At 48.9% G+C, this 57,671-nt stretch carries 56 protein-coding genes and 1 pseudogene (1 of these 57 running past the window's edge); 23 read left to right on the top strand and 34 right to left on the bottom strand.

All coding sequences use genetic code 11. The features are described 5' to 3' along the window. Positions 1–280, top strand: the 3' portion of a protein-coding gene (locus QL223_RS20950; RefSeq protein ID WP_281545861.1) for a phage integrase Arm DNA-binding domain-containing protein. The gene continues 878 nt to the left of window position 1, outside the view; 280 of the gene's 1,158 nt are visible here — the last part of the coding sequence; the start codon falls outside the window, past its left edge; it ends in the stop codon at positions 278–280. Between the two features lie 213 nt (positions 281–493). On the opposite strand, the gene QL223_RS20945 is transcribed toward QL223_RS20950, so the two are convergent. Continuing rightward, positions 494–826 (bottom strand): cytochrome c, encoded by a 333-nt coding sequence (locus QL223_RS20945; RefSeq protein ID WP_281545860.1) that lies wholly within the window; start codon positions 824–826, stop codon positions 494–496. A gap of 404 nt (positions 827–1,230) precedes the next feature. On the opposite strand from QL223_RS20945, the gene QL223_RS20940 reads away from it, so the two are divergent. Further along, positions 1,231–3,051 carry a PhoX family phosphatase gene (locus tag QL223_RS20940; RefSeq protein WP_192815516.1) on the top strand — a complete coding sequence of 607 codons (1,821 nt, stop codon included), beginning with the start codon at positions 1,231–1,233 and terminating at the stop codon, positions 3,049–3,051. A gap of 373 nt (positions 3,052–3,424) precedes the next feature. Further along, a complete protein-coding gene (locus QL223_RS20935) occupies positions 3,425–4,360 on the top strand; it encodes a hypothetical protein (protein ID WP_281545859.1) in 936 nt (311 codons plus the stop codon). Between the two features lie 44 nt (positions 4,361–4,404). On the opposite strand, the gene QL223_RS20930 is transcribed toward QL223_RS20935, so the two are convergent. From QL223_RS20930 to QL223_RS20900, 7 genes and pseudogenes are all read right to left on the bottom strand, one after another. Further along, positions 4,405–4,866, bottom strand: coding sequence for an Mpo1-like protein (locus QL223_RS20930; protein ID WP_281545858.1), 462 nt, complete (start codon positions 4,864–4,866; stop codon positions 4,405–4,407). A gap of 10 nt (positions 4,867–4,876) precedes the next feature. Next, positions 4,877–5,320, bottom strand: a complete 444-nt coding sequence (locus tag QL223_RS20925) for a GNAT family N-acetyltransferase (protein ID WP_281545857.1) — start codon at positions 5,318–5,320, stop codon at positions 4,877–4,879. Beyond that, positions 5,317–5,925, bottom strand: coding sequence for a LysE family translocator (locus QL223_RS20920; RefSeq protein WP_281545856.1), 609 nt, complete (start codon positions 5,923–5,925; stop codon positions 5,317–5,319). Before QL223_RS20920 ends, QL223_RS20925 begins: the two co-directional genes overlap by 4 nt. An 89-nt stretch (positions 5,926–6,014) precedes the next feature. After that, on the bottom strand, positions 6,015–6,323 hold the full coding sequence (locus QL223_RS20915) for a DUF2834 domain-containing protein (protein ID WP_002540024.1): 309 nt from the start codon (positions 6,321–6,323) through the stop codon (positions 6,015–6,017). Positions 6,324–6,341: 18 nt separating this feature from the next. Then, on the bottom strand, positions 6,342–6,878 hold the full coding sequence (locus QL223_RS20910; RefSeq protein ID WP_281545855.1) for a GNAT family protein: 537 nt from the start codon (positions 6,876–6,878) through the stop codon (positions 6,342–6,344). A gap of 16 nt (positions 6,879–6,894) precedes the next feature. Next, positions 6,895–7,653, bottom strand: coding sequence for a class I SAM-dependent methyltransferase (locus QL223_RS20905; protein WP_281545854.1), 759 nt, complete (start codon positions 7,651–7,653; stop codon positions 6,895–6,897). A 77-nt stretch (positions 7,654–7,730) separates the two neighbouring features. Next, positions 7,731–7,835, bottom strand: a pseudogene (locus QL223_RS20900) (VOC family protein); the annotation flags it as partial. Between the two features lie 642 nt (positions 7,836–8,477). Here QL223_RS20900 and katG point away from each other — a divergent pair. The 3 genes from katG (at position 8,478) to QL223_RS20885 (ending at position 14,666) form a co-directional block, all read left to right on the top strand. Beyond that, complete coding sequence (katG, locus tag QL223_RS20895; protein WP_281545853.1) at positions 8,478–10,688, top strand: catalase/peroxidase HPI; 2,211 nt, start codon at positions 8,478–8,480, stop codon at positions 10,686–10,688. A 300-nt stretch (positions 10,689–10,988) separates the two neighbouring features. Beyond that, positions 10,989–11,603, top strand: a complete 615-nt coding sequence (gfa, locus tag QL223_RS20890) for an S-(hydroxymethyl)glutathione synthase (RefSeq protein ID WP_281545852.1) — start codon at positions 10,989–10,991, stop codon at positions 11,601–11,603. A 534-nt stretch (positions 11,604–12,137) separates the two neighbouring features. After that, positions 12,138–14,666, top strand: a complete 2,529-nt coding sequence (locus QL223_RS20885; protein WP_281545851.1) for a hypothetical protein — start codon at positions 12,138–12,140, stop codon at positions 14,664–14,666. 78 nt (positions 14,667–14,744) lie between these two features. Here QL223_RS20885 and QL223_RS20880 read toward each other — a convergent pair whose 3' ends face one another. From QL223_RS20880 to QL223_RS20865, 4 genes are all read right to left on the bottom strand, one after another. Then, complete coding sequence (locus QL223_RS20880) at positions 14,745–15,167, bottom strand: hypothetical protein (protein ID WP_281545850.1); 423 nt, start codon at positions 15,165–15,167, stop codon at positions 14,745–14,747. A 119-nt stretch (positions 15,168–15,286) separates the two neighbouring features. Next, positions 15,287–15,577, bottom strand: a complete 291-nt coding sequence (locus QL223_RS20875) for a YciI family protein (RefSeq protein WP_281545849.1) — start codon at positions 15,575–15,577, stop codon at positions 15,287–15,289. Further along, positions 15,574–15,897 (bottom strand): antibiotic biosynthesis monooxygenase, encoded by a 324-nt coding sequence (locus QL223_RS20870; RefSeq protein ID WP_281545848.1) that lies wholly within the window; start codon positions 15,895–15,897, stop codon positions 15,574–15,576. The genes QL223_RS20875 and QL223_RS20870 overlap by 4 nt, the downstream gene beginning before the upstream one ends. Beyond that, entirely contained in the window at positions 15,894–16,229 is a 336-nt protein-coding gene (locus QL223_RS20865) for an NIPSNAP family protein (RefSeq protein ID WP_281545847.1), read from the bottom strand. The genes QL223_RS20870 and QL223_RS20865 overlap by 4 nt, the downstream gene beginning before the upstream one ends. Before the next feature lie 136 nt (positions 16,230–16,365). Here QL223_RS20865 and QL223_RS20860 point away from each other — a divergent pair, with 136 nt between their 5' ends. Next, positions 16,366–17,034 carry a winged helix-turn-helix domain-containing protein gene (locus QL223_RS20860; RefSeq protein WP_281545846.1) on the top strand — a complete coding sequence of 223 codons (669 nt, stop codon included), beginning with the start codon at positions 16,366–16,368 and terminating at the stop codon, positions 17,032–17,034. Between the two features lie 110 nt (positions 17,035–17,144). Further along, on the top strand, positions 17,145–17,720 hold the full coding sequence (locus tag QL223_RS20855; RefSeq protein WP_281545845.1) for a thioredoxin domain-containing protein: 576 nt from the start codon (positions 17,145–17,147) through the stop codon (positions 17,718–17,720). A gap of 62 nt (positions 17,721–17,782) precedes the next feature. Here QL223_RS20855 and dctP read toward each other — a convergent pair whose 3' ends face one another. From dctP to QL223_RS20825, 6 genes are all read right to left on the bottom strand, one after another. Continuing rightward, positions 17,783–18,874: a TRAP transporter substrate-binding protein DctP gene (gene dctP, locus QL223_RS20850; protein WP_281545844.1), complete on the bottom strand. Its 1,092-nt coding sequence runs from the start codon at positions 18,872–18,874 to the stop codon at positions 17,783–17,785. A gap of 91 nt (positions 18,875–18,965) precedes the next feature. Further along, complete coding sequence (locus QL223_RS20845) at positions 18,966–20,252, bottom strand: TRAP transporter large permease (RefSeq protein WP_002540010.1); 1,287 nt, start codon at positions 20,250–20,252, stop codon at positions 18,966–18,968. A gap of 38 nt (positions 20,253–20,290) precedes the next feature. Further along, positions 20,291–20,821 carry a TRAP transporter small permease gene (locus QL223_RS20840; protein ID WP_281545843.1) on the bottom strand — a complete coding sequence of 177 codons (531 nt, stop codon included), beginning with the start codon at positions 20,819–20,821 and terminating at the stop codon, positions 20,291–20,293. Further along, positions 20,821–21,294 carry a flavin reductase family protein gene (locus tag QL223_RS20835; RefSeq protein WP_281545842.1) on the bottom strand — a complete coding sequence of 158 codons (474 nt, stop codon included), beginning with the start codon at positions 21,292–21,294 and terminating at the stop codon, positions 20,821–20,823. Before QL223_RS20835 ends, QL223_RS20840 begins: the two co-directional genes overlap by 1 nt. Further along, positions 21,291–22,193, bottom strand: a complete 903-nt coding sequence (locus QL223_RS20830) for an aldo/keto reductase (protein ID WP_281545841.1) — start codon at positions 22,191–22,193, stop codon at positions 21,291–21,293. Before QL223_RS20830 ends, QL223_RS20835 begins: the two co-directional genes overlap by 4 nt. Further along, positions 22,193–23,350, bottom strand: coding sequence for an LLM class flavin-dependent oxidoreductase (locus tag QL223_RS20825; RefSeq protein WP_281545840.1), 1,158 nt, complete (start codon positions 23,348–23,350; stop codon positions 22,193–22,195). Before QL223_RS20825 ends, QL223_RS20830 begins: the two co-directional genes overlap by 1 nt. 234 nt (positions 23,351–23,584) lie before the next feature. Between QL223_RS20825 and QL223_RS20820 the strand changes: the two genes are divergently transcribed. The 4 genes from QL223_RS20820 (at position 23,585) to QL223_RS20805 (ending at position 27,029) form a co-directional block, all read left to right on the top strand. After that, positions 23,585–24,292, top strand: a complete 708-nt coding sequence (locus QL223_RS20820) for a GntR family transcriptional regulator (protein ID WP_281545839.1) — start codon at positions 23,585–23,587, stop codon at positions 24,290–24,292. Positions 24,293–24,342: 50 nt separating this feature from the next. Continuing rightward, positions 24,343–25,476 carry a Gfo/Idh/MocA family oxidoreductase gene (locus QL223_RS20815; protein WP_281545838.1) on the top strand — a complete coding sequence of 378 codons (1,134 nt, stop codon included), beginning with the start codon at positions 24,343–24,345 and terminating at the stop codon, positions 25,474–25,476. A 315-nt stretch (positions 25,477–25,791) separates the two neighbouring features. Beyond that, positions 25,792–26,100, top strand: a complete 309-nt coding sequence (locus QL223_RS20810) for a hypothetical protein (protein ID WP_281545837.1) — start codon at positions 25,792–25,794, stop codon at positions 26,098–26,100. A 155-nt stretch (positions 26,101–26,255) separates the two neighbouring features. After that, complete coding sequence (locus QL223_RS20805) at positions 26,256–27,029, top strand: siderophore-interacting protein (RefSeq protein ID WP_281545836.1); 774 nt, start codon at positions 26,256–26,258, stop codon at positions 27,027–27,029. A gap of 66 nt (positions 27,030–27,095) precedes the next feature. Here QL223_RS20805 and QL223_RS20800 read toward each other — a convergent pair whose 3' ends face one another. Genes QL223_RS20800 through QL223_RS20785 form a run of 4 tightly spaced genes read right to left on the bottom strand, consistent with a single transcriptional unit; the run spans position 27,096 to position 32,353 of the window. Then, positions 27,096–27,338 carry a formate dehydrogenase subunit delta gene (locus tag QL223_RS20800; protein WP_002539997.1) on the bottom strand — a complete coding sequence of 81 codons (243 nt, stop codon included), beginning with the start codon at positions 27,336–27,338 and terminating at the stop codon, positions 27,096–27,098. A 12-nt stretch (positions 27,339–27,350) separates the two neighbouring features. Next, complete coding sequence (fdhF, locus tag QL223_RS20795; protein ID WP_281545835.1) at positions 27,351–30,224, bottom strand: formate dehydrogenase subunit alpha; 2,874 nt, start codon at positions 30,222–30,224, stop codon at positions 27,351–27,353. Positions 30,225–30,242: 18 nt separating this feature from the next. Continuing rightward, positions 30,243–31,841, bottom strand: a complete 1,599-nt coding sequence (locus QL223_RS20790) for an NADH-quinone oxidoreductase subunit NuoF (RefSeq protein ID WP_281545834.1) — start codon at positions 31,839–31,841, stop codon at positions 30,243–30,245. Beyond that, on the bottom strand, positions 31,838–32,353 hold the full coding sequence (locus QL223_RS20785; RefSeq protein ID WP_046305974.1) for a formate dehydrogenase subunit gamma: 516 nt from the start codon (positions 32,351–32,353) through the stop codon (positions 31,838–31,840). Before QL223_RS20785 ends, QL223_RS20790 begins: the two co-directional genes overlap by 4 nt. A 283-nt stretch (positions 32,354–32,636) precedes the next feature. On the opposite strand from QL223_RS20785, the gene QL223_RS20780 reads away from it, so the two are divergent. The 4 genes from QL223_RS20780 to QL223_RS20765 all read left to right on the top strand — a co-directional run bounded on the left by QL223_RS20780 (position 32,637) and on the right by QL223_RS20765 (position 37,101). Then, positions 32,637–33,728 (top strand): PfkB family carbohydrate kinase, encoded by a 1,092-nt coding sequence (locus QL223_RS20780; RefSeq protein WP_281545833.1) that lies wholly within the window; start codon positions 32,637–32,639, stop codon positions 33,726–33,728. Further along, the gene (locus tag QL223_RS20775) at positions 33,722–34,636 is read left to right on the top strand and encodes a pseudouridine-5'-phosphate glycosidase (protein ID WP_002539991.1); all 915 of its coding nucleotides are present in this window, start codon (positions 33,722–33,724) and stop codon (positions 34,634–34,636) included. Before QL223_RS20780 ends, QL223_RS20775 begins: the two co-directional genes overlap by 7 nt. A 287-nt stretch (positions 34,637–34,923) precedes the next feature. Next, on the top strand, positions 34,924–35,949 hold the full coding sequence (locus QL223_RS20770) for a GlxA family transcriptional regulator (RefSeq protein ID WP_002539988.1): 1,026 nt from the start codon (positions 34,924–34,926) through the stop codon (positions 35,947–35,949). Positions 35,950–36,645: 696 nt separating this feature from the next. Beyond that, the gene (locus QL223_RS20765) at positions 36,646–37,101 is read left to right on the top strand and encodes a GNAT family N-acetyltransferase (RefSeq protein WP_281545832.1); all 456 of its coding nucleotides are present in this window, start codon (positions 36,646–36,648) and stop codon (positions 37,099–37,101) included. A 50-nt stretch (positions 37,102–37,151) separates the two neighbouring features. On the opposite strand, the gene QL223_RS20760 is transcribed toward QL223_RS20765, so the two are convergent. From QL223_RS20760 to QL223_RS20750, 3 genes are all read right to left on the bottom strand, one after another. After that, the gene (locus QL223_RS20760; protein ID WP_002539983.1) at positions 37,152–37,613 is read right to left on the bottom strand and encodes an Hsp20 family protein; all 462 of its coding nucleotides are present in this window, start codon (positions 37,611–37,613) and stop codon (positions 37,152–37,154) included. A 275-nt stretch (positions 37,614–37,888) separates the two neighbouring features. Then, positions 37,889–38,158 (bottom strand): hypothetical protein, encoded by a 270-nt coding sequence (locus QL223_RS20755; protein WP_281545831.1) that lies wholly within the window; start codon positions 38,156–38,158, stop codon positions 37,889–37,891. A 143-nt stretch (positions 38,159–38,301) separates the two neighbouring features. Further along, positions 38,302–39,081 carry a helix-turn-helix transcriptional regulator gene (locus tag QL223_RS20750; RefSeq protein ID WP_046305984.1) on the bottom strand — a complete coding sequence of 260 codons (780 nt, stop codon included), beginning with the start codon at positions 39,079–39,081 and terminating at the stop codon, positions 38,302–38,304. A 98-nt stretch (positions 39,082–39,179) separates the two neighbouring features. On the opposite strand from QL223_RS20750, the gene QL223_RS20745 reads away from it, so the two are divergent. Then, entirely contained in the window at positions 39,180–40,334 is a 1,155-nt protein-coding gene (locus QL223_RS20745) for a multidrug effflux MFS transporter (protein ID WP_281545830.1), read from the top strand. A 52-nt stretch (positions 40,335–40,386) separates the two neighbouring features. Here the strand turns inward: QL223_RS20745 and QL223_RS20740 are convergent, their stop codons facing one another. Then, positions 40,387–41,286 carry an AraC family transcriptional regulator gene (locus QL223_RS20740; RefSeq protein WP_281545829.1) on the bottom strand — a complete coding sequence of 300 codons (900 nt, stop codon included), beginning with the start codon at positions 41,284–41,286 and terminating at the stop codon, positions 40,387–40,389. 161 nt (positions 41,287–41,447) lie between these two features. Between QL223_RS20740 and QL223_RS20735 the strand changes: the two genes are divergently transcribed. The 3 genes from QL223_RS20735 to QL223_RS20725 all read left to right on the top strand — a co-directional run bounded on the left by QL223_RS20735 (position 41,448) and on the right by QL223_RS20725 (position 42,492). Beyond that, positions 41,448–41,816, top strand: a complete 369-nt coding sequence (locus tag QL223_RS20735) for a class I SAM-dependent methyltransferase (RefSeq protein WP_281545828.1) — start codon at positions 41,448–41,450, stop codon at positions 41,814–41,816. Positions 41,817–41,912: 96 nt separating this feature from the next. Further along, entirely contained in the window at positions 41,913–42,038 is a 126-nt protein-coding gene (locus tag QL223_RS20730) for a hypothetical protein (RefSeq protein WP_281545827.1), read from the top strand. A gap of 106 nt (positions 42,039–42,144) precedes the next feature. Continuing rightward, positions 42,145–42,492, top strand: a complete 348-nt coding sequence (locus QL223_RS20725) for a DUF6404 family protein (protein WP_281545826.1) — start codon at positions 42,145–42,147, stop codon at positions 42,490–42,492. A gap of 61 nt (positions 42,493–42,553) precedes the next feature. On the opposite strand, the gene QL223_RS20720 is transcribed toward QL223_RS20725, so the two are convergent. From QL223_RS20720 to QL223_RS20700, 5 genes are all read right to left on the bottom strand, one after another. Next, positions 42,554–43,093 carry an SRPBCC family protein gene (locus QL223_RS20720; RefSeq protein WP_281545825.1) on the bottom strand — a complete coding sequence of 180 codons (540 nt, stop codon included), beginning with the start codon at positions 43,091–43,093 and terminating at the stop codon, positions 42,554–42,556. A gap of 184 nt (positions 43,094–43,277) precedes the next feature. After that, positions 43,278–44,126 (bottom strand): ABC transporter permease, encoded by an 849-nt coding sequence (locus QL223_RS20715; RefSeq protein ID WP_281545824.1) that lies wholly within the window; start codon positions 44,124–44,126, stop codon positions 43,278–43,280. A 10-nt stretch (positions 44,127–44,136) separates the two neighbouring features. Beyond that, on the bottom strand, positions 44,137–45,393 hold the full coding sequence (locus QL223_RS20710) for an ABC transporter permease (RefSeq protein WP_251881663.1): 1,257 nt from the start codon (positions 45,391–45,393) through the stop codon (positions 44,137–44,139). A 71-nt stretch (positions 45,394–45,464) separates the two neighbouring features. Continuing rightward, positions 45,465–46,547, bottom strand: coding sequence for an ABC transporter substrate-binding protein (locus tag QL223_RS20705; RefSeq protein WP_165013953.1), 1,083 nt, complete (start codon positions 46,545–46,547; stop codon positions 45,465–45,467). Positions 46,548–46,696: 149 nt separating this feature from the next. Further along, positions 46,697–47,809, bottom strand: a complete 1,113-nt coding sequence (locus QL223_RS20700; RefSeq protein WP_281545823.1) for an ABC transporter ATP-binding protein — start codon at positions 47,807–47,809, stop codon at positions 46,697–46,699. A gap of 259 nt (positions 47,810–48,068) precedes the next feature. Here QL223_RS20700 and QL223_RS20695 point away from each other — a divergent pair, with 259 nt between their 5' ends. The 3 genes from QL223_RS20695 to QL223_RS20685 all read left to right on the top strand — a co-directional run bounded on the left by QL223_RS20695 (position 48,069) and on the right by QL223_RS20685 (position 53,584). Beyond that, on the top strand, positions 48,069–49,055 hold the full coding sequence (locus tag QL223_RS20695; RefSeq protein WP_281545822.1) for an ABC transporter substrate-binding protein: 987 nt from the start codon (positions 48,069–48,071) through the stop codon (positions 49,053–49,055). Between the two features lie 307 nt (positions 49,056–49,362). Beyond that, positions 49,363–50,466 (top strand): efflux RND transporter periplasmic adaptor subunit, encoded by a 1,104-nt coding sequence (locus QL223_RS20690; protein ID WP_281545821.1) that lies wholly within the window; start codon positions 49,363–49,365, stop codon positions 50,464–50,466. Between the two features lie 10 nt (positions 50,467–50,476). Continuing rightward, positions 50,477–53,584 (top strand): efflux RND transporter permease subunit, encoded by a 3,108-nt coding sequence (locus QL223_RS20685; protein WP_281545820.1) that lies wholly within the window; start codon positions 50,477–50,479, stop codon positions 53,582–53,584. Between the two features lie 222 nt (positions 53,585–53,806). Here QL223_RS20685 and QL223_RS20680 read toward each other — a convergent pair whose 3' ends face one another. From QL223_RS20680 to QL223_RS20670, 3 genes are all read right to left on the bottom strand, one after another. After that, complete coding sequence (locus tag QL223_RS20680; RefSeq protein ID WP_281545819.1) at positions 53,807–54,856, bottom strand: WD40 repeat domain-containing protein; 1,050 nt, start codon at positions 54,854–54,856, stop codon at positions 53,807–53,809. Further along, positions 54,841–55,812 (bottom strand): GTP-binding protein, encoded by a 972-nt coding sequence (locus tag QL223_RS20675; protein WP_281545818.1) that lies wholly within the window; start codon positions 55,810–55,812, stop codon positions 54,841–54,843. The genes QL223_RS20680 and QL223_RS20675 overlap by 16 nt, the downstream gene beginning before the upstream one ends. A 456-nt stretch (positions 55,813–56,268) precedes the next feature. Then, the gene (locus QL223_RS20670; protein WP_281545817.1) at positions 56,269–57,231 is read right to left on the bottom strand and encodes a transposase; all 963 of its coding nucleotides are present in this window, start codon (positions 57,229–57,231) and stop codon (positions 56,269–56,271) included. Positions 57,232–57,671 lie beyond the last annotated feature (440 nt).

Genomic DNA, 57,671 nt, shown 5'->3' with positions numbered 1-57,671 from the left:
TACCTCTCGCCAAAGCGGTAAAATTGGAGGACAAGTGAGCCCCTTAGCCATAAGCAAAAGCTTCAGCCGTATCCGCGATAAGAGTGGTTTGTGCTGGACGGCAGGTACACCCCCTAGCTTTCACGAACTTCGTTCTCTGGCAGAAAGAACGTATTCAACCTTAGGATTCGATACCCAAAAGCTTCTGGGTCACAAACGTCAGGCCATGACGGACAAATACAACGACGCCAGAGGCCGTGAATACACCTATATCACTTTGCCCAGAATCAGTAAGAAGTGACCCTGTCATTCTTTTAGAAAAAAGGGCACTGGTAATGACAGTACTAACGCCATGCGCTCTTATTTTGGAGGGAAAGTTTTGGAGGAATTTTGGAGGAGCCTTTTTTACCCACTTAAGAAGGCCCCAAAATAGTGGCTATGAACCCCACTAAATATGACTTAGCCACCCAAGAAAGAAAGATGGAATATTAATCAATTACAATAATTTATGTTATCAATTAGGCTTTCCACGCTCCTGACTGGCATAGTAAGCGGCAATGTCTTTTATATCCTGATCGCTCAGTATCGACATTTGCTGACGCATCATATTACCCATTGCGCCAGTACGTTCCCCTGCCTGATAAGACTTCATCACATTGTATAGATAAAGCGCATTCTGGCCGTTGATGTGTGGATAGTCTTTCTTTGGCGTATAACCCGTTTCACCGTGGCAGAACTGACAGGTATAAGCCTTTTGTTTTCCTGCAACAGGATCACCTTCTCCTTCGATTGCCATCACATGGGTTGATAACAGGACGGCACCCAGCGTTCCCAAGATTCTCAGCATCGTTTTTTCCTCTTCTTTTCGTCAGGCTAAAGATGCCGAACTTCAAAGAAAGGGACTTTGTGTCTGATCAATTCTGCCGTATCGCCGACTGTGATTTGCGCAAGAATTCACACTTGCACTAAAAATAAGTGAAATCAGACTCATATAAAAATGCCCAAATCTTATTTATCAGTGCATGGTTCTCGATACTGACATTTACATTTCATTGAGAGTTCACGAACTTTTAACAATCGAATTCCAGAATTCGGTTCCGGTAGATAGCCAAACGCATACAAAACTTGCGTTTGGGAAAATCACACGATTAATTATTAAAATCATCTGGAAAGGAAGTCATCGTGAGCAAACATATTGACCAACGCCAACTGGACAGCGAGCCAGAGTTCAACCGTTTTATCGATGCGGCGATGAATCGTCGTAATTTCCTTCGCGCAGCCGGTGCAGCAGGCTCTGTGGCTTTCTTCGCGGCAAGCCCGGTTGCAAAAGCAGTTGCTGGTTCAATGGACAAGAGCAAGCTGATGGGCTTTGAAGCCATTCCTGCTTCTACTGCTGATACGGTTGTTGTTCCAGACGGCTATATCGCTGAAACAATGATCTCATGGGGTGATGCTCTGTTCCCTAACTCTCCAAAATTCAGCCAGTCTAACGATTCAAAAGCACAGGAAATGCAGTACGGTGATAACACCGACGGCATGACCTTCTTCCCGCTGTCGGACGACCGCGCGGTATTGGTTGCGAACAACGAATACACCAACAACGAGTACCTTTACACCCATCAGGGCAAAAATATCTCTGCCGATGATGTGCGTAAATCTCAGGCGGCACACGGTGTTTCTATCATCGAACTGGTGAAGAAAGACGGGAAATGGATGCCAAATGTTGAAGGTCGCTTAAACCGTAAGGTAACCGCATACACCCCAATGGAAATGACGGGGCCTGCACGCGGTAACGACTTGCTGAAAACCGCAGCAGACCCAGAAGGAGGTGAAACCATTCTGGGTACTTACAACAACTGTGCAAACGGCCAAACGCCTTGGGGCACTTATCTGGCATGTGAAGAGAACTTCAACGGTTACTTCGCGGCTTCTGAAGAAGTGGATCTGGGCCCAACCTATAAGCGCTATGGCGTGAAAGACAAAGATTGGGGCTACGACTGGTGGAAACATGACGAGCGTTTCGACGTAGCAAAAACACCAAACGAACCACACCGTTTTGGTTGGGTCGTCGAAATCGACCCAATGGATCCAAACTCTAAGCCGAAAAAACGCTCTGCACTGGGTCGTTTCAAACACGAAAACGCTGCACTGACTATCAACAAAGACGGTCACGTTGTGGTTTACCTCGGTGATGACGAGCGTGGCGAACACCTCTACAAGTTCGTTTCAAAGAACAAGTACAAACCGGGCACTCACGCTTCAAACCGTGATCTGCTGGAAGAAGGCACACTCTACGTCGCGAAGTTCGACGGTAAAGAGGGCGAACTGAAGGGTAAAGGTGAATGGGTTGAACTGACCTTTGGTAAGAATGGCCTGACACCAGAAAACGGCTTCAAGAGCCAAGCCGAAGTGATGATTTTCGCCCGAGAAGCAGCAACGCAAGTTGGCGCAACCACCATGGACCGTCCTGAGTGGGTTGCTGTTCACCCAGACAACAAGCATGTGTTCTGCACCCTGACCAACAACAAATACCGTGGTGTTCGTGAGAACCAGCCTTTGAACGTGGCTAACCCTCGTGAGAAAAATCCGTATGGCCACATCATTCGCTGGGAACCACAAGGTGGTGACCACACGGCGACTGATTTCAAATGGGATATCTTTGTGATGGCAGGCAACCCAGAAGTTCAGGAAGGCTTGATGGCAGGTACGCCAAACATCAACAAAGACAACATGTTCAACAGCCCAGATGGCATTGGTTTTGATGGCGCTGGCCGTTTGTGGATCCAGACTGACGGTAAGTACTCTAACGAAGGCAACTTCGCTGGCATGGGTAACAACCAGATGTTGTGTGCAGACACCAAAACTGGCGAAATCCGTCGATTCCTGACAGGTCCTATCGCTTGTGAAATCACAGGTCTAGCGTTCTCACCTGACTACAAAACCATGTTTGTAGGCATCCAGCACCCAGGTGAAGATCTGGCACCCTCTCACTTCCCTGATGGCGGTGACTCTGTTCCACGCTCAACCGTGATGCGGATTACCCGAAAAGACGGCGGTGTTATCGGCGCATAATCTGCCTCGAACATGCCCAACTGAAAACGGCTCCTGAAGGAGCCGTTTTTCTATTCACGGTATTTCAAAAAGTCCTTCGGCGGCCTCCCTCTCATAGGAGAAAGATGTATCGTGAACAAACATTAGCTGTAAATAATTTAGTGTTTAATTTCACAACATTACGTCCTCTAAATAAGAATCATGTTTCAGTGCGGCGAGTAACAAACCTATTCATTGATTTACAACAGTAAAAGGTAATATTCGATGGTAGGGTGCGTTCCTAGACATTTTTACAACTCGCTATCCAGAAGTTTTGACTGCAGTTGTCGCATGTCAGTCTGTTCCAAGAATAAAAATCTAATTGTAAAAACCTAAAGGACATAGGAGCCGGGAAATGAAAAAGACACTGCTATCATCACTCGTATTAGCAGCCAGCACTTTTAGCATGTCAGCTGCATCAGCAGAGTGTGATGGTAACCTCTACACCATGAACGCAGGCCGAGGTGATGTAGGTGTGCTTGTTAACGTTCACGAAGGTCTTGCTCGCAGCATTACGCGCCAACAATTCCACACGGAAGCCGTTAATCTCGCTGAGATTAATTCTCGCGCGCTATTCAGTGCTTCCGCGATGGCTTACGATGCAGCAAATAACCGCATTTATTACGCAAGCACACCAACACCTGATGAGTACTACATTGATGGTGTTGATAACGGCGAATTTACAGAACAGGAGATTTCTGATCTCCCATTCCTGCACAAAACGCATAAGCCGTATCAACTAGCTTATTTTGATGTCGCCTCGCAAACCCACCACGTGGTTGCTTCAACGAATTTCCAGATTTGGCGAATGACATTTGACCCAGAAACGGGAACACTTTACGGTTCGGATATCCGCAGACTGTTTACCATCAACACTACCACTGGTGAACAAACAATCATTGGTAATCTGGATTTGAATATTCGTCTTGGTGGTTATGCGAACTGGGGTGATTTGATCTTCAAAGATGGCGAACTTCTTTTCGTGACTAACACCCGCGTGTTTAACGTGAGCACTGAAGATGCTTCAGCAACCGTGAAGTTCTTCCACCATGTTGATGAAATCACAGCAGCTACGCTTGATCAGAACGGTGAAATCTTGGTTGCGGCGATGAACAACAACGTGACGGGTCATCAGAACAGTACCAATCTTTGGGTTCTGGATTCGACCACTAATGACCAGAACTTTGGTAGTCAATCACATGCTGGTTTGGTGCCAATGCGTATTGATGCGATGACACGAGTAACGGCAGAAACCGATACCTGTTACGCGCCGATGTTCCTGCCTAACTAAGCCTAGGAATTTAAGAGAAAAGCCAACCTTTCGGTTGGCTTTTTTTATGTCTCACTGTGCGGCGTCAGTGGTAAAAAGAAGTGAAATACCCACGCTGGGCCAATCAAAAGGAACTGCACATCTTTAAAGAAAGAGGGCTTTTTGCCTTCGATATGGTGCCCGACGAACTGCAAAATCCATAGCAACACAAACATCACAGCAGAAATCAGGAAGATATCAAATCCAGCGCTATCCAATTCTACCAGCACCATAGTGCAAAACGCGGAGAATATCGCCATCACCACAAAGGCTTTAAAAGAAAGCGTAAGGTAGAAGAGCAATACCAACACCAGCACAATAAAGTATGGGGCAATCGCCGCTCCAAAAACGGAAAATGAGGGGATCAGCCAAAGCAGCCCCGCGACAGAAAAGAAAATGCCCGGCACGGCTACTTTGTGAATTTTCTGATTGGTTGGGTTCTGGTGGCTTTCGCCGTACTCCTCAAACCATTCTTCCAAGCTTTTCATCCATGATTCCTTATGATTTGGCCCTTCTTTCCATATAAACAAAGTGCTCATCTTCATTCACGTACTTAAAGCCAAAACGTTGATACAGCGCAGAAACCCGGTTTCCTTGCAGATAGCTGAGTTTGACGGGCAAGCCTTCGCTGTCGGCTTTATCCAAACATGCGTACAGGATAGAGGAGCCAATACCTTTGCCCTGATATTCAGGCCAGACGAAAAAACGGCGGAAGTAATAATGATCGTCGTATTTTTGAAGTAAGAAGCTACCGATACGCTCACCATCAAGCTCAATCACCTGAGGCGTCGCGTCTTCCCATTCTTCTTGATGAATACGCCGTTGCACATCGTCGTCCCAACCAAATACCGCTTCAACCACTTCCCCTTCTGCCTGCTTTTTTACTTCCAGCAGAAACTCATAGTCTTCGATGGTTGCCAAACGGTGCGTTATTGTCTTCATATCGCTTTGAAAATTTCCAAAATCACGGGGACGACGGACAATACCAATAACGCCGCCATAAAGTAATTAAATGCTTTACGACGGGCTGGAGATGACAGAACCCGTTTCAATGCCGACCCGAACAATAACCAAATCCCTACGCTGGGAAATGACACCACAAAGAAGGTCGCGGCAATAGTCAAATTTTGGCTGTAATACCCAGCGCCTAAAGTAGTGAAAGCGGCAATCGCTCCCGTTGCAACCACCCAAGCTTTGGCGTTCACCCATTGGAACAGTGCGCCTTTCATGAACGTCAGTGGTTTGGCTTCCGTGCCACTTTCCGCTACCTCGCCAGAGCGGGCAATCAAGAACGCAAGATAGAGAAGATAAGCCGTACCAACACATTTAATGATGAAGTGAAGCTCAGGAAACTGCTGGAAAATTTGCCCAAATCCGACGCCTACCAGAAACAGCATCAGCGCGAAACCAAAGCAAATCCCACACATCAGCGGCAGGCTTTTCTTTACGCCAAAATTAGCACCGGAGGACATTAAAAGAAGATTGTTTGGGCCTGGTGTAGCAGAGGCAGAAATCGCGAAAAGTGTTACTGCAATCAGGTAATCCATATCAGCTGTTATCCCTAAGCGTTAGCGTCTCGATCAAGACAACCTTGTGTCTCGCCAAGGGATTTTCAAGTGCTACAGACTGTTTTGAATCATTTTTGGTCGCTTTCTTTGAGGAATAGATAGAAAGGCAGCCCAAAAGCCACGCCGATCGTCAACGTACCTGCAATCGCCCAACCGCGAAGTCTTACGTTGTTATCCTTGCCATCGACCACGATGAAAACAATAAGCGCCACAGCCGCGATAACGACATCCAACCAAGCCATTATGCTGATAGGGTTTGCCATCACATCTGCAAGAAGCTGAGAAACATTTAGGCCATTCTCCACCAGCCAAACTCCAAAAGCGGCATAGGGCAACAGTGCCCCAAGAACGGCAAGAATGAAGTAGATGATCGCCAAGATTATTCTCCTTTTCTGTTAGGGCCTGCTGACACTAAGTCCATAGATCGCGTGGTCCACCACACGACCGTTGAGATTTTCGTTACGGGTGATGATCCCTTCAAGCACAAAGCCAAGGCGTTCAGCCAGTTTTCGACTTGGCAGATTCTCCGTTGCCGCCGCGATTTGGATTTTTTCCAATTCCAACTCTTGGAAAGCGATATCTATCAGTGCCTGAACACAGCGCGAAGCAATGCCTTTTCCCTGAAAAGCTTCACTCAGCCAATAACCGATCTCGACTTTCTTTAGCTCATGGTTAATGGAGTTGAAACTGATATTGCCCACAACCTCACCGCGATAGACCATGGCGCAGGTCAGAGATTTACCTTCCGCATAGTCGTGAAGCGAGCGCTTTACGAAGCTCTCAAAGAATGCCTCTCCATTGGCGTGAGGAGGCCAGGCCAACCATTGGGATAAATACTCTCGCTCTCGGCACACGATTTCGTAGAAGTTTTTAGCAAAAGAGGGCTGAACTAACGCTATAGAGAGGTCATCAGAGATTTGACGCGTAAACATAGGTATTTACCTCTTCTTAGGGTCTGTTGACCTTCTTAGCAACACAGATCAGCGAGTTCGAGTTCTCTGACCATTTAGATCTTCGCCAGTCAGCATAGCGCTTGTCGACAATAAAACCTGCCTCGGTGAGACATCCTTCAATGGTTTCTATTGAACGATATTTCAGGTCAATGCTTGTTTCTTTGACACTACCATCGGCATAGATGCGTCGGGACAGTGAATACAATACTTTGTTTTCTTTATCATATCTTGCCGCACGCCTAAAACATTGGACTTGTTCACCTTTCACATCAAGGTAGCTGGGGCAAGCTTTAAAATCATCGTCCAAAGATAGATTTTGAGGCGTCGGCAGGCGGGTATCAAAGATAAATACCCCTTCAGGGTTTAAGTGTGCTGCGATGTTCGACAGTAATCTTGCAAAGTCCATATCGTTTGCAAAGGCTTGAAAGGCGTTGCCCGTCATAATCACGACATCAAATCGTGACTGCAGCGAAAAAGTGACTGCATTATGTTCTATAAACCTGACAGAAAGCGTTGGACTGACTTTCTGTTCGGCGCGCTTCAGCATATCAGGAGAAAGATCGACACCCACCACGTGTTCGAGTTTTTCTGCCAATGGAATGGTCACGATTCCGGTTCCGCAGCAGATATCAAGCAGGCTCTTTGCTTGCTTCTCCTCTATCACCTGTTCAATGAGAGCAATGTCATCTTCATAGAGATGGGCATATTGTTGGTCGTAGTCTTCTCCAGACCAGAATTCAGAGAGATCCTGCACACTACTTCCTTGTTTTATCGAGAGAAACAAGGAGTTTACCCTGTCCACATAATCCCGCAGAGATCAACATAAGAAGTTTAGAGATAGCTCGAAACCTCAATCAGGTTTCCTGCGGTATCCCTAAAATACACAGATGAAACCGCCCCCACTGCGCCTATTCTTTGCACCGGGCCTTTCAATACGCAAGTTTATGAATACACTCTGTAATCATCTATTTTCCAATATTCTTATATTTACCACTAAGCAATTAAATGCATAAAATTATGAAATACAGAAGTTAAAGATGAGAAAAGAATTAATTTATCATTAGAATACAACAAAGGACTTTCAATTTATTATCTCTCGCAATTCACGCATCCCATTATTTATTAGTCACTTATTAAACCATACTAAATTCAATAGAACTCCCTATTCGCTTTTACCAATCATAGCCATCGATTATTTCCCTTTTATCGATTGTGGTTTCTATTCCTATAATCCAAGCGTGACGAACATTTGGACAAAAACAATTAACGGATAATTATAGTCGTTTAAGGAAGCTATAACTTTCCTCGCATTCACAGCATGTTAGCCATTCATCGTAACGCGCATATTGCAGGAATTTCTTTGTGCTTACCTGTCTAAAAATTTAAGAAAAAGCTAATGGAAACGATCAAAACCGATTAAGGAATCAATTCACAAACAACAAAAACATGTATTTCTAAAAATTAGTATTATTCAAAATTTCTGATGAACTTACCAAACGAAACACTCATTAACACCAAAGGTTAATGAGTATTTAACAAAAAAGAAAAAGCAGTTGGCACGACTCAAAGGAGGCAATTATGTTTAAACGTACGCTACTCTCCATTGCATTATCTGGAGCTTTACTCTCTTCCCCTGTTATGGCCCAAGGCGAGCCAAAATCTAACCAGTTTTGGTGGCCTGATCAGCTCAATCTCGCTCCGTTGAGAGATCATGGTCTGGAATCCAATCCTTATGGCGAAAGCTTTGACTATGCATCTGCATTCGCGCAGCTCGACCTCAATCAAGTTAAGAAGGATATTTCAGAGGTCTTAACGACGTCTCAGCCTTGGTGGCCGGCAGATTATGGACACTACGGGCCTTTCTTCATTCGTATGGCGTGGCACGCAGCAGGAACTTATCGTGTTCATGACGGACGCGGCGGTGCAGGCGGTGGTCAACAACGCTTCGACCCACTCAACAGTTGGCCAGATAACGGCAATCTCGACAAAGCTCGTCGCCTGCTTTGGCCGGTGAAGCAAAAGTACGGTGCGGCACTTTCCTGGGCTGATTTGATGGCACTCACCGGCAATGTAGCCCTTGAGTCAATGGGTTTTAAAACCTTCGGATTCGCTGGTGGACGTGAAGATGACTGGGAACCGGATCTGGTTTATTGGGGCCCCGAAGAAGAAATGCTGGCGGATGAACGCCGCGACGAAAACGGCAATCTGAAAGAAGGACTCGCCGCGGTTCAAATGGGTCTGATTTACGTTAACCCGGAAGGCCCGGGCGGTAACCCGGATCCACTTGCGGCAGCCAAAGATATCCGTCATTCATTCGGCCGTATGGCGATGAACGATGAAGAAATCGTGGCGCTGATAGCTGGCGGTCACACTTTCGGTAAGGCACATGGTGCGCACAAACCAGAAGAGTGCTTAGGCGATGCACCAGCTGCCGCACCTGTCGAAGACCAAGGCTTTGGTTGGAAAAACAAGTGTGGCGATGGTAACGGTAAAGACACCATTACCAGCGGACTGGAAGGCGCATGGACTGTCACCCCAACACAATGGACCACCAACTTCCTGGATAACCTGTTTAATTTCAATTGGGTACTTACTGAAAGCCCTGCAGGCGCGAAGCAATGGGTTCCTGACAGCGAAAGCGCCAAACTTCTTGTGCCTGATGCGCACGATCCAACCAAGCGCCATGCCCCCATCATGTTCACCACTGATCTGGCACTCAAAGAAGATCCTCAGTTCCGTGCGATTGCAGAGCGTTTCCGCCAAAATCCGGAGGATTTTGAACTGGCCTTCGCAAAAGCCTGGTTCAAGCTAAACCACCGTGACCTTGGCCCTCGAGCACGCTATATCGGCGCTGAAATTCCAGAAGAGATTCTGGTGTGGCAAGACCCGGTTCCCGCTGTTGACCACCCGTTGATCACTGACCAACAAGCTCAGGACATCAAGGCCGCCATTTGGGAGACAGGGCTCACTGTCCCTGAATTGGTAAGAGCCGCTTGGGCCTCAGCTGCCAGTTATCGTGGCACCGACATGCGTGGCGGTGCAAACGGTGCTCGCGTGGCCCTTCAACCTCAGATCGACTGGGCGGTAAACAATCCTAAAGAACTACAGAAAACGCTGAAAGCACTAACCAAGGTTCAGAAAGCATTTAACAAAGACGCAGGTGATACCCAAGTGTCTCTGGCAGATGTGATTGTCCTTGGTGGCAACGCAGCCATTGAGAAAGCAGCCAAAGACGGCGGTTTCGATGTCTCTGTTTCGTTCAATCCAGGGCGAACAGACGCCAGTCAGGAAATGACTGATGTCGAATCGTTTGCGGTGCTTGAACCCACGGCCGATGCGTTCCGAAACTACTACGATGCTTCTCGCAACTACCGTTCTCCGGCGGAAATGCTGGTTGAACGAGCAGACCTGTTGACACTGACCGTACCTGAAATGACAGCACTGGTTGGTGGTATGCGTGCCATGAATGCCAACAGCGACGGTTCGACCAACGGCGTATTTACTGATAAACCCGGCACTTTGAATAATGCCTTCTTTGTGAATCTGCTGGATATGTCGAATACGTGGAGGCCTTCTGAAACGGAAGAAGGCGTCTATGTGGGTTATGACCGTGCAACGGGAGACCAAAAATGGACGGCGACACCTGTCGATCTCATCTTTGGCTCAAATGCCGAATTGCGCTCCATTGCCGAGGTTTACGCCTCTAATGACGCTCAGCAAAAGTTTATTGATGACTTTGTTCTCGCTTGGACAAAAGTGATGAATAACGACCGATTTGATATCAACTAATCCATTAACGCACAAGCGTTTTCGCGCCATCTTTGATGGCGCTTTTTTTTGTTTTATGTTCACTGATAAGCCCTATATCACCTTCCACAACAGTCTTTTGCCATTCCAGCCGTACTCAACACAATCCCGCCCCACTAGGCTTATACCCAAACAACCTGAAGATGCTTGTCTTCAGGTTGTTTGGTTATAAACAGCCACTTCTTTGAGGACATTAGACCTCAAGGTTTGGCGGTCATACGTCCCCAAGGTTTTTCCATGGGCTGACCCATGTGGAAAGCAATAGAGCATGGAGGTTTAACCATGTGGAAGGTAATCAAGGATGCTATTGCTAAGGTGTTTCCTATGACAATTTCGATTCATCCCGCCGTCGACAAAGGCGTGCGAACAAACGAGGTCGCTGGCTTCTCTGGCGGTTCCTTAACATGTAACTGCAACAACGACCCTGTCGTGGTCAGCGTTTCTGCCCAAACTGCTCACAATCATGTCTGCGGCTGTTCTAAGTGCTGGAAACCAGAAGGAGCGACCTTCTCCCAGGTCGCTGTGGTGCCCAAAGACCATGTTTCGGTGGAACAGAACGCCGATAAACTCTCCATCATAGATGAAAGTGCTGCGATTCAACGCCACGCGTGCCGCGATTGCGGTGTGCACATGTATGGACGAATTGAAGATACCAATCATCCATTCTACGGCCTCGATTTTGTTCACACAGAATTGTCGAGCGATGAGGGATGGTCAGCACCGGAATTTGCGGCATTTGTGTCATCAATCATCGAATCTGGTACGCCGCCGAATCAAATGGAGGCGATTCGTGATCAACTCAAAACGCTGGGGTTAGAGCCCTATGATTGTCTCTCCCCACCTTTAATGGATGCCATCGCCACCCATATCCACAACCAAAGAAATCCAACTAACTGAAGGTAAAGCACTTAGCGGCGATGGTAATTCGTCTGGGAAATATGCCCATTACCTCTAGGGGCTGTTGATCTTTGGTGATGATTTTTGCAGCAGTTTGTGGGGATTTTATGCAAGGCAGAGGCGTCGATGTGTAGCTGGCCTACATGAGAAGCCGATAACGCAGCAGAAATTCCCCACAAACGCTGCCCGAAGGGTTCGACTGCGCGTCCCGTACTCTAAGCGTTTTATGCTTTGTTGAGGTGTATTTACTTAGAATAACTAGGCGGCACACACCTCGCCGCGCCTAAAACGCTTATAGATAGAACAAAATTTAACCACCAAAGGTCAACAGCCCCTAGGTTTTTGTCTCTTTCCTGAGTGTTTTTTTGCCGGCGAGTTGCCGGCATTTTTTACAGTTCCAGCAATAACCCGCCATCATTAGCCAATAGTAATAGCAAGTATTTACATACCAAAAATGTCGCCATTATTGGACATTTTAACGACCAAGCATATCGTAAAGTTGCACAAACAATGGATGAATAAGAGCTGCCAATTATGTGCAATTTACGTCAACGCTTCCCCAGAGCATGGAGCTTCTTCGCTACGCCTGTCCGCATGACGACAGACGCCTTCACACGTTTACTCCGCTTTCTCTACAACTGGCTGATAAGCCTGCTGGAAACCGGTGAACTGACCATTGAGCTTGAATCTGTTGGTCTGACGCCTCAAGCAGCGAAAGCGCGCTGGCAAAGAGACCGAGAAGGCGTCATCGCCATGGCGCAGCGCAATCAGGTGAAGCTTGAAATGGCAATGAGGCTCAGAGATATCAACGGGAATCTCGTCCCTCCTTCAGATGAAAGGTATGACTTTCATGTGGTGATGGGAAAAGGCTACTTCCCCATCGTCGGTAACCTGCTAATCCCCACAGGCTCCGGCACCTTTCGCGGGCAAGGCAGTTATGTCAGGCGAAAAGCGCTCTCCGGTGCACTGCGGGATGTCACCACCCACCCTACGGCGCTGTGTCCTATTGGCGGATCAAATAACGATGGGATCTACACCCAGTGCGGCTCCAGCCGTATCTTTGACTTTGCCGTAAGCGGCTGTCTAAAAGACCCTGGCGATGGCGGCAATGGCATTATGATAGGACATACGCCCCCTCAACCGAGTGTCGCTGCCAGCTCTCAACCCAACTCCCCCAAATATTGGGCAGGTCAACCCAACCGCCTGCCACAAAAACGATTTGGGTTGCCTCAGGTGTGGGAAGGAATCACCGATTTCACGCTAAATAACGGCGAAGGAGATACCGAAATCATCGTTCCTGCACGCGGCACCTACACGGATTCAAAGGAAGTACTGCTGGACGACACCATTGATGTTCCCCTCGTTCGATGGGTGCGCGCTTACGATGCGAACGGCAAAGAGATTGTCCGCATTGCGAACATCGGCAAAAAGCTCGATGGAAAATACGTTGGGATCAAAGCCTCTGACAAACAAACCACCAGCAAACCGCGTGAAGAAGGCGAAACGCGGGTGTATCACAAGCCAATTAAACGCTTGGACACAACCACCACCGTGGTGGTGCCGGGTGGGCTGCCCTCTAACACCAAAACCGTTGAAGTCTCTTTCTACAATTTGGAACCCCACTACACCCTGCTTTCTCAGATGACTCCGTATCTACCCGGCAACTATTCCACCACCGCCCGCGCTTCTTACAACGAGTTTATGAACATCGTCGTTGATGCTATGCCTTGGAACGGGTTTGTCGGTATTGATGGCGCGTACAACACCCATGTCAACCTGATGGCGCGTGAAAATGGGCTCGACGGGTGGTATTTCCCCGGTGGTTATGAAGACTACATGCACAACAGTTTCATCGGCTGTGCCGCGGTCAACAATGACGGTTGGGGCATCTATATGTCAGACCCTACTCTTGGCAGCAGAAACCCGACTGATGAAAACCGCTGGCCAACCCCGGATGGTCAGCTGGAGGTTCACCGTAAATGGACCTACATTGCCTCTTCGAACGATCTCGGTAACTTTGACTGCTACGGCAACAAAGGCGGAGCGTTATATATGGGGGCTTCTTCCAACTCGATGCAAACCGGCAGCGCCGAACACCATTTCGACAGCAACAATTACGACCCCTTCAATACAACCCAGTATGGTGACCGAGCGGATCGCAACCCTCTGCGTTGGACCAGCCTTATCGTATTCACTGCTGACGCGAGACAGAATGAACTGGTGATCACCAGTACACCGACAGATTCACGCCGGGTGACTTATTGTAAAGCGCGCTTATTTTGGGAGACGCCAAGGTCTAATAATCCAGACAGCAATATCTATAGTGGACTGAGTGGCAACCACTATACGCATCCAAGGTCGGATGATTTGGGTTCTTTAGTCAACGTTCGTCCCCCCTCTATCGCTCACCTACATATCACCCCTTATGACGAACATGAGCGGGCGGCTGGTGATCTGCAAGCGCAGAAAGGCGGTGCAGTGGAATTACAGGGGTTGTTTTCAGCGACCAGAACCGTGCTGTTCAGACCTTGGATCTACGAAATTTCACCACCGAAGAACCACCTCCCTCATGGTTGGAAAGTGGTGTTTTCTGCCAAAGACAAGAAACTCCCCGGCGCCGGGAAAGATGTTGCCCTTTCGGCGGATTCGATTGGTATTGCGGGTCAGCATAAGTTGGACACTTTGTACTTCGGCACGCACGTACACAACTTCAAGGGGGTGTCTATCGAACCTGGAAAAGTCTTCACTATCTCTACCGACATACCGTTTCTGAGCGAAGATTTTGATGATATCGACATGAACCTGTTGTCGGTTTCGGCGAACTATCTGGTCGACGAAATCAAGAAGACATCAGGAACGCCAGCACCGAAATTGCCAACGTCTCTGTTAGTCATGCCTGCCAGAATACGTTTGTGGAAAAATGCAGCTGGCGCGAAGAAGTTCTACGTGGAAATACCGCTGCTGAATACCGATGACGACGCCGTCAGCTTTCCAGATACCACTGATCGTAAACATTATTTCAAGATTAAAGTGGAGACCGCCACAGAAGACGATTCAGTCTAGCTGAGTCATCCATAATCGGAGAAAGATAAGAGAAAGGGAGAGCTTAGGCTCTCCCTTTCTCTTGCACTCGCGGATTGTTTAAGCCCACTTAACTGATTCAGGCAATGTTTGCTCGAGAGCGAAGATGTGGCGAATCAATTGCGCTTCATGGGTTGCTTCGTGTTCAAGCAAATAAACCAATAACTCGTCGCGCTCTGGCGTCCAATGGCTAATGGTATTTACCACTTCATCGAACGCGACTTCGGAAGATTTCAGTTTCTCGATCACATCGCCACGACGTTCGGTCGATGCCAGTGAACATTCAAAGCCTGCCCATTCACCTTTCAACAACGATTTCGTATAGCTCTCCCGTGCACCGACGATGCACCACATATGTTCACCAACAGACTTATTCTTCGGTACTTTCAAATGGGTGGTAAACAACGCTGGGTTTAAGGTATCGACAATCTCATTTAATGATTGAAAACGTTCGCGCAGGTTCTTTAAAACAACGTCTCTCATGGTCTTCCTTGGGCTTTGAAACGAAAATCTGCACGAACCTTATCACATCGAAACACTGTGCATTTAGACAGTTATCTCAAATTATACTTTTGATCATGAAATAGAATAATTTCTACATTTCATATAATTACGTCTTCATCAAACGCTTTACCCCAAACTTTCAATTCATAGCTCCGCAGCTCAGGCACGTAATAAGGGTCTTGTTCGATAATCGCCTTTGCGCGAGCCAGGCTTTCCACTTCCATAACCCAGAGACCACCCACATACGCGCCCCCGTCTTCATCTCTTAGCCCGCCCCCAACTAAAATCTCTGATTGGTTAGCACGCAAAAAATCGAAGTGTGCCTGACCGTGCTGTTTACGGTGTTCGAGCATTTCTGGGGTATCAGTAAAAATCGCAACCACTCTCATCGTTCTTCTCCTTGCTGGGCATCCAGCCCGTAATTTCTCACCACGTTTGCAACGCGAATACGATAGTTTTTAAACAAGCTCTCTTTTCCTTTTTGCTGCGCCAGTTGATGACGAAGGTTACTCCTCCAATGAGCGATCGCCTCTTCACTTTCCCAGAAAGACAGCGACAACATACGCTCCTCATTAGTCAGACTCTGAAAGCGCTCGACCGAGATAAACCCTTCCGCCTCCATCAGTTCGTTACGAAGCACGGCAGCCAAATCAAGATACGTACTTTTGTGCTCCGCATGGTGCTCCACTTCAAAGATAACGGCGATCATTTTGCTACCCTCGCTTCTTGCTTGTAGGTTGCATCCAACACCCTTAGGAATGAACGTTTTTCAGCAGCAATAAACTGCTCTTTGTTGGCGAACAGAAAATTCCGCTTCCCAGCCTCATCCGATTTAAGCCGCTCGCGGTAGCTTTCATACGACGCTAAATCTGGAAACGAAATCAGGCCATAGGCCACATCGTTAGTACCTTCATGGGGCATGAAATAGCCCAGTAAATCGCCTCCACACTCAGGAATAATCTTTCCCCAGTTCTTGGCATATTTTTCAAACTGACTTTGTTTGAACGGGTCGATACGGTATTCAATGAAACAAGTGATCATGGCGCCACTTCCTTATCCATGTTGAGCGTTGGATAACAGCTTAAGCGTTGAAATCACCCTATGCTTCGACCGCCATCGAAGTAATACTCCGTCCGGACTGCTACCCTTACAGCAAAACACACAACCCGTATGCGTTATGGAACCGGACATCACTCAAACCACCGCGCTTGTTGCCGATAGCGCCCGATCAAAAATGCTCATTGCACTGCTCGGCGGTAAAGCGTTGACCGCAACTGAACTGGCGTTGGAAGCCGATATTTCCGCGCAAACCGCCAGTAGCCACTTAGCAAAGTTGGTCGAAGGTGGTTTGCTGGTAGTGCGTAAACAAGGCAGACATCGATACTTCCAACTTGCAGGTTATGAAATCGCAGAATTACTCGAACAACTCATGAACGTAACCGCTACCATCAAACCCATTCCGACTGGACCTAGCGATGCATCACTTCGTCATTCACGTGTATGTTATGACCACCTAGCGGGTGAAGTTGCGGTTCAACTCTATGATTCTCTAGTGGCGCAAGGTTTGATTGAAGATGCGTTAATTGAAGCCAAGCTGACGGAAAAAGGGAAAGCATTCTTTATTGACTTGGGTGCTGACATCGAAGCGCTTGAAAGACAAAAGCGTCCTGTTTGTAAAGCCTGCCTGGATTGGAGTGAAAGGCGAACGCACATAGCGGGAAGCCTAGGAAAATGGATATTGGAACATTTGCTGAGCCAAGGTTGGGCGCAACAATTACCGGACTCAAGAGTTATCGAATTTACGCCTAAAGGTATCATCCGTTTCAGACAGACTTTTATTGCATAACGTACTGATTCAAAGTCGCATTAGTGACTCAATTAGGGTCTAGAGACGACCCGAATCCGTTAGCTACACTTAGCTCAACACAATAACAACGAGCTAAGGACAAGGACGTTATGAGCATACCCATTCCCCACCGCCCAAGTGGTGTTCTACTTGGTGACCCAGCCGCATCCGTTACCATCGATGTTTTCGTCGACATTCAATGCCCGCATTCACGCGCTATCTGGCCGAACCTAATGGCGGTAATGGAACATTACAAAGGGCAGTCCGTGAGCCTGAAAACTCACCTCATTACACTAAGTAACCACCGTCAGGCGTGGGACATGAGTTTGGGGTTATTTGCTTTGGCAGAGGGTGATTCAGAGAAGTTTTATCGCTTCGCCACCTTCCTGTATGAGCGGCAGGATACGTTCTACAACGGCCAGTTTCTCCATAAGACCCATGAAGACTTGAGAAACTTGGTTGCTGATTATGCCGTGGAACATGGCAAAGTTGACCGTGAAGCTTTCATCGAGCGAATGGACAGCAGCGATGTTTACGTGCAAGGCAGAACACCAATTCGCTATGCGGCGACACGATCAGTCTGGGCTACACCCACGGTGTTTATTAACAATGCGGGCTTGGTTCCGGTCGACCACCATTCCAGCTTGGAAGACTGGCAGGCGGCGATTGATCCCTTGTTGAAATAGCCAAACTGAGTAAAAAGAAAAATCAGCCCCGAGAGGCTGATTTTTTATTCCCTTACAAACCGTTAAGAGAGGTCTGCTTTATCCGCTGCGGCTATCTGTTGTTGCGCTTTTTCGGATTCTGATTTGAGCAAATCAAACCACTTCTTGCCGTCTTTCACGTTCTCTTGGAACCAGATATAAACCGGCGCTGCGGATTCCTGGAACTTGGCTTTTTCTTCCGGAGTAGGCACGTAAAGCTTACCGCCGGCTTTCTTGAAGGCATCGTAAGCAGCAATCGATTTACGCTTCGGAGAAGCAAACGTTGCCTGTTGCAGTGCACGGAAACCATCGACAACCACTTTACGTAGCTCTGGTGGCATATCTAGGAAAGCTTCGTTGTTCATATACCAAAGCGCTGACATGTAGGCATGGCCGTCTAAAGTCACGTATTTCAAACCTGCCTCTGGGAACTTCATGCCCATGATATCGGTGATACCGTTTTTCGAGCCTTCAACCACACCCGTCTGGAATGAAGTGTAAAGCTCAGGCCATGGGATTGGCGTTGGGCTTGCACCCAGTGCTTTCACCAGTTCCTGCGGCAAATCAGCAACCACGGTGCGGATCTTCAGGCCTTCCAAATCACTTGGCTGTTTCACCGTGCGTTTGGTATTGGCAAAGTTACGCCAGCCGCCAGTGTTACCAATCGCCATCAAACGCAGTTTGTCGTCTGTGTCCGCAAGGATTGCTTTACGCAGTTCACGCACGAAATCGCCTTGCAGCACAGCTTCTGCAGTGCGGTCATCTGGCAGGACATACGGAAGGTCGAGAACCTGAATGTACGGGAACATGTTCGCCGCACCGCCAGAGGTAGAAATGTAGATATCGACTGAACCGTCTTCTACCGCCTGAATACACTCGGTACCGTTACCGCAAAGCTGGGTACCGATATAGAGATCAACTTTGATTTTGCCGTTCGAGTGAGATTCAACGAAGTCTTTAAAGACGATCAGACCATCATAGTCTTCGTCATTTTCGTTGGAGTTAGCCACTGCGCGAAGGTTGAAGTCCGCCGCCATGGCAGGCACTGACAATGCTGTGGTGGTCATTAATCCAGCCAACAACGCCAATGCACTTCCCTTCAATGCTGAACGCATTTTATTTACCGTTATTTTCATACTTCACCTTTTCACTTCCGTGATTGCCAGCCCAAAGGCTGTTCCACATAAGGTGAGAACTTACGTTCTCGGTTGCTTTAAAAATCCTGAATCATGCCAGACCCAACCATTGCGGAATGGTCATAGAAAGAGACGGGAAAAACGTAATCAGGAAGATCACTACCACTTCCACTGCCAGGAACGGCAGAATCGCACGGGACAACGTTTCGACTTTCTCGCCGGATACGCTTGAAGCCACAAACAATACCAGTCCCATTGGAGGCGTCGCCAAGCCCACCGTGAGGTTCACACTCATGATGATGGCGAAATGCACTGGGTCTATGCCCAGACTGACAAAAACTGGCGCCAGAATTGGCCCCAGAATAATGATGGCCGGACCTGCATCGAGGAACATGCCAACAATAAAAAGCAAAATGTTAATAAGGAACAATAAGATCAGCGGGTTCTCACTGATACTCAGCGTCCAATGCGCCATGGATTCTGCCGCATGGGAAAGCGATACCACGGTTTTGAACGCGAGTGCCGCGCCAACCAAAAGCAGAATCACAGCAGACGACTTGGCACTTGCGGTAAAAATGTCCGGGATGTCTTTCAGCTTCACAGTACGAAGCACGAACATACCGACGACCAAGGTATAAAGCACCGCAACGGCAGAAGCTTCGGTCGGTGTAAAGATTCCACCCAAGATGCCGCCCAAAATGATCACGGGTGTCAGCAATGGCCAGAATGCCTTTCTGGTGGCTGTTCCGCGTTCACGCCATGTCGCTTTTTCACTGGCAATTGGCAGGTTCTGGCTTTTCGCCAGCAACGCGATCAACAGCATCAAGCCACCACCAATCATCACACCCGGAACCACTCCCGCAGCAAACAGTGCTGCCACGGAAATTTCCATGGTGTAGGCGTAAATAATCATGATGCCGGAAGGTGGAATGATTGGGCCAATCACCGAAGAAGCCGCGGTAATGGCTGCCGCGAACTTACGCGAGTACCCGTTCTTCTCCATCGCAGGGATCATCATCGAACCAATAGCAGAGGTATCCGCCACGGCAGAACCGGAAAGCCCCGCAAACAGCATGCTCGACATCACATTCACATGCGCCAGACCACCGCGTACATGACCAATAAGTGACTGCGAGAAATTCACCAGACTCAGGGTTATACCGCTTCGGTTCATCACCTCACCCGCGAGCATGAAGAATGGAATGGCCATCAGCGGGAAAGAGTCGATTCCGTTGTAGATATTACGGAATAGCAAGGGAATATCCCTGTCCATGCCTTCTGCATAAAGCATGAAGCCCGGAGCGGCGAGCAGCGCGAAAAACACCGGCATGCCGACGAGAAGAAAAACCAAAAACAGAGGTAGAAAGAAGATCAACATTTACAGCCACATCCTTATGATTACCAACGCCTGACTACTCAGCTTTCTCCAGCTTGCGCAGCGATGGCACCCTCTTCTTTATGAGTAAGCGCTTTCAGGAACATTTCTAAATTAGCGAGCAACATGGTGCCAAAGCACACCGGCATCGCGAGATAGATCCACGCCCGTTTCAGCGGAAAAGATGCTGCACGGGTTCGAAAGCCGCGGTCAAAGAATTCCAGTGCGATGGAGAACAGTTGGATCAGAACAGCAAAGGCAATCACCAGCAGCAGAATGCGAATCACCTGTGCCACCTTTGGCGACAGATAATTGAAAATCATATCGATAGAGACAAACATGCCCTTTCGATACGCCTGCCCTGCAACCAATGCCATCATCCAAATCATCAATGCCCGGGCGACTTCTTCCGGCCAAGGCAATGCAGCATTGAACACATAGCGACACACCACCTGCAGTAGAATGCTGGACACCATCAAGGCCACCAGCACCCAAGCTACGGATGCGCCAATGCGATCCAATGTGTTATTGACGGTTTCCAGCACCGAAATGACTGACTTCACCACTGCCATTAAGCGACTTCTCCTACCTTGCCGAAGCGGCTGCGTTCAAACACCAATCCATCACCCTGCTGCGAGTGAAAGTCGGTCACTTTGCCAAGCAGGATGTCATGATCACCCGCACTGACGACGCCGTTTAAGTCGCAGTCAAACCAGGCTACAGCACCTTCAATGATGGCGCGGCCACTCGGTGCCCGCTGGATTTCAACCCCACTGAAGCGCTCTTCATGGCTGCCACGGCAGAACTTCATTGCAAGCTCAGAGTGTTCCACCGCCAGCACGCTCACTGTGTAGCCACCAGACTCCAGAATCGGTTGTTTGGTTGACGATGTGCGGTTGATGCTCCAAAGCACAATCGCCGGCTCCAAAGAAACAGAGTTGAAAGACGAGCACGTCAATCCATAATCCTGCCCTTCATGGCGCGCTGTAATCACTGTCACGCCGGTAGCAAAGCAGGAAAGTGCGTTTCTCAGTTCGCGACTCATGCGACTTCCTCCCCTGCTGCAGCCGTCCAAAGTTCAAACCAGGTCTCTCTATCTATCGAGACTTTCAGCGCGTCGCTTATGCCACGAATACGTTCAAGATTGTTGGTACCCAACACAGGCAAAATGCCTACAGGGTGAGCGAGTAGCCAAGCAATCGCCACGGCATCAATACCGACATCGAACTTCTCGGCCTCACGATGCAACAAAGGTTTCACGCGCTGCGCCGCCTCGCTGTTGCCAAATAATTCGCCGCCAGCCAATGGCGACCATGCCATCGGCTTTATGCCGCCTTTTTGCATGAATGCCACTGTACCGTCGGTAAAGGACTCCCGGGTCATCAGGCTCATTTCAATCTGGTTGGTCACTAATGGATGACGCATACCAGATTGCAGCAACTCCCAATCCCACGATTTAAAGTTCGACACGCCAACCGCTTTCACCAAGCCTTCATCTATCAGTGAATCCAGCGCATTCCCTGTTTCACTATGATCCATAAACGGATCCGGGCGGTGTATCAGCAGTAAGTCTAGGTGGTCAGTTTTCAGGTTTTGCAAAGAGTTGGTAACTGACTGACGAATATGCGCTTCTGAGGTGTCGTAGTATTTAACACGACGGTTCGGGTATTTTTCTGACAGCAGCATGATGTCGCATTTCGACACCAACTGAATCTGGTCACGCAGTGAAGGAGTCGCTTCGAGCACTTGACCAAACACCTCTTCACAGGAGTAGTCACCATAGATGTCAGCGTGATCAAAGGTGGTGATCCCTTGCTCCAGACACGCATCGACTTTCGCGCGAACATGCGCCTCTGAGGTGTTCTCATCATCCGACAAACGCCAAACGCCATAAACCAGACGGCTGAATGCAGACAGTGACGGATGCAGTTCTGTGTATTTCATTATTTGCGCTCTCCTGCGCCAAGTGGAGTCAAAGGGGTGGTTGCCGGAACACGGCCGTATTCTTCAGGCATTGAGCAGGTCTTCAGCTCAGGTAGAATTTTCTGTCCGACAATTTCACATTCAGATTGGTGTGGGTAGCCAGAGAAGATAAAGGCCCGGATACCCATTTTCTTATAGCGTTCTATCTTGGTCAGCACCTGATCGACACTACCTACCAATGCTGCACCGCAGCCAGAACGGGCGCGGCCAACACCGGTCCAAAGGTTTGGTTCTGTAAAACCAAACTGGTCTGCCTGCTCACGCTGTTTAGACTGAAACGCTACGCCAAGACTTTTCGAGTCCAACGCGCGCTCGCGAATCGATTGACCAAAATCGTCGTCGAGCTTTGATACCAGAGACTCAGCATATTCACGGGCTTCGGCTTCAGTATCTCGAACAATCATGTGAACACGAAGGCCATAGTCGAGTGTGCGTCCATGACGTTGCGCCACTTCATTAACCGCTTTCATGCGTGATTCCAGCATGTCTTCGGTTTCTGGCCACATCAGGTACACGTCGCAGTCTGAACCACACAGTTCAAGGGCATCTGGAGAATAGCCACCGAAGTAAAGAAGTGGGCCGCCGTTTTGCTGATAGGGACGAACAGGATCGGCAGAAAGTGTGTCGAGTTTGTAGATTTCTCCGTCGTAACGGATTTCATCTTGCGTCCAGGCTTGACGAAGAATATCGACCACTTCTTTTGAACGGCGGTAGCGGTAAGCGCTATCCGCTTTCTCGCCAGGGAAATCAGAGGAGATGACATTCAGCGTCAAACGCCCTTTCATGATGTGATCAAGCGTCGCGACTGAGCGCGCTAACATGGCGGGGTGTACTTCTCCACAACGAATTGCTGCCAGCAAATTGATACGCTCAGTAAGCGGGCCCATCGCGGAGGCAAACGTCAGTGTGTCTTGCCCAACCTGATACGAAGACGGGCAGAGAATGTTGCGAAAGCCCTGCTTCTCGGCAGTCAAAACGATATCTCGGGTGTTTTCCCAACTGCTTCGCAACGCACCATCAGGCACACCCAAATAGCGATAATCGTCGCTACAAAGCGGCGCAAACCAAGATACCTCGGCGGCATCTAACCCCTCACTCGTGATAGGCACGACACTCATCTGAACTCTCCTGTTCTTATTGTAAAAAGCCAACCAACGTTATTGTTCTTGTTGCTTTTCATTCCCATCAAAATGAAAATGATTAGTGAATGAATTGTTAATAAATGCTATAAGATTTACAAATAAAGTAAATCAATGATGAATGAATTCATTCACTCTCTGAGCGAGGAAACAGAAATAAGCTCAGTAACCTTCTAATATATCGACGGTTATTAATTTTGAGATTTTCAGAAAATGAGTGAATCAACACGATTACCCTTGTTCATCCAGATAAGCGAGTTGTTGCGCAGAGAAATCTCGGCAGGTTATTGGTTGCCGGGAGAAAGGCTGCCTACTGAAGCGGAACTGGCAAAAAAGCTGGGGGTTGCTGTCGGCACGCTGCGCAAAGCGCTGAACGAGCTTGAACAGAATGGATTGCTGGAAAGGATTCAGGGCTCCGGCACTTATGTGAAAAACACGCCTGATAATTCGGCGGTGTATCACTTTTTCCGTCTAGAACTGAAATCAGGTGGTGGCTTGCCAAACGCCGACTTTCTTAGCGTGGAGCAACACACCAACACCTATGTGGCGTCTTTGTTGGGGCTGGAATCAAACGCACAACTATGGCGTTTCCGCCGCTTGAGAAAACTCGACCAGCAACCTGCTGCCATGGAAGAAATTTGGATCAGCGGTGAGCACAAAGACGACATCGCCCCAAACGATCTCGTGGAATCACTGTATGTGTATTACCGCGAAAAGCTTGGCTTTTGGATTTCAAAGGTGCAGGACAGCATCACGGTCGATCATGTACCGGACTGGAAGCACCAAGACTTTAAACCTGAGATTGGCTCTGCATGCGGCTACATAGAGCGCTTGAGCTGGTCAAACCGGGACCGTATCGAAGAAGTATCTTTCACTTGGTACGACCCGGTAAACGTGCGCTATGCAGCGCGATGGACATAACGACAACGATAGCCTCTCAGGCTACCAAACAAACGTAAGGGACGGACTGAATGACAGATCAAGTAATTCGCTACGGCATCCTCGGCTGCGGCATGATGGGACAAGAGCACATTCGGAATATTCAACTTCTAGAGAATGTTGATATCACCGTGCTTGCCGAACCTAACGCAGAAATGCGCGAAAAAGCGCAGACGTTGGTGCCAACCGCCCGCACGGTTGAAGGTTTGGATGAATTACTTGAAGCGAACGATGTCGATGCCCTCGTTATCGCAACCCCTAACTTTCAGCATGCCGAGCAATTACTTGGCATCATGAGCCGCTGCTCACTGCCGATCTTGATTGAGAAACCCATCTGTACCCAGATTGATGATGTGGCGCGTTTGGTAGAAGCTGCAAAATCCCACCCTGCTCCGATTTGGGTTGCGATGGAATATCGCTACATGCCACCAATCACCTTGTTGCTCGACTTGCTGGCACAAGGCGAGATTGGCCAGCGCCATCTGTTTTCAATTCGCGAGCACCGCTTTCCTTTCCTGCATAAAGTGGATGACTGGAACCGTTTCAACCACAAAACCGGCGGTACACTGGTCGAGAAATGCTGTCATTTCTTTGATCTGATGCGACTGATGGCCGACGCTAACCCTGCTCGAGTCTTTGCTTCCGGCAGTCAAGCCGTCAACCACAAGGATGAGTCCTATAACGGTGAAGCACCGGACATCCTCGATAATGCTTATGTCACCGTGGAATTCGACAACGGCACCCGCGCCAGCTTGGAGCTTTGCATGTTCGCTGAGGGCTCGCGCTATCAAGAGGAGATCAGCGTTGTCGGCGACAAAGGCAAGGTGGAATGTCTGGTTCCCGGCCCCGGCCGTTTCTGGCCGACAGAAACCCTTGGCGAGCCCCCTGTCGCCCAAGTCATTTCCAGCCCCCGCGAGCCTAAGGGCCCAAAACAAATGGAAGTGCCTGTAGACCCTACTCTCCTCGAAGCTGGCGATCACAACGGTTCCACTTTCTACCAACACCAGAAATTCCAGCGCGCAGTGTTAGGTAAGCAAGAAGTTGAGGTGTCATTGGAGGATGGCTTGAAAGCCGTGGTAATTGGGCTGGCGGCGCAGGAGGCTATTCGTACTCACAAAGTTGTAACGTTTATCGATAGCGGCCTCGGCTTCAAGGCCGCAAACTAATTGAGTCGTCACTTACCCAATAGAAACAATTCTACCGATGGCGTTCTTGTATACATGAACGCCACATGAATCACACTTTTCGTCAACTCAAGTGTAAAAGTAAAAAACTCTCGCTATTGTCTACTCTGTAACTCCGTACAGCATTTTATATCGCCTCTTATTACCCACCCGCGTAGACCGTCCTAAATCAAAATTCTTGCACCAAGTTTTTGAACGAGTCCCACGAATTTTTCCGATTTTTTTTCTATCGGTGCACACATATCGTTATCCCTGTAGCAACACGAAATCAATAACAATGCAATTGGAGATACGATTATGAAAACGACAATGACTGCAATCAGCCTGGTATTCGCTTCAATGTCTGTAACGGCAATGCCAAGCCACGGTCTTGATGTTTCAGTTGATGCTCGCAATGGTGCAGCTATCATCGAAGTACTTCGTGACGGTCAACCAGTCGAAGGCGCAAATGTTTCTGCGAAGAACTTTACGCAAAGCACAAACGAGAATGGCACCACGTTTTTTAACCTGCTGTCTAACCGCTCGCAGTACGTAGATTTCACCATTACTGACGATCAGGGCAACACAGAGACCGTACGCAAGTACGTTCCACGTGACCGCAGTTAATAGCTAACAAGCCAAGTAAAAAGACTCCTTTGGGAGTCTTTTTTGTTTCCGGCGACAGCCAACAATGTAAATTTACGCAAATGATAATCGTTATCATTGAATTCTTCACAAAGGCGACGTATTTTAGGGTGAAGTAAAGTAGTCAGAGAAGAATAATGAAGAAACCGAACCCGATTCAGCTTACTGTCGAAGCAAGCACAGCCATTACCCCCAACATGCAGCGTATCGTGATGCATGGCGAAGCGCTTTCCCGCTTTCCTGCCAACTGCGAAGGCGGATATATCAAGTTAATGTTTGCGCCGGACGGCAGCACAAATCTGAGTTCACTTCCAGCGGGCGAAAGGCCTGTTATGCGCACCTACACTATCCGCGAGTTGGATTTCAGCACACACATGATCACAGTAGACTTTGTCCGCCATAAGGTCGATGACTGTGGCTGCGGCCATGCCGCGCGCTGGGCAATGAATGCCAAAGTTGGCGATACCATGACGATTGCTGGCCCAGGCACCATTCAGGAAATCAACAAAGAAGCAGATTGGTTCTTTATGGCTGCCGATATGACCGCCCTTCCAGCACTGTCTGTCAAAATTGCTTCGCTACCTCAACATGCAAAAGGCCATGCGGTCATTGAAGTGCTTTCTCAAGACGACATTCAGCCGATTCAAGCCCCAGAAGGGATGCAAATCGACTGGCTGGTTAAAGGCGAAAAAACACTGGCAGAGCAAGTTAAGGAAAAAGAATGGCTGGATGGTAATGCTGCCATCTGGTGTGCTTGTGAGTTCGATTCCATGCGTGCACTTCGTCAATATTTCCGTAATGACAGAGAAGTCGATCGGGACAACATCTACATCAGCAGCTATTGGAAAAATGGCGTAACAGAAGAAGGCCACAAAGTGATCAAGCAGAAGGATGCTGAGGCTATTGCTTAAAGATCATCTTCGCTTATCTAAAATGCCGCGTTATTACGCGGCATTTTAGTTTTACCCTATACCCAACTAACCCGCTTTGAGCTTATATTCCTCAGCCAGCATTTCCGCCGCTTTTTCAGCGATGGGGTTCAACAGCCCACTTCCCAGCGCAGCAATAAGACTCTGCTTCATGTCGCGCGACCAGAAGCGGCGAATGTGGGAAGCGACTTCGTCGACCGTCTCTTGCTCGGTTCTGCCATGCTCGAGGTTGTCAGCGATTTGGTTCGCCATCGCATAAAGGCGTTCGTTACGATGAAGTTCACCGTCCATGTTCACTCCTGCTTAATCGCTGCTGTCTTGTATCGCCGCAGATAAATGGGCTTGTTGTTGTTCGTCGAACTCACGGAAACGTTGTTGCCAATCCGCCGGTTCCACTGCCACTTTCACCTGCACCGCCGTCACTTTGTATTCAGGGCAGTTTGTTGCCCAATCTGAGTTTTCTGTGGTGATCACATTGGTGCCGGAAACCGGGTGATGGAAGGTGGTGTAAACCACGCCCGGTTGCATGCGATTGCTAATTTTCGCAGGCAAGGTAATCTCACCCGCGCGGCTAGCAATCCGAACTGGAGAGCCATCTGTAACACCGCGATCTTCCGCATCCAAAGGATGAATTTCCAATACGTCTTCCTGATGCCATTGGCTGTTGTCGGTACGACGTGTCTGAGCACCGACATTGTATTGCGATAGGATACGCCCTGTGGTCAGCAGCAATGGGAAGCGTTTATTCACTTTCTCTTCTGTTGCCACGTACTCCGTCACCACAAAGCTGCCCTTACCTTTCACAAATCCGCCGATGTGCATGGTTGGGGTCCCTAGGGGCGCTTCATCGTTACACGGCCACTGGATTGAGCCCAGCTCATCCAGCTTTTCATAACTGACACCATGGAAAGTCGGGGTCAGCTTGGCGATTTCATCCATGATTTCGGAAGGATGCTTGTAATGCATCTCGTAGCCAAGGGCGTTGGCAAGATCCATGGTCGCTTCCCAGTCTGCTTTACCGGAAAGTGGAGCCATCACTTTACGCACCGGCGAGATACGGCGCTCTGCATTGGTAAAGGTACCGTCTTTCTCCAAGAAGCTGGCACCCGGTAGGAATACATGCGCAAACTTCGCCGTTTCGTTGAGGAAGATGTCCTGAACGATCAGGCATTCCAGCGATGTCAGCGCCGCTTCGACGTGTTGGGTATTCGGATCAGATTGGGCGATGTCTTCACCCTGCACATACATGCCTTTAAATCGACCTGCGATAGCGGCGTCGAACATGTTAGGAATGCGAAGCCCAGGTTCATCATCAATTGGCACACCCCATTCACCCTCAAACAACGCACGTACTTCTGGGTCTGACACATGACGATAACCCGGCAACTCGTGGGGGAACGAGCCCATATCACAGCTACCTTGCACGTTGTTCTGACCGCGCAGTGGATTCACGCCCACCCCTTCACGACCGACGTTACCTGTCGCCATTGCAAGGTTGGCAATTGCCATGACCGCTGAACTGCCTTGGCTGTGCTCTGTCACCCCGAGGCCATAGTAAATAGCGCCGTTTCCAGCTTTGGCATACATACGCGCGGCTTCACGGATCAGCATGGCGGGAACGCCTGTGGCACTTTCCATCGCTTCCGGTGAATGATGTTCATCAGCAATAAAGTCGCGCCATTTTTTGTACGCTGCCATATCACAACGCTCTTCAATGTAAGACGTATCTTCCAACCCTTCATTGATGATGACGTGCGCCAACGCATTCAACACGGCGACATTGGTGCCCGGACGCAATTGAAGATGGTATTGCGCGCGAACATGCGCTGCGTTGACCAGATCAATTTCGCGTGGGTCGATAACAATCAGTTTTGCGCCGCTACGGAGACGACGTTTAAGCTGGGATGCAAACACCGGATGACCATCAGTTGGGTTGGCCCCAATAACAATAATCGCATCGGCTTTTTGGACAGATTCGAAGGTCTGTGTCCCTGCGGATTCACCCAGTGTGGTTTTTAGGCCATAACCCGTGGGAGAGTGACAAACACGGGCACAGGTATCCACGTTGTTGGTACCAAAGCCTGCGCGAACCAGTTTTTGCACCAGATAGGTTTCTTCATTAGTGCAGCGGGAAGAGGTGATCCCACCCAGCGCATTCGCGCCGTGTTTATAGCGGATCGCTTTGATCTTGTCTGCGGCAAAGCCAATCGCTTCTTCCCAACTCACCTTGCGCCAAGGCTGATGAATAGAATCGCGGATCATCGGGTCAGTCACACGATCTTTGTGGGTTGCATAGCCAAAGGCAAAACGCCCTTTCACACAAGAATGCCCCTGATTCGCTTTTCCGTCTTTGTGGGGCACCATTCGGATCAATTCATCACCGCGCATTTCGGCACGGAATGAACAACCAACGCCGCAATACGCGCAGGTCGTCACGCGATAATGGCTCGGGGTGCCCAGCTCTATCACGCTGTTTTCTGTCAATGCAGCCGTCGGACAGGCTTGTACGCATGCACCACAGGACACGCATTCAGAGTCCATAAACGATTCTGACCCTGCGACGATACGGGATTCAAAACCCCGGCTTTCCACTGTCAGTGCGTGTTGACCCTGAATCTCTTCACAGGCACGCACACATCGGGAACAGACGATGCATTTGCTGGTTTCAAAGGTGAAGTAAGGATTGGAGGTGTCCTTTTCCATGTTGAGGTGGTTGCTACCTTCGAATCCGTAGCGCACGTCACGAAGACCAACCGCCCCCGCCATGTCCTGCAATTCACAGTCGCCATTCACCGCACAGGTCAAACAATCCAGTGGATGGTCTGAAATGTATAACTCCATCACGTTACGGCGTAACTTGCGCAGCGCTTCATTTTGTGTGGTGACTACCATGCCTTCAGCAACGGGTGTGGTGCAGGCGGCGGGTTTTCCGCGCATTCCTTCAATTTCCACCACACACATACGGCATGAGCCAAACGCTTCGAGTGAATCAGTGGCACACAATTTGGGAATTTGAATATTCAGCATGGTAGACGCATGCATGACCGACGTGCCTTCTGGCACTGAGATTGGCCAGCCATCAATGGTCAGTGAGATTTGCTTAACGTCTTCGCCTTTTACAGCAGGCGTACCGAAGTCTTTGCTGCCTTGCTCAATGGGAATATAGAACTCAACCATTGTCTTCTCCTCAACGGCTTACTTGCCGCCACTGTTCACCTGGGCACCCGCATCTTTCGCGAGCCCGAAATCTTCTGGAAAGTGCTTCAATGCGCTTTTCACCGGAAACGGCGTCATGCCGCCCATAGCGCAGAGTGAGCCCTGCTCCATGGTCTCGCAGAGATCATCCAGTAGCTCTTTACGTTCCAGCTTGTCATCGCCTTGCGCATCCAGCAGTTGGTCAATCACTTCCGCGCCTCGGACTGCACCAATACGACAAGGCGTGCATTTCCCGCAGGATTCCAGCTCGCAGAATTCCATCGCAAAACGCGCCATCTGGCTCATGTCGGTTTGATTGTCGAACGCGACAATGCCACCGTGCCCCAACATGGCTCCACGAGCAGCGAGATGTTCGTAATCCAAATCCGTATCCCAGTCATGTTCAGCAATGTAAGCGCCAAGCGGCCCACCTATTTGGACGGCTTTAAGGGGCTTTCCTGTCTTACTGCCACCACCGAAATCAAACAAGAGTTCGCGAATCGTCACGCCAAAAGCCAACTCAAACAGACCGGGACATTTCACATTCCCCGCCAGTTGGATTGGCATGGTGCCGAGGGAGCGGCCCTGGCCAAAGTCTTTGTAGTAATCCGCCCCTTTGGACAGGATGATAGGTACCGAAGCCAGCGAAATAACGTTATTGATGACGGTGGGTTTACCAAATAGACCTTCAATGGCCGGAAGTGGTGGCTTGCTTCTTACCAATCCACGTTTGCCTTCCAAGCTTTCCATCAGTGAGGTTTCTTCACCGCAGATATATGCCCCAGCGCCCATCCGAAGCTCTAAATCGAAATGTTTGCCGCTGCCGCAAATATCCGCCCCGAGATAGCCCGCCGCATAAGCCTTTTCTATCGCTTGGGTGAAGATCTTACAGGCATTCGGATACTCAGATCGGGTGTAGACATATCCCTGTGTGGCTCCGACAGCGATGGCGCAAATGATCATCCCTTCAATCAGGGTGAACGGGTCACCTTCCATCAGCATACGGTCGGCAAAAGTTCCGGAATCGCCTTCGTCTGCATTACAAATCACGTACTTTTGACCTGCAGGTTGGTCTGAAACGGTTTGCCACTTAATGCCGGTTGGAAACGCCGCACCACCGCGACCACGCAGGCCAGAGGTTTTTACTTCGTCGAGAATGTCCTGAGTACTCATGCCCAGCGCTTTTTCCAGCCCGACGAACCCACCTTTGCTGCGGTAATCTTCAACATCTAACGGGTCAACAAACCCGACACGTTCAAACGTCAGCCGTTGTTGTTTTTTCAGCCAGGGGATTTCGGTGGTCAACCCTAAACAAAGTGGGTGCTCCAACGCAGCGCTGCCCGCTTCATCTAGCGCAAAGAAACGGAGCGCTAATAGGGAATCCACGTCATCTTCGAAAACCGGACCAAAGGCCACTCGACCTTGAGCCGACTCCACTTCAATCATGGGTTCGAGCCAGAACAAGCCGTGGGAACCGTTACGGACAATAGTCAAAGATTCGCCCATGGTGACGGCACTATGAGCCAAACGTTGAGCGACTTTCTCAGCGCCACGGGAAACAGAAGAAGAGTCGAGGGGAACATAAATGCGATAACTCATGGCGCTTTCACCTCGATCACTTGGGTGAGCAACGAATCGACAAGGTTGTCGAATGCCTCATCGTTCATTTCACCGTGGATATCATCACCGACTCTCACACACGGCGAGTACATGCAGTTGCCCAGACAGTAAACGGGTTCGAGAGTGAAGTTGTTATCTTTAGTCGTTTCATGAAAGCCAATACCCAGTCTTGAGGCGGCGTGCTTTTCAAGAGCACGCGAGCCCATCGACTGACAAGATTCAGCGCGGCAAATTTGAATGACATGTCCGCCCGGTGGCTGATTGCGGAACTCATGGTAAAAGCTGATCACGCCATGCACATCGGCATTGGACAAATTCAGTCCGTGCGCAATCATCGGCACTGATGCCGGAGGCACATAACTCAACTGATGTTGAATGTGGTGTAACACTGGCAACAACGCGCCCGGCTTGGCTTTAAGCGAATTGATCGCTTCCGCCACGACCGCGCGCTCTTGCTCCGTCAAAGCGCTACGCTGACCTTGGTTTTCCATTGGCTTTCCTTGCTTTCCAATCAATCACAACTGCCTGTCTACGTACACAGACTTGATCTAAGTGTAGAGCCATTCCACCTCCTTCCTGTTCCCGAATTGAGACCCGAAACAGCGGTAATGCGACGTGCGGGATAGTATGAGCATGGTCAAAACTGGCTGGTTTTTATACAAATTTTTTCTATGCCGTCACACAATGATTAATTGTTGCTCAACAGTAATTGACAGTTTACTCACCTCATTTAAAACTAACATATGTTTAACAACCAAACAGGTGTTAAGTGTCATGACGTCGCGCGAAGATGAAATTCTCCAATTGATCAAAGATGATCCCTTCATCCAGCAACAGAGCATTGCCGACAAGCTTAATATCAGTCGCTCTGCGGTCGCTGTGCATATTATGAACATGACGCGGAAAGGCGTGATTCGCGGAAAAGGCTATATTGTTGACCGTCCACAGTATGTGGTCGTGATTGGCGGCACCAATATGGACATTCTGGGTCAACCGGAAGTAGCCATGGTCGAGCGTGATTCCAACCCCGGAAAAATCACGGGTTCAGCAGGCGGAGTAGGCCGGAACATCTCAGAAAACCTAGCGAGATTAGGCGTCGACACCAAATTGATTTCAGTGGTTGGGGATGATGCCTACGGCAATGTGGTACTGGAAGCTACGCGCAAGGCGGGCGTGGACGTTAAAGCGGTCAGTCAGCTTACCGGACAGACCACATCCACCTATCTTTCTCTACTGGATGCCCATGGAGATATGCTGGCTGCAGTGTCAGACATGTCGATTCTCGATCACCTGAATATTGGGCTACTCGCCCAACATACTGATCTTATCCAACACGCTGCGGCGATTATCATCGATACCAACCTCAACGACGATGTTCTCGCTTACCTGTTTAGTAAGTTTCACGATCAAGTCATCTATTTGGATACGGTGTCGACGGCGAAATCCATCAAAGCCAAACCGTATCTCAAACATATCCACACACTCAAACCGAACCTGTTGGAAGCGGAGACCATTTCTGGTTTACCGCTGAATTCCGATGAGGATATCGACGACATTGCAGACTGGTTCATTCAACAAGGCATCACCCGCTTGTTCCTGAGCCTTGGCGCCGATGGCATCCTCTATCGCTCGGCAGAAGACACCGCCTTAATCCGTCCGTCCAAAGTCAATGTGGTCAATGCCAATGGCGCAGGAGATGCCTTTCTCGCCGGATTGGTGTACGGACAAATGAATAATCTGACTGACGCAGAATCCTGCCGCTTTGCGCTCGGCTGCGCCATGTTAACGATGGAGCACATGCAAACCATCAACCCAACCATTACCGAATTGATGGTGCTACAGCGCCTAGAGGAAGCCTTATGTTAAACCCCTATCTCGACATTCACCCGGACGTTCAGCAAGCCTTGTCAGAAGGCAAACCTGTTGTCGCGTTGGAATCCACCATCATTTCCCACGGTATGCCTTATCCGGAAAATGTGGAAACTGCCCTGCGCGTTGAAAAGGCGGTGCGTGATAACGGGGCAATTCCTGCCACTATCGCGATCCTCAAAGGCCGTTTAAAAGTGGGTCTCAGCGAAGAAGAAATCACGTATCTAGGGCAGCAAGGTCAGTCAGCGATCAAAACCAGTCGTCGCGATATTCCTTTCATTGTCGCGAACAAAGCAGACGGTGCAACCACGGTCGCATCCACGATGATTCTGGCCGATATGGCAGGCATCCGTGTGTTTGCCACGGGGGGCATTGGTGGCGTTCACAGAGGTGCCGAAACCAGTTTTGATATCTCTGCTGACTTGGAAGAATTGGCAGAAACCAAGGTCGCCGTTGTGTGCGCGGGAATTAAGTCCATTCTCGATTTAGGACTGACACTTGAGTATCTCGAAACCAAAGGTGTTCCCGTGATTGGCTATGGCACAGAAACGCTGCCTGCGTTTTATACACGCGAAAGTCAGTTTGGTGTCGACTACCGAATCGACAGTCCTGAGTTGATCGCGGCGGCACTGAAAGCGAAGTGGGAAATGAAACTTAAAGGCGGCGCAGTGATTGCTAACCCTGTACCTGAAGAACATGCTCTGAAGAACGAAGAAATCGATAGCGTCATTGAAGCTGCGATTACAGAAATGGATGCCAAAGGCATAAAAGGTAAGGATTCCACACCATTTTTGTTGGCAAAAGTGGCCGAAAAGACCGCGGGAAACAGCCTAAAAGCCAACATTGCATTGGTACTTAACAATGCAGCACTCGCCGCTAAGATTGCAGTTGCATACAGCGATTAACGCTCACTCTCAATAACACCCTCAAATTTCATTACACCTCTAAACACCTTGAGTGCCGGAAATTCGGCCTCAAGGTGTCCGTTTTTATAAGAAATCTTCGTTCCTTTTGTCTTAAAACAGAGCATTTAGCACATGACATCTGTGTTTCAAATAAATTAATTTTACTTTTTTTTAACATTGTCCTACCCATAGGGGAGAAGCTGCGTTCTGGACTGCGCCAATCTCTAAGAGCTGTAACTAAATTAAACAAGGACGGTTTAAAACAAACCGAGAATGGAGAGGTTCCTATGGGCACAGTATCCTCACTACGCCAAACAGTTAACATCGGTTTCTATCTGTGTGACCGCTTTACCATGCTAGCGATGGCTTCTGCGGTTGAAGTATTGCGCATGGCAAACCAGTTGTCAGGCGAGACCTTGTACCGCTGGCACACACTGAGCGAAGATGGCAAAGCGGTATCAGCCAGTGATTCGCTACAGATAGGTGTCGATGAAGGCATCCCTTCTCAGCAAGCTTTGGACATCGTGATTATTTGTGGTGGCTTAGATATTGAAAAGGCAGCCAATCCAAAGTTGCTGAATTGGCTGGGCTCACTGGACAGAAAGCAAGTGACCATTGGTGCTATCTGTACGGGCAGCTATCTCTTGGCGAAAGCCGGTATCATGCAGAACAAAGCTTGCTCTATCCACTGGGAATACCTCGCTGGATTTCAGGAGGCTTTCCCCACCGTCCGTGTCAGCAACAAACTTTTCTCTCTTGACGAGAAGCGCATGACAAGTGCGGGCGGAACTGCACCGATGGATATGATGCTCAATATGGTCACGAAAGAGCACGGCAACAAACTGAGTGCTGCCATCTCTGAAATGTTCATGTGCGAACGTGTGAGAAATACAGAAGACGTTCAGAAGATACCGTTGAGAAACCTGATCGGCACTGCGCAGCCTAAGTTGCTCGAAACCGTATCCTTAATGGAAGCCAATCTCGAAGAGCCTTTCTGCATCGACGAACTCGCTGGTCTCGTACAGCTCTCGCGTCGTCAACTCGAAAGACTGTTCCAACGACATATTCAGTGTTCGCCTTCACGTTACTATCTGCACCTCAGGCTCAGTCGGGCCAAACAACTTCTGATCCAGACCAATCTCTCGATCATCGAAATCTCGATTGCCTGCGGGTTTGTATCCACACCCCACTTCTCCAAATGCTACAGGGATTACTACGGCATTCCGCCAAGAGAAGAGCGTGTAGGCATGCGCCAAGACCAAGAGCCGACACTCGGCAGTGTCAGCTTAGAGAGCGCACAAATAGCCAGCTAAACGTTGAATATCTTCCAAAACATCAGCCCCGGAATTTTCGGGGCTTTTTTTCTTCGGCAGGATCTGCCATCTCATCTGTTGGAATAAAGTGTTCAATTTTTGTTCAACGTAAATTTCGCAGTACCTGATCTTCTTTTATGTGCCGATAATCTAGACGATCCTGACATTTCGATAAGAAGCGAGACACATAACGAAACCTGTTTCGCCGCATACAAATTTGAGGAAAAAATAAAGCCTGCCGTGTTTAACTACCCCTGCTTAACCCGCGTACTTTTTAAGCAGACGGCTTCATCCCAAGATTACGTTTGTATTAATTCAACGTTACCCAAAGGGTTATCCACCGTTTCTGTGGGTAACTTTCTTCGCGACACGTAATAGATTGAGTTTATGTGATTAAATCCTGACCTCGAAATTTTTGCGATTGAGGACAAAATTTTTCCCCAAACATTCTTTTGTCATCTCAATGACATATAGCCTGCCTAAATCATCGTACAAGAACGGAGTCATGCAGGTACTAGCACACGAGCTAAACGCAGAGGGCATTATTGTGTGTCCGGTACACCCTGGGTGGGTGAAAACCGATATGGGTGGTGAAGAAGCCGATATCACGGTACAAGAAAGCGCGGAGGGTATTGTAAATACTCTCCCAGTCACTGACAATGAAAGACAACGGCAAATTTTTCACTTGGGAAGGTCATGAACACGCTTGGTAATCACATTGAATATCTTTGGCTGAATACAGACTCAGAGCATTATCAACAGGCTTTGAGCCTTCGTTACGCGTTGTTTTTCGAAGAGCCCGGCCTACCCTGGGAAGTGTTGTTCGATGCGGACGAAGAAAATAGCCTTCACCTTGCCGCTGTCTGTGACGGGGAATTGCTGGCTTATGGTCGGCTGACCAAACGGGATGATTCAACCATGCAGATATCACAAATGGTGGTTTCACCGGACCACCAACGCAAAGGGTTGGGAGAATCAATTCTTAGCCGACTGGTTGCCCACGCTAAAAAGCACCTAACGAAGAATATTATTTTAAGTGCACGCCTACATGCAATGCCGCTTTATGAAAAGTTGGGATTTAATAAAATGGGCGACGTGTATACCTCACCAAAAACTGGCATTAAACATATTAAAATGAAATTAGTACTATGAAGGGCTGAATGAATCAGCCCTTTTATTTAACGCAACATCATGAAATTTAATTAAGCAATCACTTCTTCTTTGTTTTCAATAGAAGAAGGTGAACCGCCATTGATTGCAATGGACTTAGCTTTCATTGCTTCAGGAATAACTTTCAGAAGGTTAATCTTCAGCAGACCATTTTCCAGATCTGCACCGGTGACCTCAACATAGTCAGCCAGGTTGAACTTACGTTCGAAAGTACGGTTTGCAATGCCTTGGTACAGGTAGTTTTTACCTTCTACCTTCTCTTTTTCACCACGGATTGTCAGCACTCCACGCTCAACGTTGATGTGAAGCTCTTCTTGAGTGAAGCCAGCAACTGCAAGCGTTATCGCGTACTTGCTGTCTTCAAGCGATTCAATGTTATATGGAGGGTAACCCGCTGCTGCGCTTTCTGCGCGGAACGCGTTATCCAGTAAATTGGCAAAGCGGTCAAAGCCGACGCTATTACGGTATAGTGGGGTCAAGTCGATAGTTTTCATCATATATCCTCCAATGAAGCGATATTAAATTTAGTTAAATGATTTATCCGAGAGGCCGCACGAATATCGCCACAACCTCTACACCACTATATTTGGAGATGGACTAAAACACTTTCAAGGGTAAAAAGAGAAAAAATTTTTATTTTCTTTTAAATCTTTGATTATTAGGTGATGGAGTTTTGAAATGTAGACCATTTGTTAATGGCGAATTCTAACCGCCAATAATTATATATTGGGGCGATATAGAAAAGATTCAAGACATGGGATATAAAAAATTAGTAGCTAATATTTTTGTTGTCGATAAGAAGGTTATCTTCCACGAATGTCTTACGCTCTTTATCGTTACACACACGGTGCATGCAAGTGTTTAGGCACAACGCTTGAACCACTTTCTTTGATTGAGCATTTAAACAGCTAAACTCTGCAGCGCACAATTGACCGTTCATAAACAGGCGCTCAAGTGTTTCTACACTGAATTCAAGCTGCACTTTTTCAACGTGTTGAACTGCGGTGGCTCCTTTGCCTTTAACGTGCTTGCTATCCATTTCCTTCACCCGTCTGAAATTCCTATCACATACCCTGAATTTAGATGATAATGGTTATCATTACAACCCAGAGTAAATTATGGATATGAACGACACGCTGACGGTAACGCTGCATTGAATGAGCAATTTGCACTGTAAATTTATTATTCGGTGGGCTCTCTGAGATAGCGACCCGGAGTGTTGCCTGTCATCTTCCTAAAGAAGCTGATAAATGCGCTGTCGCTGGAAAATTTCAGCGCCGAAGCCACTTCCGACACACTTTCCCCTTCCGACAAGCGCTCGACAGATGCCTGCAACCGCCATTGTTGTCGCCAGGACTGATAAGGCATACCCGTCTCCCGAGTGAAGATGCGACTGATGGTTTTGGCACTGGCACCAATACCCTTTGCCATCTCGACTAAAGGCTCTGGCAGCACATTCCCTGCCATCACTTCCTCAAGCCAAACTTTTAGGCGGCGATCAGAAGGGAGTTTCAAAGCGAAGTGCTCTTCTTGTGCGTCGCCGAACTCCTGACAAAACAGCGAGAAGATGGCTTGCTGATCTTCTTGTGGCATTTCCCATTCCCAGTAAGCCATGCGCTCGATGAGTTCTCTTAGCAGGCCGTTGACAGCGATTATCTTGATGTCTTTAGGAAGGTGCTGGGATATCTGTGCGTCGAAATACAATGACCGATAAGCCACCACATTTCTCATCACTGCGCAGTGAACCGTGCCAGCTGGAATCCAGGCAGCACGGCTTGGCGGCAGCACACACCATAACCCGTTCAGGTTGATGCTCATGCACCCTGAAGAAGCAAACAGAAGCTGATGCTTGTTGTGTTTGTGCATTCCCGAGTCATGACGCCCAATCTGTGCGGCAACGCCAATAATTGGCGCTTCCAACACATCTGCGTTAAATCGGGTTTCTTCAGTTATAACTGCCATCTGTCCTTATTTTGATGCTTTTGGTTCTAATAACGTTAATAGGCCAAGTATATCCGCCTATAGACTCCACGCCATCAAAAACAATTATTGGAGACTTTATGAAAACGCAAACCCCGTCTTTGTGGCTTCTTGGGGCGCTGCTGATGTTTCCCCAAATTGCCGAAACAATTTACAGCCCGGCACTGCCCAATCTAGCTGAAGACTTTGGCGTTTCCTTTGATACGGCATCACTCACGTTATCGGTTTACTTTTCCGCATTTGCGGTTGGCGTGGTGGTGTGGGGAAGGCTTGCCGATACACTGGGACGACGCACAGCGATGCTCATTGGTTTGGCGACTTATGCAATGGGAAGCGTGTTAGCAATGCTTGCGGCCGACTTTCATGTCGTACTTTTAGCCCGAGTAATTTCCGCCTTTGGGGCAGCGACAGGCTCCGTCGTCGGTCAAACCATGTTAAGGGACAGCTACGAAGGCGCTGAATTGGGCAGAGTCTTCTCTATCATGGGAATGGCGACCGCTGTTAGCCCTGTGATTGGACTGATTTTGGGAAGTGTCGTGACCACTTACTCAGGTTACTTGGGCGTATTCACAACATTATTGGGTCTAGCAGTGGTGTTACTGGTTGGGTCTACATTTTCCCTGACAGAAACCAAACCCGTGCATACCCGACGTGTTTCGCTTGCTTCAGTGTGCCGTGCAATGCTGCGCGATGGCTCAATATGGAAGAATGCCGTTTTGGTGGCCGCCTTTAATCTTATGTTGTTCGGCTACTACGCGATTGCACCTTTTACTTTCAAACAACTTGGCCTTAGTTCCATTGAATTTGGGTACACCGGGATTGTGCTGGCGCTGGGATCATTTGCAGGCAGCATGATTAATAAGTCTTTACTCAAACGCGGCTTCGAGACAAATACCTTAGTTTCAGGGTCCAGTGCATTGGCTGTGCTCTGTAGCGCTGGCGTTGGTTCACTACAAGGAAGCTACCTGCTTGTTCTGCCAATGATGGGAATCGTCGTCGCGTACGGCATTGCAATACCCAATATTCTCGGTCAAGCATTGGTTAACTACCGCCAGTATGCTGGCTCTGCCGGTGCGCTGTTTGGGTTGATGTATTACCTCATGCTTGGAGTTTCGTTGGGCATTGCAGGAATATTCCAGAGTCTCGGGGGAACCTTGTTCACCGCTTCCTTGGTTACACTACTATTCGTCTTGCCAACCACGAAAAAACACCAGACATCAGCGACCAACACATAAACAGAAGCCCACGATTACCGTGGGCTTCATCAGTATTAGCGTTCTATCGACATTATCTTATCGCAGTGCAAAAACTGACATCAGCATGATGGGTTTGCATATCAAAGCTGTGGTAAAGCTCAAAGCATGGACGATCATCTGATTCGATGCCCATCTCAATCACTTTACCCATCAGGTCATCCCATGCTTTGGGGTACTGACTAAAGTCCGTGATGTTCTGGCGCATAACCGCATATTCGCCGCCGGGGAAATCTTGAAGCTCTATACCTGCTGGCACTTCAGTCTCATCCGGCACCATTAGGCAGATATCAGTGCGGCACTTTTCGTTCGGGGTAATTTCAGGGTTATCGTGGTAAATGAAAATACAGGTGTTCCCTGCCAAGCCATTCATACCCGCCCATTGATAAAGGCGACCACTCGCTTCTTCATATCCCTGACCATAAGGGCCGGTCACGCGGACATAGGCCAGTTTACTGCGCTCGAAGTGTTGCTTTTCCATTGTCTTGCTCCATGTTGATGTGTCAGAGCCAGTATATGAATCAGTCACTTCCGCTTCGTTTCCAATCTTGCGCAGCGTGTGTCCAATCTTGCTGTTTCGTGCAAGCTCGGAAAATGCCTTGTAGTCTTCACAGTCACGAAAGGCTGTTGGTGTAACGCCAAAATGTTGCTGGAAGGCCTTCGCGAGACTCTGAGAGGACGAAAAACCAAACTCTAGGGCAATGTTGAGCACCGGCTGTTTGTTCTTAAACAACTCATCAGCCGCCGCTTCAAGACGTAGACGCCTGATGAAATCTGCCAGCGTTTCTCCCTGTACCGCCTTAAATGTGCGGTGAAAATGGTAAGGCGAGAGATTTGCCAAAGCAGCGACTTCGGGCAGGTTGAGTGGCTCGTTAAAGTGTTTTTCTAGGTGACGAATGACGGGCAGCAACCGCTTTTGGTAATCAACACGCATGGCTTTTCTCTTCGGACTTATCTACAAACCGAGCCTAAACGATCCGTTCTTTACTTCAACGCTTCCAAGATAAACTTGAGATTCTTCCCATCAAATAGGAAGATTCCTTGTGTTCCTTGACTCCCGTTTTCATCATGACAACGAACCCGGAGGTCAAATAAATGAATCAAAAAGCCAAATGGAATCAGTACTATCAGAAAGTGTCTCCACTGCCACACCGAAAACTGGTGGAAAGAGCAATAAAACTCGATAAAACCGGACATCGCGTTGCTGTTGATTGTGGCTGTGGAAGTGGTGCTGAAACGGCTTATCTTTTGGCTCAGCAGTATGAAGTCCACGCCTTCGATTTCAATGAAGATGCTGTGACGCTAACCCACCAGCGTTGCAAGAATCACCCCAAGCTGAACCTGACGCTTGATTCATTTTCAGAGTTTGAATTTCCCATATCAAGCCTGATCACAGCCAATAACAGTTTGTTCTTCTGCGAAGCTAAAGAGCTCGATGCTGTTTGGAGCCGGATCCGTTCATAACTCATCTCTGGCGGCGTGTTTTGTGGTGATTTCATTGGCCACAATGATACCTGGAACCAGGACACCGGCAGAGCGCTTGCCCCCGTAGATAAAGCCATGTTAGACGATATGTTCCAAGGGTTTGAGATAGTCTTCTTAAAGGAGCGTGACGAGCTAGGAAAAACCGCCATTGGTAACGAGAAACACTGGCATACCTTTACGCTGATCGCGATAAAGCGCTGAAAACTTGCCGTTGGCGAGACGGCGGTCACCAAACCTGCCAATCCTGCTTTAGCCCAATCCCCCTTGGGTTATAGTGAGCGCACTGAGTTGTATATAGTGATTAGTAATGAGTTTCGAGCAACAACTGGACCGTGCACATGAGGTCCTGACTGAGAAAGGCTTTTTGCCATCTTCCGCCAATCCATTGATTTACCGTCTTGCACGTAAATTGGGGTTGAAAGTTCCACCACCGCAGTTCTGTTCCTTCAGCATCAACACGCTGCTCGGTACCCTTTGGTTTGGTACCTTGTGGGGATTAATTATGTGGTTTATGCAGTGGGAATCTCTCGGTGTGTCCCTCAGCTATGCGTTTAACGCATCTCTGGTTACCGGCCTGTTTTTCGGTGTGATGATGTCTGCGTGGTACAAGCTTTCCGCGAAAAGAAAACAGCTTCCTAGCTGGTGCGAAATCTAGATCAGTCTGGTTTGCCGACCACCCTGATTAGGGGGATGGGTGGTCAGCAAACCAGCTATTATTATTTACCTTCCAGTTCTTTCTTCAAGTTTCCTAAACCTGCCTGATACAAGCCAGTGACACCTTTAACTGCCGCTTCATCTGTTAGGTAATCAGGCGGATTACTTTCTGGAAAGCCGCGGTAAAACTCGCCGCTCCAACTCACTTCACTCACATTGTCCCCTTTCGAAACTACTGAGATGGTTGAGCTGTAATGAGTCACTGGCAGCAAATCAACATTGTCTTTAGTGATGCGATATTTCAACGTCATGGCTTTATCGTCTAGATCCGTAAGCTCTTCCGTCAGCGACGCATCATCAACATAGAGTTTCCGCACAGCCCCTACTTCGTTCGGCACGCCCGACACCAGTTCATTCTTGGTGATACCCGGGATCCACGAATCAAGGCCATCAAAGCTGATGACTTTACCCCATACCTGCTTAGCCGGTGCATCAACAGTAACGGTTTCCGTCACCGAAAGCTTTTCCAAACCATCCAACGCCATTACAGGCATCGAGATCACCAGTGCTGCTCCCATAAAGGTTTTCAACGTCTTTATCATTCTTTGCATCCTCTGTTAGCGACACACCATGTAAGCAACATCACCTTGCATAGGTGCCAGATGGAAATGAAATTAGTTGATAAGGCACGTATACGGCTGAAATAAAGATGGGACAACCAAACTATTGCCGCTCCAAAAGAAAACACCCGCTGAGTGCGGGTGTTGGTGTAGCCACGGAGTATGCTTACTCTTCAATGCCCCGCATCTTTGCACTGCGTCGGCGAAGGAATTCCAAGGTTGTCAGCAAAGCGATAGATAACACCACCAACAGGGTTGCAGCGGCCAGTATGGTTGGGCTGATCTCTTCCCGTATTCCCGACCACATCTGAATCGGCAGCGTCGTCTGTTCTGGCCCAGCTATAAAGAGCACCACGACCACTTCATCAAATGATGTGATGAAAGCGAACAGCGCACCGGAGATAACCCCCGGCGTCACCAATGGTAAAACCACCTTGAAGAAAGTCTGAACCGGATTCGCCCCCAAGCTTGCAGAGGCACGGGTCAAGGAATGATCAAAACCACTCAGCGTCGCGGTGACGGTAATCACCACGAACGGAATGCCCAACGCAGTATGCGCCAGGATCACGCCCACATAGGTTTGGGTAAGCTGGAAACGGGAGAAGAAAAAGAACATCGCCGCAGCGGAAATAATCAAAGGCACAATCATTGGCGAGATAAGAATGGCCATGATCGCGTCTTTGTAAGGCATGTAACGGCTGGAAAGCCCAAGCGCCGCAATGGTTCCCAGTACCGTCGCCAACAAGGTGGAAGCAATCGCCACAATCACACTGTTTTTGACCGCCGTTTGCCACGCCTCAGAAGTGAAGAAATCCTCGTACCAGCGAAGCGAATATCCGGCAGGGTCAAAACTCAGCATTTCAGGTGTAAACGTAAAGTACGGTTCGGCATTGAAACTCAAAGGAATGATGACCAACAGGGGGCCAATCAAGAATAGGAAAATCGCCGCACAGATCAGGCGAAACACCACATACCAAACTTTTTCGCCTGTGGTTGAGCATTCAGGTAAAGCCATCTTGTCCTCCTTACCCTAACTTCACGTTGTCGACGCCGATAAGACGGTTGTAAACCCAATACAGCAAGATCACCACAATCAGCAGGATAGAAGCGATCGCCGCTGCCAAACCCCAGTTGAGCGAAGTCTGCATGTGGTAAGCAATGAAGTTGGTGATAAAGGTCCCTGTTTGGCCACCCACCAAGGCTGGTGTGATGTAATAACCAATTGAGAGGATAAACACCAAAATCGAGCCAGCGCCGATACCCGGCAGCGTTTGCGGGAAGTAAACACGGCGGAAAGCCATGGTTTGCGTCGCCCCCATCGAGCGCGCAGCCCGCATATAACTTGGTGAGATAGTTTTCATGACGGAGTAGAGCGGCAGGATCATAAAGGGCAGCAGAATGTGCGTCATCGCCACCAAGGTACCTGTCTGGTTATAGATCATCTGTATTCGGTTTTCGTCATCCAGAATGCCAGCACCCACCATGAGATCATTCAGCACACCTTGTTGCTGCAAAATCGCAATCCAGGTGGCGGTGCGTACCAAAAGTGACGTCCAGAACGGCAGCAGAACCAGAATCATCAAAAGGTTCGCCTGTTTCATTGGCAGGTTCGCCAACAAGTAAGCAACTGGGTAGCCCAAGAGCAGACAAAGGAACGTAATGCTCATACTCATGTAGAGCGTTCGCCAGAACAGGGCATTGTAAATTTGTAGATGTTCAGGCTGGGCAACGATACTGCCGTCATCGCCGTATTTAAGGTCAACCGCATTCAGGTAGTAAGAAAGCGTATAAGGCGACGACTCTCGTTCAATCAGCTGCCAGACCGTAATGTCCATCCAGCGCTTGTCGATTTTTGCCATCGCTTCTTTGTAAGGACCTTCATTAAGGCGTTTGGATTTTCGCGCTGATTTCATGATCAGCGAACGCATACCGGATTTTGCATAGTTCAGGCGCGACGCCACTTTACCGATATTGCGCGCTTCAGCGCCGATTTTCAGGTCTTGCACCAAAGCAGCATAGGTTTCTTCACCGGGCAGCTCTTCGCCATTCCAGTCTTGCAGCGCAGCTTTGGTGTTCGGAAGATAAGTAGAGACTTCGGGGTTTTCGACACTGCGTTGAAGCATGTCAACGATGGGAAAAACAAAAGCCACCAGCAAAAAAATCAGAAGCGGCGATACCAACAAAAATGCCCTGATTTTGTTGCGGCGGATAGAGCGCTGCTGACTGACTCTCAGCGATACTCCATCGGCCGTGGTTATTTCATTGACTGGACTTCCCTGCACCAGACTCTCCCAACTTCAAATAAAAACAAAAACGGCGGGTTTCCTTTCAGAAACCCGCCAATCACTTCAGATTACTTCGCTAACCATGCGTTGAAACGCTGTGCCAGCTCATCACCGTTATCTGCCCAGAACTCATCGTCTTTCGGAATCGCGGTTTGGAAGTTTGGTCCGTAGGTTGGCATGTGTGGTTTCATGTCGATGCCAGTATCAGCATGCGTCGTTACCATCGCTGCTGAAGAGTTACGCGCAGGACCATAAGAGATGTATTTCGCCTGATCGGCAAGACGTTGTGAGTCCGTTGCGAAGCGCAGGTAGTCTTTCACCTTGTCCAGCTTGCCTTTTGGTACAACCCAACCATCCAGCTCGAACACCTGACCGTCCCAGATAATCTCGAACGGTTGCTTCTCGTTGACTGCAGCATTGAAGATACGACCGTTGTAGGCAGAAGCGAACGCCACTTCTTTGTCCGCAAGAAGTTGTGGTGGCTGTGCACCCTCTTCCCACCAAATCACATTGTCTTTGATGGTATCAAGCTTCTTAAATGCGCGCTGTACGCCCTCTTCGGTGCTCAGCACGTCATAGACGTCTTCCGCTGCTACGCCATCTGCAATCAAAGCCCACTCAAGGTTGTTGATCGGTTTTTTCTGCAGCGAACGTTTACCCGGGAAGTTTTTCAGGTCGAACACATCGTCGATTTTGGTAGGCGCTTTATCAAACATCTCTTTGTTGTAAGCCACGATGTTTGAATAAACGATAGACGGAACAAAACACTCACTCAGTGAGCCTGCCAGGAAGTCTTTGGTTGCAGGCGTGCCATCTGGTGCAGCCGCTAACAGGGTATCATGATCAAGTGGCTCAGCCAGACCTTCGTCACACGCAACAATGGCATCAGAAGGCAGGATGTCTACCAAATCCCAAGTTACGTTGCCAGATTCAACCTGTGCGCGCAGACCTGAAAGGCCATTCTGGGATTTATCGATATTGATAACCTTGGTACCGGTTTTTTCAGTCCAAGGTTCGTGGTAAGCCTTAGTTTGACTGGCAGTGTAGGCACCACCCCAAGAAACAACATTCAAGGTTTCATCGGCTACAGCGTGAGTCGCCATGCTTGCAACGCCTGCCAGAATGGCAACATTTAACGCGAGTTTTTTCATTTTCCCTTCTCCTCAAGTCTTTCGCTTGTTTACGTCTGAGCATGAGCAGGAATCAAAATCTGCGCGTCACCACGACAGAAAAACTGCGTTCCTTACTAACCCAAATCAGTTGTCGAGCCCTGCACAAAGCACTTGTGCTAGATGTTTCCTTACGAGGCGTCCAACGCCCTGCAATCTTCTTCCGACCAGCCAATGCGAATGGTATCGCCACGCTGAAGGTTCGGATGTCCTTCCGCATTGGGGGTTTTAATAATGAATTCATCGCTCTCACAGACTGAGACGCGGGTACGCAGGTGATCGCCGAGGTAAATCACTTCCTCTACTTTGGCGTCAAAAATATTGGAAAGCACGCCCTGCTCTGGATTAATCACAATGCGTTCTGGGCGGAGGGAAAGGGTGGATTGTTCGCCAGTCTGGCCGACAGCCACTGGCTTCGCAGTGATGATGTCGCCATTCGGAATTTTGACCTGACAAGCCTGTTCATTCATTGAAATCACATCGCCGCGCAGACGGTTATTCTCACCAATAAACTGCGCAACAAAAGCGTTAACCGGGCGTTCATAAAGCTCTTCTGGCGTCGCTAACTGTTGCACCACACCGTCGTTAAACACGGCAATGCGGTCTGACATCGTCAGCGCTTCTGACTGATCGTGAGTCACGTAAATCATGGTCACGCCGAGATCTTCCTGAATGTGTTTGATCTCGTACTGCATTTCTTCACGGAGGTTTTTGTCCAGTGCGCCCAGTGGTTCATCCATCAACACCAGTTCTGGTTCAAACACCAATGCACGGGCAACCGCAACACGTTGCTGCTGACCACCGGAAAGATGCGCCGGACGGCGATGACCAAAATCAGATAAACGCACCATATCCAATGCGCGCTTTACCTTTTTTTCGATTTCAGATTTGGACAGGTTTCTGACTTGCAAAGGAAATGCGAGGTTCTCTTCCACTGTCATGTGGGGGAAAAGTGCATAGTTTTGGAACACCAGTCCTATACCACGTTTGTGTGGCGGCAGCTTTTTGATCGGATTGCCATTCAGGTAGATTTCACCATGAGTAGGCTGCTCGAAGCCCGCCATCATCATTAAAACGGTTGATTTACCTGAACCTGAAGGCCCGAGCAAGGTGATAAACTCACCTTGCTCAATATCCATTTCAAATCCTTTGACCACCAAGGTTCTTCCGTCGTAGCTTTTTTGTACATTATCAAAGCGCACAAAAGGCATACCGGAATTCCCATCACTCCCACTCTGCTGCATAAATTACGCATTCCTTTACATCACTAATCATTTAGAGCCTATAACAGGGTTTTAACATTGATCAAAAAGCGACCGCGCGAGTGAGAGACTGATCATGAGCGCGTCTTGATTCTGTGAAACATTGCACTTACTTCATGCTCATAGAAATGATGCAAAAGTCACGAATATCACTATCTTTCAGACATCGTTTTCAACACTTTTGATAAATTGGAAACCACTATTAAAAGACGTCCTATCGTCACAAATGGAGTCGCTCTCTATGCAATCCCGCTACTTACCTTTTGCCCTTCTGGCGCTTTCCCCCTTTGCTTCTGCTGATGAGTGTGGTGATGTCACCATTGCTGATATGAACTGGAATTCCGCGACCCTGATGGCGCATGTGGATCAGTTCATTTTGGAAAATGGATATGGCTGTAACGCCGAACTGGTTCCTGGCGATACCATGCCAACCGGCGTATCGATGACGGAAAAAGGCGAACCTGATATCGCGCCGGAGTTTTGGAGTAACTCCCACAAAGAGATGCTGCAAAAAGGCGTTGATGCGAAGAAACTTCGCTTTGCTGGCCCTGCGTTTGCAGAAGGCGGTGAAGAAGGCTTCTGGGTACCGAAATACATGGTCGACAAAAACCCAGAGCTGGCAACGATTGAGGGCATCAAGGCCAACGCCAAGCTCTTCCCTCATCCTGAAGATGACTCCAAGTCAGGCTTTATGACCTGCCCTGCTGGTTGGACATGCCAGATCACTGCAGGTCACCTGTTTGATGCCCTTGGCCTTGAAGAAGCCGGCTTTGAAATGATTGACCCAGGTTCAGGCGCTGCGCTGGCAGGTTCAATTGCCCGCGCAAATGATCGCGAGAACGCATGGTTTGGTTACTACTGGTCACCAACACCAGTTCTGGGTCGCTATGACATGGTGAAAGTCGATTTCGGTGTGCCGGCAGATTCCGCGCACTACGAAAGCTGCATTACTCAAGCTGACTGTACCGATCCGAAAGTGACGGCTTACCCGCCTTCAGCTGTGAACACCATCACCACAGAAAGCTTTGCGACGGAGTCACCCGCAGCATACGAATACATCAGCAATCGCGCTTACTCGAATACTGATATGAGCGCCATGATGGCGTGGATGGAAGAAAATCAGGCAGACGGCGAAATCGCTGCGTTTGAATTCCTCGAATCCTACCCGCAAGTTTGGACCCAATGGGTACCTGCAGACGTGGCTGAGAAAGTCAAAGCCGCGATGTAACCACTCATTCATTATCTCAAAGGGAGGCATTCGCCTCCCTTTTCTATTCTTCTGATTTTATTTTTAAGAACTTCACTCTGTCCCAACTTATAAACACGGCAGCCCGTCAGGTTGCATAATACTTTCCGCATTCGTCGCTGTTTAAAGTGAGTCTGCATGAAGCGGTACGCTGTTCACCAAAAGGTTTCCGGCATCTCAAACATGCCAATGCACGCGCTTCTTCCTCTCCTTTCGCCAGTTTTGGCGACGCTACCTTTTTTCGCTGAAACAACGCCAAACCGCAACATGTCGCCGGGGAGATCCACGCATGAGTAAATGGTTTATTGGAATGGTGGTTATCGCGGTTCTAGCCTTTGGCACCGTGATTGGCTTTAACCTCTTTGTGAATAAAAAGATTGAAACCACACTGGCTAACCTACCCGAACCGGTTTATCCGGTCACAGTTGAAAAGCTCACGCCAACGGTTTGGCCACAAGGGATCAAAGCCATCGGCTTTATCGAGCCCAACCAAGGCGTCTCTGTCTCAAATGAAGTGGCGGGCATTGTCACCGCCATCAATTTCGAAAATGGTGCCAACGTGGAAAGTGGCACTGTGCTGGTGAGCCTTGATTCATCGGTTCAGAAAGCACAGCTCAAAGCGCAGCAAGTGCAACTGCCTTCCGTTCGGGATGACTACAACCGACTGCGCAAACTCTATCAGGAACGTTCTGTCTCGGAACAAAGCGTCGAGGCGGCACAATCCAAGTACGAAGCCATGCAGGCAAATATTGAGAGCCTGCAGGCGACCATTAATCAGCGGGAAATCAAAGCGCCATTCAACGGTGTACTCGGCATTCGCAATATCAATCTGGGTCAGTATGTTTCTGCTGGCACAGACATTGTCCGGCTCGACGATCTCTCTGTCATGCGGGTTCGTTTCAGCGTGCCGCAGGCAGAGATTGGCAAGCTTTCCGTTGGACAAGCCATTTCCCTAACCGTCGAAGCGTTTCCAGGTCGTGAATACAAAGGGAAGATCAACGCAATTCAGCCTGTGGTCAGTGACAAAACTGGTCTGGTGATGGTGCAGGCAGAGTTGCCCAACGAAGACAAAACCCTGCGCGGTGGGATGTTCGCCGCAGTGAATGTTGCACTGTCAGATTTGGACAATCAGGTGGTTGTGCCGCAAACCTCCATTGTCTTCGCCCTCTACGGGAACTCTGTTTTTGTCGCAGAGAAGAAAGACGATGAAACCCGCGTCAGGCAGGTCACGGTTGACGTGCTGCAACGGGATGGCAACTTCGCCTTGGTCAAAGGGGATTTGAAGTTTGATGAACAAGTGGTGACGACCGGCATTTTGAACCTCGGCAACAATACCAAGGTAAATATCGTCGACAACCCGATTTCGACACCAGACAGCATGCCGCAACTGTGAGGAACAGATCATGAGCTTCACAGACATATTCATCCATCGCCCCGTCATGGCAGCATCATTAAGTGTTCTGCTGCTCTTACTTGGCCTCAACGCCATGAAAGATTTGCAGGTTCGGCAATACCCGGATATGACCAATACGGTGATCACCGTTACCACGCCCTATCCCGGCGCCGATGCTGAACTGGTGGAAGGCTTTATCACCCAGCCCCTTGAACAAGCCTTGTCGCAGGTGGATAACCTCGACTTTATGACCTCTGCGAGCCAACTCGGATCGTCAAGCATTACCCTGAACATGATGCTGAACACCAATCCGGAGGCGGCGCTGGCAAACGTGCTTTCGCAGATAAATTCCGTTACCAACCAGTTACCCAAAGAGGCCTATAACCCTTCTGTTACCTCTTCGACAGGCTCCACGACCTCCATCATGTATATCTCGTTTTTCAGTGGAGACCTGAATTCCAGCCAGATCGCCGACTATCTCGAGCGGGTGGTCAATCCACAGCTTTCCACCGTCAATGGCGTTTCCAATATCGCCATGATGGGCGGCTCGCCGTTTGCCCTGCGCATCTGGCCTGATCCGGAGAAGCTGGGGCAGTACGATCTCTCGACCTCTGAGCTAGTTGGAATACTGCAACAGAACAACTACCAGTCCGCGGTTGGTCAATTCAAAAGCTACTTCACCGTGCTCAACAGCACCATTGATAGTCAGGTCGACACGGTTGAAGGCCTGAAGAATCTGGTGATCAAAAGCTACAAGGGTCAGGTGGTGCAGCTTCGCGATGTGGCAGAAGTGAACCTCAGCAAGAGCAGTGACAGCTCCCGTGCCCTCGCCAATGGCCGTGAAGCGGTGATCATCGGCATCAATGCCACACCAACCGCGAATCCATTGGATGTGGCGGCAGGCATTCGCGTGCTGTTCGAATCCATTCAGAAAAACCTGCCTTCGACCATCGAAGCCAGTGTGCTTTACGATTCCACCTTGGCGATTACTGACTCCATCAATGAAGTGGTCAAAACCATTGCTGAAGCCGCCGTCATCGTTATCGTGGTGATACTCCTGTTCCTTGGCTCTTTCCGCGCGGTAGTGATCCCTATTGTCACCATTCCGCTGTCACTGATTGGCGTCATGGTCGTGATGCAAGCCTTTGGCTTCACCTTAAACCTGATGACTCTGCTCGCCATGGTATTGGCGATTGGCTTGGTGGTAGATGACGCTATCGTGGTGGTGGAAAACGTCGACCGTCATATCAAGATGGGCACCAAGCCTTTTAAAGCCGCCATTGAAGCCACGCGGGAAATTGCGGTTCCGGTTATCTCAATGACGATCACTCTGGCAGCGGTTTACGCGCCCATCGCCTTGATGGGCGGCGTGACAGGCTCGCTGTTCAAAGAGTTCGCGTTAACGCTGGCAGGCTCGGTGTTTATCTCAGGATTTGTCGCACTCACTCTGTCACCCATGATGTGCTCGAAGATGCTCAAACCACACACTCATCCGAGTAAGTTTGAAGAAACCGTTGAACGGGTACTCGGTGGCCTCACCAAGCGGTATCACCATGCGCTTCTTGCCGTGCTTGACCACAAACGCGTCGTCGTCATCTTTGCCATTGTGGTGTTTGCTTCGCTGCCGGTGATATTCAAATTCATTCCTTCACAGCTCGCGCCGGATGAAGATCAAGGTGTGGTGGTGGTGATTGGCAGCACGCCTTCCACCTCCAACAATGACTACATTCAGGCCAACATGGAGCTGATTTCCAACATCATCGCCAAGCAACCGCAGGCCGAGGCATCACTGGCGATGATTGGCGTACCGACGAGTAGCCAGGGCATCGCGATTGGCCCATTGATTCCCTGGACAGAGCGGACGCTCAGCCAGAAAGAAGTCTCAGCTAATATCAACGCAGAGGCGAAGAAACTCCCCGGCATTAATGCGACGGCTTACCAAATGCCCTCGTTACCCGGCGCGTCTGGCGGCTTGCCAATCCAGTTTGTGATCACCAGCCCCGCAGATTTCGAAACCCTTTATGCGGTCGGCAACAAGATTCTGGAGAAAGCCAAAGCCAGCCCGTTGTTTGTGTATACCGACGTGAACCTGAAATACGATTCCGGCTTGGTGCAGCTCAAAATCGACCGAGAAGCGGCAGGCGCGTATGGCGTGACCATGCAGGCGATTGGCGCAACACTCGGCACCATGATGAGCGGCGGCTACATCAACCGCGTCAACATTGATGGCCGCTCCTATGAAGTGATTCCCGAAGTGGAGCGGGTCTACCGGGCTAACCCTCATCTGATTTCGCAGTTCTATGTTAATGCACAGAATGGGGCAGCAATACCGCTGTCGAGCCTCGTCAGTTTTTCGGTGAACGGTCAGGCGAAATCGCTGCCTCACTACAACCAGATGAACTCGATTTCTATTGATGCTGTGCCTGCGCCGAATGTTGCCATGGGAGACGCCATTGCCTTCTTTGAACAGTTAGCCACCACCGACTTACCGCAAGGCTACACCTACTCGTTTATGGGAGAAGCCCGCCAGTTTGTGGAAGAAGGTAGCTCGCTCTACCTGACCTTCGCCCTAGCGTTAGCAATCATCTTCCTTGTACTCGCCAGTCAGTTTGAAAGTGTGCGCGATCCACTTGTGATTATGTTTACCGTGCCGCTTGCCATCAGCGGTGCACTTATCGCGCTTGGGTGGACACATATCTCTGGCGAAACCTCAATGAATATCTACTCTCAGGTAGGCTTGATCACACTAGTAGGGCTGATCACCAAGCATGGGATTTTGATGTGTGAAGTGGCGAAAGAAGAGCAAGTGATGAAAGGTGTTTCCAAACAAGAAGCGATCGTCGAAGCTGCTACCGTCCGCCTCCGCCCGATTCTAATGACCACCTCCGCCATGATAGCCGGCTTGATTCCCCTGCTGTTTGCAACAGGCGCAGGTGCGGCGTCCCGCTACAACATCGGCTTAGTGATAGTGGCAGGGCTGGCAGTCGGCACCCTGTTTACACTGTTCGTGCTCCCTGTGGTTTATACCTACATTTCAGGCGGCCACAGATACCATGAAGGAGAGCTTGATGAAGATGTGGATGAGGTAAACGAGGAGCAGGCTTATCCTAGCCAGTAGAGCTTGGGTTAGATAGAGAAAAAGCAGGGGATTCCCTGCTTTTTCTCTTTGGGTGAACACCCTTAAACATGTCTTCGGATCTGCCTTTAAGAGACGTGGGAAAGCAGCAATGGTTATTTGCAAAATCTATCGCTCAGGCAAGCCAACCAACATTGCTTACGCTCAATCAACCTCTAGTTCAATTTCGCAATGAACATTAATCTCCAGCCAATCGCTATTGATTCACAACGAAGCCCAAACAACACAACCTGCAGCGTCTCCTATCAGCATGTGGGAACAAGAACAAGTAAGAGCAATCACCGTTACCTCAGCGCCAGTTGGGCGCCGGAGTATGACAGCTTCATCGCTCTCATCTAGTTCACAGAGAAAAACAGCACCGTCTCGATAACCCGCTAACACAGCATTATCGCTAGAAAAAGCGCGTACACACGTTACCACCTGCTCACCACGACGACCGATACATACAGGAGCGCGCCTCAGTGGGCCATCCTTCCCATCAAACGGCCAACAAATCACTTCATCCGCACCAGAAGTAGCAAGGTATGGTGTCTCACCCATCCAGCTATAGCTCTTCACTTTCTTGGGATATCCCGACATTTCAAGGTCGGCTCCGTCCGTCAAGCGCCATATGTGAACAGCATTTTCTTGCATCAGTGTGATGAGGAAACGTCCATCCGGGCTGAAGTCAACGGCACCATGAACACCCTTCCAGGGTAAGAGCAAAGACGTCCACTGACCGTTTTTTTGCTCCCATAGAGTAACGCCGCCATAGTGAGTCACTGCCATTTGTTTACTACGTTCATCGAAGGCAATCCCACCGACAGTGCTTGGGTGCTCCAGCAATATAGGTGAGGACTTTTCATCAAACCAAAGATAAACCGTTCGACCTGATGAGCAAGCGAATAAACCCTGCGCCGCCCCAACACAATCCACCCATTTGGTACCAAACGTCGCGATTTCAACTATGTTGCCATCGGGTGTTACCCGCAAAAAGCGTCCGTCGTCACCACCGCTCAGTACGCTTTCCCCATCAGTAGTGAGACAGAGGACGACACTCTCGTGAGCTTGAACTAGAACCGGCTCATCGTCGAATCCAAAGAAAGCAATTTCTCCGCTACCAAACCCAGCAGCGACTCCTTGACCAAACGAAACGGCTCCAGTCACCGATGCCCCCATCTTTAGGCTAATGCCTCGGCTCTCAAGGTAAGTTTCCTCAGCTTCATGCCCAAGAGACGACCCACCCAACGCACTTAGGGCTATTTTATCTTGCATGCTTCAAATCCTTCCTTCAGTTCCATGCTGTTTAGGTTTCGCCCAATAAACACCATTCTGGAACTGCGGGGCTTGCCTTCAGGCCAAGCCCCCATCATGGAACCATCCATCAGCATGTGTACTCCTTGGAATACATACCGTTGTTCTTGCCCTGCAAAGTCGAGAATGCCTTTTGAACGCAAGATGTCCTGTCCATGCAATTGTAAAAGCCGACCAAACCATCTTTCGAATTTTTCAAGATCAAGGGGAGTATCAGTTGTGAAAGAAAGGCTAGTCACATCATTATCGTGCTCATGAGCATGCCCCGACTCTAAAAAATCCGGTTCGAACTCCATCACTCGTTCGAGGCTGAAAGCTTCCAATCCAATAATTTCGTTTAGAGGGGCGTCGCATCGGGCTGTTCGAATGATTCTTGCAGAGGGATTGCTTTTGCGAATACGCGCTTCAACTTTCTCAACGTCACCTGCTTCAGCAAGATCAGTCTTGTTAAGCAAGATAACGTCAGCGAAGGCAATTTGCTCGTCAGCTTCATGATGTTCAGCTAATTGCGAATTAAGGTGAACAGCATCTGCCACCGTTACAACGGCATCTAACCTCGTTCGTTCAGCGACGTCTTGGTCAACAAAGAATGTTTGAATCACGGGAGCGGGGTCTGCTAGACCTGTCGTCTCAACAATGATCGCATCAAACTGACCAGCGCGCTTTATCAACCCACTTAGGATACGGATGAGGTCGCCACGGACCGTACAACATATACAGCCGTTATTCATCTCAAAGACTTCTTCATCAGCATCAACAACCAAATCGTTATCAATGCCTTCTTCACCGAATTCGTTAACGATGACGGCATAGCGATATCCATGCTTTTCGGTAAGGATTCGATTCAATAGCGTTGTTTTCCCCGCACCAAGAAATCCAGTTAACACGGTGACAGGAACTTGTTCTGTTCGGTTCATCGTTTTTCGCCCTAGAAATTTAAACAACCAATGACGAGGATGAGATATCTCAGCGATTTTTAACTCGCTACTTTCCTCATAGTAATTTGAAGTAAATGAAACGTTATAACATTACACCACTAGGAAATTTCTAGGTATCTACGATCTGATACACCCTTTATTTTGCTACACAGAGCGTTCAAAGGGGTCTTTTCTATCCGGGGAAAGTTCATACTAAAACGATCAATCGCAGCCCAAAGCTAATGATGAGAGACTATATGAGGACAGGCATAACAATAGAAATATGGGCAAATATGTTTCTCCCATTCGGTAAACCACAAATTTAGGCAGCTATTTACGAAATTAAGCCTTAGCTTTGGAGCCTTAACGGAGTTTGGCTAGATTTATCTCGGTCTTGGGCAGCAGAAACATCAGGCACAGGCCTGATTGTTTGAGGACAGAATTGAGAGAGGACGATTAGCTGTCAGGTAAGCGCACTCCTGACACTCTTTGGCGCTGAAGAAGCGGTAATGCTGCTTTTATGGCGTTGTCCGTCCCCACCATATTGCCAGCTTCGATGTTTGAGGTTGTTCTCAGCCAAAGAGATGTTTCAATCCCTAGGCGTTCCAGTAACGGCGGTAACTTAGTATCTATCTGGCCACGCTTATCATCACGAACTTGCCTACCCGTCCAGTCAACCAACTCCAGATAGTCCAATAACCGAAAAGGAATGCCTTCTGGTTGGTCTTTACGCGGATATCCCGCGAATACATGTAAGCCTTCAGCATTAACCTGGTTATTTCTCAGTGCTTCGATTCGTGCTTTGACCGACGTGTACTCAGAGGATTCAGGCGAATCGGCGATATCTGCTCGTATCGGGTTGAGGTCAACATAGGCCATCGCGGCAGCTAGCGCCTTTTCATCCAACAATGCCTGGCTCTTAAAACGCCCTTCCCAGAAGTGCCCGGTGCACTGGTCTTCACGGTTTGCTTCTGCCGCAATATATTGATTCAAAAGCCGCATAAACCAACTGATGGAGGTCAAGCGTTCTCGCCACGTTTCAATGAGTTCCAGACATCGTTCATTTTCTGCTTCAGACATTTCTTCGCCACGCATAAAGCGTTGTATCCGCACAGGGCCTTGATGAAACGACAACCACCGCTCAGCCACCTCTAATGGTGATAACACCTTGGCACTCTCTATGTTGATATGGAGAACGACATGGTAATGGTTGCTCATAATGGCGTAGGCGCACACATCGATACAGAAGGCCTTTGATAATGAGAGTAGGCGTTTCTCTATCCATCCTCGACGGTGCTCAAAGCACTTTCCCTGTGCGTTATCAAAGCCGCAAAGAAATGAACGACGAACGCAGCGAGACACACAGTGATAGTAAGGTGTGGCATCAACATTAATGAGTGAGGCGCGAGCGGTTGTCATAGTGAATTCGAGTACTTATTGTCTTCATTGAATTCACTTACACTAACTTAGCTGGCCCATCCCTGCTGGATAAATGAACAGGTATGAGGCAACGTGCAAGTATGCATGAAACTGATAATTCAAGCATTTTCTAAAAGTGTCTGTCCTTCCAAGACTGTTCCAAGACTTACTTGGAACGATCCTGCTCTGGCTGCGTTATAAGTTGCTGGGTATCAAACGATGCCTTTGTGGAGGCTTGAGCCGTATGCAGTGAAAGTTGCACGTACGGTTCTTAGGGAGACGGCACTTGGCAACAAGTGTCGTCCACCCGACAATACCTTCTCAGGACCAAACCCCATCCTAACCTTCCCCTTCGAAAGGGGTGCGTTAAAAGTGCCTGTCCTGCCAACAGCCGTTTGCAGCCTTCGATATCACCCTGTTCAATGAACTTGCAGTTGACG

It is taken from the genome of Grimontia sp. SpTr1, from assembly GCF_947387585.1.
Lineage (GTDB): Bacteria > Pseudomonadota > Gammaproteobacteria > Enterobacterales > Vibrionaceae > Enterovibrio > Enterovibrio indicus.
Note: the sequence above shows the minus strand (reverse complement) of the source record. Positions and strands in the feature narration are given on the sequence as shown.

Bases quoted from the DNA above. Each gene is read 5' to 3' on its own strand.
- QL223_RS20945 (WP_281545860.1), bottom strand. From the start codon at position 826: ATGCTGAGAATCTTGGGAACGCTGGGTGCCGTCCTGTTATCAACCCAT.
- QL223_RS20940 (WP_192815516.1), top strand. From the start codon at position 1,231: ATGAATCGTCGTAATTTCCTTCGCGCAGCCGGTGCAGCAGGCTCTGTG.
- QL223_RS20935 (WP_281545859.1), top strand. From the start codon at position 3,425: ATGAAAAAGACACTGCTATCATCACTCGTATTAGCAGCCAGCACTTTT.
- QL223_RS20930 (WP_281545858.1), bottom strand. From the start codon at position 4,866: ATGAAAAGCTTGGAAGAATGGTTTGAGGAGTACGGCGAAAGCCACCAG.
- QL223_RS20925 (WP_281545857.1), bottom strand. From the start codon at position 5,320: ATGAAGACAATAACGCACCGTTTGGCAACCATCGAAGACTATGAGTTT.
- QL223_RS20920 (WP_281545856.1), bottom strand. From the start codon at position 5,925: ATGGATTACCTGATTGCAGTAACACTTTTCGCGATTTCTGCCTCTGCT.
- QL223_RS20910 (WP_281545855.1), bottom strand. From the start codon at position 6,878: ATGTTTACGCGTCAAATCTCTGATGACCTCTCTATAGCGTTAGTTCAG.
- katG (WP_281545853.1), top strand. From the start codon at position 8,478: ATGTTTAAACGTACGCTACTCTCCATTGCATTATCTGGAGCTTTACTC.
- gfa (WP_281545852.1), top strand. From the start codon at position 10,989: ATGTGGAAGGTAATCAAGGATGCTATTGCTAAGGTGTTTCCTATGACA.
- QL223_RS20885 (WP_281545851.1), top strand. From the start codon at position 12,138: ATGTGCAATTTACGTCAACGCTTCCCCAGAGCATGGAGCTTCTTCGCT.
- QL223_RS20880 (WP_281545850.1), bottom strand. From the start codon at position 15,167: ATGAGAGACGTTGTTTTAAAGAACCTGCGCGAACGTTTTCAATCATTA.
- QL223_RS20875 (WP_281545849.1), bottom strand. From the start codon at position 15,577: ATGAGAGTGGTTGCGATTTTTACTGATACCCCAGAAATGCTCGAACAC.
- QL223_RS20870 (WP_281545848.1), bottom strand. From the start codon at position 15,897: ATGATCGCCGTTATCTTTGAAGTGGAGCACCATGCGGAGCACAAAAGT.
- QL223_RS20865 (WP_281545847.1), bottom strand. From the start codon at position 16,229: ATGATCACTTGTTTCATTGAATACCGTATCGACCCGTTCAAACAAAGT.
- QL223_RS20860 (WP_281545846.1), top strand. From the start codon at position 16,366: ATGGAACCGGACATCACTCAAACCACCGCGCTTGTTGCCGATAGCGCC.
- QL223_RS20855 (WP_281545845.1), top strand. From the start codon at position 17,145: ATGAGCATACCCATTCCCCACCGCCCAAGTGGTGTTCTACTTGGTGAC.
- dctP (WP_281545844.1), bottom strand. From the start codon at position 18,874: ATGAAAATAACGGTAAATAAAATGCGTTCAGCATTGAAGGGAAGTGCA.
- QL223_RS20845 (WP_002540010.1), bottom strand. From the start codon at position 20,252: ATGTTGATCTTCTTTCTACCTCTGTTTTTGGTTTTTCTTCTCGTCGGC.
- QL223_RS20840 (WP_281545843.1), bottom strand. From the start codon at position 20,821: ATGGCAGTGGTGAAGTCAGTCATTTCGGTGCTGGAAACCGTCAATAAC.
- QL223_RS20835 (WP_281545842.1), bottom strand. From the start codon at position 21,294: ATGAGTCGCGAACTGAGAAACGCACTTTCCTGCTTTGCTACCGGCGTG.
- QL223_RS20830 (WP_281545841.1), bottom strand. From the start codon at position 22,193: ATGAAATACACAGAACTGCATCCGTCACTGTCTGCATTCAGCCGTCTG.
- QL223_RS20825 (WP_281545840.1), bottom strand. From the start codon at position 23,350: ATGAGTGTCGTGCCTATCACGAGTGAGGGGTTAGATGCCGCCGAGGTA.
- QL223_RS20820 (WP_281545839.1), top strand. From the start codon at position 23,585: ATGAGTGAATCAACACGATTACCCTTGTTCATCCAGATAAGCGAGTTG.
- QL223_RS20815 (WP_281545838.1), top strand. From the start codon at position 24,343: ATGACAGATCAAGTAATTCGCTACGGCATCCTCGGCTGCGGCATGATG.
- QL223_RS20810 (WP_281545837.1), top strand. From the start codon at position 25,792: ATGAAAACGACAATGACTGCAATCAGCCTGGTATTCGCTTCAATGTCT.
- QL223_RS20805 (WP_281545836.1), top strand. From the start codon at position 26,256: ATGAAGAAACCGAACCCGATTCAGCTTACTGTCGAAGCAAGCACAGCC.
- QL223_RS20800 (WP_002539997.1), bottom strand. From the start codon at position 27,338: ATGGACGGTGAACTTCATCGTAACGAACGCCTTTATGCGATGGCGAAC.
- fdhF (WP_281545835.1), bottom strand. From the start codon at position 30,224: ATGGTTGAGTTCTATATTCCCATTGAGCAAGGCAGCAAAGACTTCGGT.
- QL223_RS20790 (WP_281545834.1), bottom strand. From the start codon at position 31,841: ATGAGTTATCGCATTTATGTTCCCCTCGACTCTTCTTCTGTTTCCCGT.
- QL223_RS20785 (WP_046305974.1), bottom strand. From the start codon at position 32,353: ATGGAAAACCAAGGTCAGCGTAGCGCTTTGACGGAGCAAGAGCGCGCG.
- QL223_RS20780 (WP_281545833.1), top strand. From the start codon at position 32,637: ATGACGTCGCGCGAAGATGAAATTCTCCAATTGATCAAAGATGATCCC.
- QL223_RS20775 (WP_002539991.1), top strand. From the start codon at position 33,722: ATGTTAAACCCCTATCTCGACATTCACCCGGACGTTCAGCAAGCCTTG.
- QL223_RS20770 (WP_002539988.1), top strand. From the start codon at position 34,924: ATGGGCACAGTATCCTCACTACGCCAAACAGTTAACATCGGTTTCTAT.
- QL223_RS20765 (WP_281545832.1), top strand. From the start codon at position 36,646: ATGAACACGCTTGGTAATCACATTGAATATCTTTGGCTGAATACAGAC.
- QL223_RS20760 (WP_002539983.1), bottom strand. From the start codon at position 37,613: ATGAAAACTATCGACTTGACCCCACTATACCGTAATAGCGTCGGCTTT.
- QL223_RS20755 (WP_281545831.1), bottom strand. From the start codon at position 38,158: ATGGATAGCAAGCACGTTAAAGGCAAAGGAGCCACCGCAGTTCAACAC.
- QL223_RS20750 (WP_046305984.1), bottom strand. From the start codon at position 39,081: ATGGCAGTTATAACTGAAGAAACCCGATTTAACGCAGATGTGTTGGAA.
- QL223_RS20745 (WP_281545830.1), top strand. From the start codon at position 39,180: ATGAAAACGCAAACCCCGTCTTTGTGGCTTCTTGGGGCGCTGCTGATG.
- QL223_RS20740 (WP_281545829.1), bottom strand. From the start codon at position 41,286: ATGCGTGTTGATTACCAAAAGCGGTTGCTGCCCGTCATTCGTCACCTA.
- QL223_RS20735 (WP_281545828.1), top strand. From the start codon at position 41,448: ATGAATCAAAAAGCCAAATGGAATCAGTACTATCAGAAAGTGTCTCCA.
- QL223_RS20730 (WP_281545827.1), top strand. From the start codon at position 41,913: ATGTTAGACGATATGTTCCAAGGGTTTGAGATAGTCTTCTTAAAGGAG.
- QL223_RS20725 (WP_281545826.1), top strand. From the start codon at position 42,145: ATGAGTTTCGAGCAACAACTGGACCGTGCACATGAGGTCCTGACTGAG.
- QL223_RS20720 (WP_281545825.1), bottom strand. From the start codon at position 43,093: ATGATAAAGACGTTGAAAACCTTTATGGGAGCAGCACTGGTGATCTCG.
- QL223_RS20715 (WP_281545824.1), bottom strand. From the start codon at position 44,126: ATGGCTTTACCTGAATGCTCAACCACAGGCGAAAAAGTTTGGTATGTG.
- QL223_RS20705 (WP_165013953.1), bottom strand. From the start codon at position 46,547: ATGAAAAAACTCGCGTTAAATGTTGCCATTCTGGCAGGCGTTGCAAGC.
- QL223_RS20700 (WP_281545823.1), bottom strand. From the start codon at position 47,809: ATGCAGCAGAGTGGGAGTGATGGGAATTCCGGTATGCCTTTTGTGCGC.
- QL223_RS20695 (WP_281545822.1), top strand. From the start codon at position 48,069: ATGCAATCCCGCTACTTACCTTTTGCCCTTCTGGCGCTTTCCCCCTTT.
- QL223_RS20690 (WP_281545821.1), top strand. From the start codon at position 49,363: ATGAGTAAATGGTTTATTGGAATGGTGGTTATCGCGGTTCTAGCCTTT.
- QL223_RS20685 (WP_281545820.1), top strand. From the start codon at position 50,477: ATGAGCTTCACAGACATATTCATCCATCGCCCCGTCATGGCAGCATCA.
- QL223_RS20680 (WP_281545819.1), bottom strand. From the start codon at position 54,856: ATGCAAGATAAAATAGCCCTAAGTGCGTTGGGTGGGTCGTCTCTTGGG.
- QL223_RS20675 (WP_281545818.1), bottom strand. From the start codon at position 55,812: ATGAACCGAACAGAACAAGTTCCTGTCACCGTGTTAACTGGATTTCTT.
- QL223_RS20670 (WP_281545817.1), bottom strand. From the start codon at position 57,231: ATGACAACCGCTCGCGCCTCACTCATTAATGTTGATGCCACACCTTAC.